This is a genomic window from Corynebacterium riegelii (genome assembly GCF_001263755.1).
Taxonomy (GTDB): Bacteria; Actinomycetota; Actinomycetes; order Mycobacteriales; family Mycobacteriaceae; genus Corynebacterium; species Corynebacterium riegelii.
On record NZ_CP012342.1, the window covers coordinates 2,203,630 to 2,260,059 of the forward strand.

General features: G+C 61.6%; 55 protein-coding genes (2 of these 55 cut by a window edge). 31 read left to right on the forward strand and 24 right to left on the reverse strand.

The annotated features are described in order from the left end of the window. Positions 1-1,116: the 5' portion of a membrane protein insertase YidC gene (yidC, locus tag AK829_RS10535; protein WP_052205788.1), read on the reverse strand. It extends 33 nt beyond the left edge of the window; the window shows 1,116 of its 1,149 coding nt (coding positions 1-1,116); the start codon lies at positions 1,114-1,116; its stop codon lies beyond the left edge, outside the window. An 18-nt stretch (positions 1,117-1,134) separates the two neighbouring features. Here yidC and AK829_RS10540 point away from each other — a divergent pair, with 18 nt between their 5' ends. Together AK829_RS10540 and AK829_RS12705 are read left to right on the forward strand one after the other, a co-directional pair. Next, positions 1,135-2,034: a class E sortase gene (locus AK829_RS10540; RefSeq protein WP_052205789.1), complete on the forward strand. Its 900-nt coding sequence runs from the start codon at positions 1,135-1,137 to the stop codon at positions 2,032-2,034. Between the two features lie 3 nt (positions 2,035-2,037). Further along, positions 2,038-2,190: a hypothetical protein gene (locus AK829_RS12705; RefSeq protein ID WP_198147764.1), complete on the forward strand. Its 153-nt coding sequence runs from the start codon at positions 2,038-2,040 to the stop codon at positions 2,188-2,190. Here the strand turns inward: AK829_RS12705 and AK829_RS12835 are convergent. Together AK829_RS12835 and AK829_RS10550 are read right to left on the reverse strand one after the other, a co-directional pair. Further along, complete coding sequence (locus AK829_RS12835) at positions 2,187-3,179, reverse strand: TIGR00730 family Rossman fold protein (RefSeq protein WP_083439838.1); 993 nt, start codon at positions 3,177-3,179, stop codon at positions 2,187-2,189. The genes AK829_RS12705 and AK829_RS12835 overlap by 4 nt on opposite strands. Continuing rightward, positions 3,176-3,748, reverse strand: a complete 573-nt coding sequence (locus AK829_RS10550; RefSeq protein ID WP_052205790.1) for a DUF2020 domain-containing protein — start codon at positions 3,746-3,748, stop codon at positions 3,176-3,178. The genes AK829_RS12835 and AK829_RS10550 overlap by 4 nt, the downstream gene beginning before the upstream one ends. Between AK829_RS10550 and AK829_RS10555 the strand changes: the two genes are divergently transcribed. Then, a complete protein-coding gene (locus AK829_RS10555) occupies positions 3,747-4,982 on the forward strand; it encodes a sensor histidine kinase (protein WP_052205791.1) in 1,236 nt (411 codons plus the stop codon). The genes AK829_RS10550 and AK829_RS10555 overlap by 2 nt on opposite strands. A gap of 17 nt (positions 4,983-4,999) precedes the next feature. Continuing rightward, positions 5,000-5,671 carry a LuxR C-terminal-related transcriptional regulator gene (locus AK829_RS10560; RefSeq protein WP_052205792.1) on the forward strand — a complete coding sequence of 224 codons (672 nt, stop codon included), beginning with the start codon at positions 5,000-5,002 and terminating at the stop codon, positions 5,669-5,671. Between the two features lie 3 nt (positions 5,672-5,674). On the opposite strand, the gene AK829_RS10565 is transcribed toward AK829_RS10560, so the two are convergent. After that, a complete protein-coding gene (locus AK829_RS10565; RefSeq protein WP_070495127.1) occupies positions 5,675-6,079 on the reverse strand; it encodes a DUF6474 family protein in 405 nt (134 codons plus the stop codon). Between the two features lie 38 nt (positions 6,080-6,117). Here AK829_RS10565 and AK829_RS10570 point away from each other — a divergent pair, with 38 nt between their 5' ends. Beyond that, positions 6,118-7,620 (forward strand): TM0106 family RecB-like putative nuclease, encoded by a 1,503-nt coding sequence (locus AK829_RS10570; RefSeq protein ID WP_052205794.1) that lies wholly within the window; start codon positions 6,118-6,120, stop codon positions 7,618-7,620. A 13-nt stretch (positions 7,621-7,633) separates the two neighbouring features. Here the strand turns inward: AK829_RS10570 and AK829_RS10575 are convergent, their stop codons facing one another. Together AK829_RS10575 and AK829_RS10580 are read right to left on the reverse strand one after the other, a co-directional pair. Beyond that, the gene (locus tag AK829_RS10575; RefSeq protein ID WP_052205795.1) at positions 7,634-8,809 is read right to left on the reverse strand and encodes an MFS transporter; all 1,176 of its coding nucleotides are present in this window, start codon (positions 8,807-8,809) and stop codon (positions 7,634-7,636) included. A gap of 54 nt (positions 8,810-8,863) precedes the next feature. After that, complete coding sequence (locus AK829_RS10580) at positions 8,864-9,466, reverse strand: superoxide dismutase (protein WP_052205796.1); 603 nt, start codon at positions 9,464-9,466, stop codon at positions 8,864-8,866. A gap of 89 nt (positions 9,467-9,555) precedes the next feature. On the opposite strand from AK829_RS10580, the gene msrA reads away from it, so the two are divergent. Beyond that, positions 9,556-10,209, forward strand: coding sequence for a peptide-methionine (S)-S-oxide reductase MsrA (gene msrA / locus AK829_RS10585; protein ID WP_052205797.1), 654 nt, complete (start codon positions 9,556-9,558; stop codon positions 10,207-10,209). A 9-nt stretch (positions 10,210-10,218) separates the two neighbouring features. On the opposite strand, the gene AK829_RS10590 is transcribed toward msrA, so the two are convergent. After that, on the reverse strand, positions 10,219-12,099 hold the full coding sequence (locus tag AK829_RS10590) for an alpha/beta-hydrolase family protein (protein WP_083439840.1): 1,881 nt from the start codon (positions 12,097-12,099) through the stop codon (positions 10,219-10,221). Between AK829_RS10590 and AK829_RS10595 the strand changes: the two genes are divergently transcribed. Together AK829_RS10595 and AK829_RS10600 are read left to right on the forward strand one after the other, a co-directional pair. Beyond that, on the forward strand, positions 12,098-12,784 hold the full coding sequence (locus tag AK829_RS10595; protein ID WP_052205798.1) for a glycerophosphodiester phosphodiesterase: 687 nt from the start codon (positions 12,098-12,100) through the stop codon (positions 12,782-12,784). The genes AK829_RS10590 and AK829_RS10595 overlap by 2 nt on opposite strands. 15 nt (positions 12,785-12,799) lie before the next feature. After that, entirely contained in the window at positions 12,800-13,723 is a 924-nt protein-coding gene (locus tag AK829_RS10600) for a DUF5926 family protein (RefSeq protein ID WP_052205799.1), read from the forward strand. Here AK829_RS10600 and hutI read toward each other — a convergent pair. From hutI to AK829_RS10620, 4 genes are all read right to left on the reverse strand, one after another. Then, positions 13,720-14,913 carry an imidazolonepropionase gene (gene hutI, locus AK829_RS10605; protein WP_052205800.1) on the reverse strand — a complete coding sequence of 398 codons (1,194 nt, stop codon included), beginning with the start codon at positions 14,911-14,913 and terminating at the stop codon, positions 13,720-13,722. The two genes, AK829_RS10600 and hutI, sit on opposite strands and share 4 nt — an antisense overlap. Positions 14,914-14,942: 29 nt before the next feature. Then, on the reverse strand, positions 14,943-16,634 hold the full coding sequence (gene hutU, locus AK829_RS10610) for a urocanate hydratase (RefSeq protein ID WP_083439841.1): 1,692 nt from the start codon (positions 16,632-16,634) through the stop codon (positions 14,943-14,945). A gap of 170 nt (positions 16,635-16,804) precedes the next feature. After that, on the reverse strand, positions 16,805-18,352 hold the full coding sequence (hutH, locus tag AK829_RS10615; protein WP_052205801.1) for a histidine ammonia-lyase: 1,548 nt from the start codon (positions 18,350-18,352) through the stop codon (positions 16,805-16,807). 10 nt (positions 18,353-18,362) lie between these two features. Next, positions 18,363-19,106, reverse strand: a complete 744-nt coding sequence (locus AK829_RS10620) for an IclR family transcriptional regulator (RefSeq protein WP_052205802.1) — start codon at positions 19,104-19,106, stop codon at positions 18,363-18,365. A gap of 37 nt (positions 19,107-19,143) precedes the next feature. On the opposite strand from AK829_RS10620, the gene hutG reads away from it, so the two are divergent. Further along, a complete protein-coding gene (gene hutG / locus AK829_RS10625) occupies positions 19,144-20,088 on the forward strand; it encodes a formimidoylglutamase (protein WP_052205803.1) in 945 nt (314 codons plus the stop codon). Here the strand turns inward: hutG and AK829_RS10630 are convergent. After that, on the reverse strand, positions 20,077-21,498 hold the full coding sequence (locus tag AK829_RS10630) for a YjiH family protein (protein ID WP_232305735.1): 1,422 nt from the start codon (positions 21,496-21,498) through the stop codon (positions 20,077-20,079). The two genes, hutG and AK829_RS10630, sit on opposite strands and share 12 nt — an antisense overlap. 195 nt (positions 21,499-21,693) lie before the next feature. On the opposite strand from AK829_RS10630, the gene AK829_RS10635 reads away from it, so the two are divergent. Continuing rightward, positions 21,694-23,244, forward strand: coding sequence for an alanine/glycine:cation symporter family protein (locus tag AK829_RS10635; RefSeq protein WP_052205804.1), 1,551 nt, complete (start codon positions 21,694-21,696; stop codon positions 23,242-23,244). Between the two features lie 45 nt (positions 23,245-23,289). Further along, positions 23,290-24,549, forward strand: coding sequence for an LCP family glycopolymer transferase (locus AK829_RS10640; RefSeq protein WP_052205805.1), 1,260 nt, complete (start codon positions 23,290-23,292; stop codon positions 24,547-24,549). 20 nt (positions 24,550-24,569) lie between these two features. Here the strand turns inward: AK829_RS10640 and AK829_RS10645 are convergent, their stop codons facing one another. Then, positions 24,570-25,286: a CPBP family intramembrane glutamic endopeptidase gene (locus tag AK829_RS10645; RefSeq protein ID WP_052205806.1), complete on the reverse strand. Its 717-nt coding sequence runs from the start codon at positions 25,284-25,286 to the stop codon at positions 24,570-24,572. A gap of 43 nt (positions 25,287-25,329) precedes the next feature. On the opposite strand from AK829_RS10645, the gene pheA reads away from it, so the two are divergent. Next, a complete protein-coding gene (pheA, locus tag AK829_RS10650) occupies positions 25,330-26,151 on the forward strand; it encodes a prephenate dehydratase (protein ID WP_052205807.1) in 822 nt (273 codons plus the stop codon). Further along, complete coding sequence (locus tag AK829_RS10655; protein WP_052206519.1) at positions 26,145-26,771, forward strand: histidine phosphatase family protein; 627 nt, start codon at positions 26,145-26,147, stop codon at positions 26,769-26,771. Before pheA ends, AK829_RS10655 begins: the two co-directional genes overlap by 7 nt. On the opposite strand, the gene AK829_RS10660 is transcribed toward AK829_RS10655, so the two are convergent. Together AK829_RS10660 and AK829_RS10665 are read right to left on the reverse strand one after the other, a co-directional pair. Beyond that, positions 26,750-27,097: a metallopeptidase family protein gene (locus AK829_RS10660; protein ID WP_052206520.1), complete on the reverse strand. Its 348-nt coding sequence runs from the start codon at positions 27,095-27,097 to the stop codon at positions 26,750-26,752. The genes AK829_RS10655 and AK829_RS10660 overlap by 22 nt on opposite strands. Positions 27,098-27,117: 20 nt before the next feature. Continuing rightward, complete coding sequence (locus AK829_RS10665) at positions 27,118-28,104, reverse strand: septum formation family protein (RefSeq protein ID WP_083439842.1); 987 nt, start codon at positions 28,102-28,104, stop codon at positions 27,118-27,120. Positions 28,105-28,144: 40 nt separating this feature from the next. Between AK829_RS10665 and serS the strand changes: the two genes are divergently transcribed. The 5 genes from serS (at position 28,145) to glpK (ending at position 33,708) form a co-directional block, all read left to right on the forward strand. Next, a complete protein-coding gene (gene serS, locus AK829_RS10670) occupies positions 28,145-29,398 on the forward strand; it encodes a serine--tRNA ligase (protein WP_052206522.1) in 1,254 nt (417 codons plus the stop codon). Beyond that, on the forward strand, positions 29,398-30,210 hold the full coding sequence (locus AK829_RS10675; protein WP_232305736.1) for a lysophospholipid acyltransferase family protein: 813 nt from the start codon (positions 29,398-29,400) through the stop codon (positions 30,208-30,210). Before serS ends, AK829_RS10675 begins: the two co-directional genes overlap by 1 nt. Then, positions 30,207-31,007: an HAD family hydrolase gene (locus AK829_RS10680; protein WP_198147765.1), complete on the forward strand. Its 801-nt coding sequence runs from the start codon at positions 30,207-30,209 to the stop codon at positions 31,005-31,007. Before AK829_RS10675 ends, AK829_RS10680 begins: the two co-directional genes overlap by 4 nt. A 364-nt stretch (positions 31,008-31,371) precedes the next feature. Beyond that, positions 31,372-32,256, forward strand: coding sequence for a hypothetical protein (locus AK829_RS10685; protein WP_052205809.1), 885 nt, complete (start codon positions 31,372-31,374; stop codon positions 32,254-32,256). 9 nt (positions 32,257-32,265) lie between these two features. Further along, positions 32,266-33,708, forward strand: coding sequence for a glycerol kinase GlpK (gene glpK / locus AK829_RS10690; RefSeq protein ID WP_052205810.1), 1,443 nt, complete (start codon positions 32,266-32,268; stop codon positions 33,706-33,708). A gap of 43 nt (positions 33,709-33,751) precedes the next feature. Here glpK and AK829_RS10695 read toward each other — a convergent pair whose 3' ends face one another. Next, complete coding sequence (locus AK829_RS10695; protein WP_232305737.1) at positions 33,752-35,548, reverse strand: N-acetylmuramoyl-L-alanine amidase; 1,797 nt, start codon at positions 35,546-35,548, stop codon at positions 33,752-33,754. A 134-nt stretch (positions 35,549-35,682) separates the two neighbouring features. Between AK829_RS10695 and glf the strand changes: the two genes are divergently transcribed. The 6 genes from glf (at position 35,683) to AK829_RS10725 (ending at position 40,939) form a co-directional block, all read left to right on the forward strand. Continuing rightward, positions 35,683-36,876, forward strand: coding sequence for a UDP-galactopyranose mutase (gene glf, locus AK829_RS10700; protein WP_052205812.1), 1,194 nt, complete (start codon positions 35,683-35,685; stop codon positions 36,874-36,876). A gap of 9 nt (positions 36,877-36,885) precedes the next feature. After that, positions 36,886-37,134 carry a hypothetical protein gene (locus AK829_RS10705; protein ID WP_052205813.1) on the forward strand — a complete coding sequence of 83 codons (249 nt, stop codon included), beginning with the start codon at positions 36,886-36,888 and terminating at the stop codon, positions 37,132-37,134. A gap of 105 nt (positions 37,135-37,239) precedes the next feature. Next, positions 37,240-38,142, forward strand: a complete 903-nt coding sequence (locus tag AK829_RS10710) for a siderophore-interacting protein (RefSeq protein WP_052205814.1) — start codon at positions 37,240-37,242, stop codon at positions 38,140-38,142. 12 nt (positions 38,143-38,154) lie between these two features. Beyond that, a complete protein-coding gene (locus AK829_RS10715; RefSeq protein ID WP_052205815.1) occupies positions 38,155-39,177 on the forward strand; it encodes a FecCD family ABC transporter permease in 1,023 nt (340 codons plus the stop codon). After that, positions 39,177-40,172, forward strand: a complete 996-nt coding sequence (locus AK829_RS10720; RefSeq protein ID WP_052205816.1) for a FecCD family ABC transporter permease — start codon at positions 39,177-39,179, stop codon at positions 40,170-40,172. Before AK829_RS10715 ends, AK829_RS10720 begins: the two co-directional genes overlap by 1 nt. Beyond that, the gene (locus AK829_RS10725) at positions 40,169-40,939 is read left to right on the forward strand and encodes an ABC transporter ATP-binding protein (protein ID WP_052205817.1); all 771 of its coding nucleotides are present in this window, start codon (positions 40,169-40,171) and stop codon (positions 40,937-40,939) included. The genes AK829_RS10720 and AK829_RS10725 overlap by 4 nt, the downstream gene beginning before the upstream one ends. 20 nt (positions 40,940-40,959) lie before the next feature. Here the strand turns inward: AK829_RS10725 and AK829_RS10730 are convergent, their stop codons facing one another. Further along, positions 40,960-41,913 (reverse strand): ABC transporter substrate-binding protein, encoded by a 954-nt coding sequence (locus AK829_RS10730; RefSeq protein WP_232305738.1) that lies wholly within the window; start codon positions 41,911-41,913, stop codon positions 40,960-40,962. A 276-nt stretch (positions 41,914-42,189) separates the two neighbouring features. Beyond that, positions 42,190-43,371: an AAA family ATPase gene (locus AK829_RS10735; protein ID WP_052205818.1), complete on the reverse strand. Its 1,182-nt coding sequence runs from the start codon at positions 43,369-43,371 to the stop codon at positions 42,190-42,192. A gap of 107 nt (positions 43,372-43,478) precedes the next feature. On the opposite strand from AK829_RS10735, the gene AK829_RS10740 reads away from it, so the two are divergent. Together AK829_RS10740 and AK829_RS10745 are read left to right on the forward strand one after the other, a co-directional pair. Continuing rightward, positions 43,479-44,378 carry an EamA family transporter gene (locus AK829_RS10740; RefSeq protein ID WP_232305739.1) on the forward strand — a complete coding sequence of 300 codons (900 nt, stop codon included), beginning with the start codon at positions 43,479-43,481 and terminating at the stop codon, positions 44,376-44,378. A 177-nt stretch (positions 44,379-44,555) separates the two neighbouring features. Then, a complete protein-coding gene (locus AK829_RS10745; protein WP_083439845.1) occupies positions 44,556-46,268 on the forward strand; it encodes an RNA-binding domain-containing protein in 1,713 nt (570 codons plus the stop codon). Here the strand turns inward: AK829_RS10745 and AK829_RS10750 are convergent. Continuing rightward, positions 46,265-46,600 (reverse strand): CBS domain-containing protein, encoded by a 336-nt coding sequence (locus AK829_RS10750; protein WP_052205819.1) that lies wholly within the window; start codon positions 46,598-46,600, stop codon positions 46,265-46,267. The genes AK829_RS10745 and AK829_RS10750 overlap by 4 nt on opposite strands. 183 nt (positions 46,601-46,783) lie before the next feature. Between AK829_RS10750 and AK829_RS10755 the strand changes: the two genes are divergently transcribed. Next, positions 46,784-48,385, forward strand: coding sequence for a cation:proton antiporter (locus AK829_RS10755; RefSeq protein WP_052205820.1), 1,602 nt, complete (start codon positions 46,784-46,786; stop codon positions 48,383-48,385). On the opposite strand, the gene AK829_RS10760 is transcribed toward AK829_RS10755, so the two are convergent. Genes AK829_RS10760 through AK829_RS10770 form a run of 3 tightly spaced genes read right to left on the reverse strand, consistent with a single transcriptional unit; the run spans position 48,382 to position 50,667 of the window. Then, positions 48,382-48,663, reverse strand: coding sequence for a hypothetical protein (locus AK829_RS10760; RefSeq protein WP_052205821.1), 282 nt, complete (start codon positions 48,661-48,663; stop codon positions 48,382-48,384). The two genes, AK829_RS10755 and AK829_RS10760, sit on opposite strands and share 4 nt — an antisense overlap. A gap of 10 nt (positions 48,664-48,673) precedes the next feature. Beyond that, entirely contained in the window at positions 48,674-49,885 is a 1,212-nt protein-coding gene (locus AK829_RS10765; RefSeq protein ID WP_052205822.1) for an acetyl-CoA C-acetyltransferase, read from the reverse strand. Between the two features lie 8 nt (positions 49,886-49,893). Continuing rightward, on the reverse strand, positions 49,894-50,667 hold the full coding sequence (locus AK829_RS10770) for an IclR family transcriptional regulator (RefSeq protein WP_052205823.1): 774 nt from the start codon (positions 50,665-50,667) through the stop codon (positions 49,894-49,896). Positions 50,668-50,741: 74 nt separating this feature from the next. On the opposite strand from AK829_RS10770, the gene AK829_RS10775 reads away from it, so the two are divergent. Beyond that, positions 50,742-51,485, forward strand: coding sequence for a CoA transferase subunit A (locus AK829_RS10775; protein ID WP_052205824.1), 744 nt, complete (start codon positions 50,742-50,744; stop codon positions 51,483-51,485). Continuing rightward, complete coding sequence (locus tag AK829_RS10780) at positions 51,485-52,123, forward strand: 3-oxoacid CoA-transferase subunit B (protein ID WP_052205825.1); 639 nt, start codon at positions 51,485-51,487, stop codon at positions 52,121-52,123. Before AK829_RS10775 ends, AK829_RS10780 begins: the two co-directional genes overlap by 1 nt. A gap of 9 nt (positions 52,124-52,132) precedes the next feature. Here the strand turns inward: AK829_RS10780 and catC are convergent, their stop codons facing one another. After that, positions 52,133-52,423, reverse strand: a complete 291-nt coding sequence (catC, locus tag AK829_RS10785) for a muconolactone Delta-isomerase (protein WP_052205826.1) — start codon at positions 52,421-52,423, stop codon at positions 52,133-52,135. A gap of 25 nt (positions 52,424-52,448) precedes the next feature. Next, on the reverse strand, positions 52,449-54,995 hold the full coding sequence (locus AK829_RS10790; RefSeq protein WP_052205827.1) for a helix-turn-helix transcriptional regulator: 2,547 nt from the start codon (positions 54,993-54,995) through the stop codon (positions 52,449-52,451). A gap of 255 nt (positions 54,996-55,250) precedes the next feature. Here AK829_RS10790 and catA point away from each other — a divergent pair, with 255 nt between their 5' ends. Then, positions 55,251-56,111 (forward strand): catechol 1,2-dioxygenase, encoded by an 861-nt coding sequence (gene catA, locus AK829_RS10795; RefSeq protein ID WP_052205828.1) that lies wholly within the window; start codon positions 55,251-55,253, stop codon positions 56,109-56,111. Between the two features lie 80 nt (positions 56,112-56,191). After that, positions 56,192-56,430, forward strand: the beginning of a protein-coding gene (locus AK829_RS10800) for a muconate/chloromuconate family cycloisomerase (RefSeq protein ID WP_052205829.1). The gene runs 883 nt beyond the window's last position; the window shows 239 of its 1,122 coding nt (coding positions 1-239); the start codon lies at positions 56,192-56,194; the stop codon falls past the right edge of the window.

The window sequence follows — 56,430 nt, forward strand, 5'->3', positions numbered from 1 at the left end:
CTCGCTGGCTTTTTGCTCTTCGCGTTCCTTCTTACGCAGCAGCGCAAGTTCGCGCCTGGCCGCTGAGCGCTCGCTCTCCAGCGTTTTCTTCCGCTGCTTTTCGTCGCGTTTTTCTTGCTTGCGCGCCCGTTTAGCGTCGCGAATTTCGCGGTGGATGCGGCCGGCTTGGGTGGGGTTGGTGAGGGTGGATGCGCGGAGGCGCAATAAAGCAGACTTATGCTCCTTGACCTCGGCGCGCTGCGTGCGGTACTTCTCACGCGCCGCGGCCTGGGCCTCAATGTGGATGTCGGAGGCCGGCATTGTGCGAACGGCCAACGCCCAAAGCGTGACCGTCTGCACGGTGGTGAACAGGTTGTTGCCCACCCAGTACATGAGCAGCGCGATTGGCACCGGGCCAGTCAGGCCGGAGAGCAGCAGCATCACGGCGACGAACGGCACGAACCAGTACAAAAAGTAGTAGCTGCGGCGCGTGAAGGTGTTCGCCCACTCCAACATCGTGCGGTTGCGTGCCTGGTTGATCAGCAGGTTTCCGGAGGTAAACACCGCGGCCATGATGACAAACGGCAACGCCACCTTCAGCGTGGCCTCTTGGGTGGTGCCAAGGAAGGCGAACTGTGCCTCATCCATAGACACATAGGCAGACAAGGGCACGTGGAAGAAGGTGGTGTCGCGGAAGGAAGCGATCTCCGCGTCTGAAAGCACGCCGATCTTACGGCCCGCGGACGCATCCGGAACGGACATCCACTGCAGCAGTCGATACAGGCCAAGAAACACCGGCACCTGGACAAACACCGGCACACACCCGGCGAGCGGGTTATAGCCGTGGTCTTTTTGGATCTGCTTGCGCGCGTCTTGCTCGGCTCGCAGGTCCTCCACATCGGTGGACTCGCCGTACTTGCGCTGCACCTCTTCCAAGTGCGCACGCATGAGGAAGGCGCGCCGCGTACTGGAGATGGTTTGCCACGCAAAGGGCAAAATCAGCGAGCGTACGGAGATCACTAGCAGAAACACCGAGGCAACCCAGGCGGCGTTGGAGTCCGCGCCAAGCAATCCGGCCAGCAGCCAGTGCCAGAACTTCATCACGGCAGACACCGGGTACACGAGCATTTCCAGCATGTGCGTTAATGTTAGGCCATGCAATCGGCAACCACGGGAGCGGCAATGGGCGGGGCACCCCAACCGTTTTGGCCGGGTGAGAACTTGAGCGAGTACCTGGGGAAGAACTCCGGTAACAAGGCACGCAAACCTGCGCGCATCACCCCTGGCCAGATTATTGGTGAGGTGCTGCTGACCATTGGCGCGGTGCTGTTGCTCTTTGCGTTCTATGAGTCGTTTTGGACCAACATCGCCTCCGGCAAGATGCAGAATGAGGCGCAGTCACGGCTTGAAGAGGTATGGGAGGAAAACTGGGTCAACCCCCGCTCCGTCCACGCGCCTGCGGAGGGTGACGCCTTTGCCCGCATGTACATTCCCTCCTTTGGCCCGGATTACCGCTTCGCCATCATTGAGGGTGTGGATCCGACGGCGCTGCTCGCCGGCCCTGGCCGCTACCCCGGCACGCAGATGCCTGGTGAGCCCGGTAACTTCGCCGTAGCTGGCCACCGCGTGGGCAAGGGCGCGCCGTTTAATGACTTGGGCCAGCTCAATGCCTGCGACGCAATTGTGGTTGAGACCCAGACCCAGTGGGTCACTTACCGGGTGCTGCCGATGGAGGGGGATGCGGAGCTTCGTCGCTTATCGACGTCCACGTGCCTCCCACCCGACCTCAACGAACGCATAGCAACCGGCGACTATGCCTCAGTGCTTGGACGGCACATCACGCTGCCGAACGACATCAACGTGGTCAACCCCATGCCGGAAACCCCGTCGACGGAAGTTATGCCGGGCATGGAGTCCATCTTGACGCTGACCACGTGCCACCCGCAGTTCTCCAACAAGGAGCGCATGATTATCCACGCGGTGAAGACGGAGGCGGTGCCGAAAACCCCAGACGGCGAGGGTGCGCTGCCCGCCGCCATGACTGAAAGGCGCTAGGACATGTACTCATACCTGTGGAACAAACTGCCCGGCACCCCGCCGGTGAAATGGCTGATCACCATCGTGATTCTGGTGGCGGTGTTCCTGCTGCTTATGAACGTGGTGTTTCCCTGGGTGTCCTCGTTCATGCCGTATAACGACGTTGCTGTTTAGATCCAGCGGGGTACTGGCGGGATCCAGGTTTGGAAGCGGGTGAGGAGGTTGGCGGGAGCGTCGTCAAGCAGTAAATGCTCCCGGTCCGTAGCCCGCACAAAGCCCTGGCCAACCATGTGATCCACCATGGTGGCAAGCGGGCGCCAGAACTCGGTGCCCAGTAGGCCGATGGGGATGGGGTTGAGGCCGAGTTGTTGGGACGTCCAGGCGTCGAAAAGTTCGTCGAGGGTGCCCACGCCGCCGGGGAGTGCGATGATGCCGTCCGCGAGTTCGCTCATGCGGGTTTTGCGCTCCGCCATGGTGCCAACCAGCTCAAGTTCATCTAGCTCGTCATACTTAAGCTCATAGTTAGCCAGGTGCGTGGTGAGCACGCCGTGGGTGCGACCACCCGCGTCATGCGCGCCGGCGGCAACCTGTCCCATCAGTCCCAGCTTGGAACCGCCGTAGACCAGGGTGATGCCGGCCTCTGCAAGCGCCTTGCCAAGCGCGTAGGCCAGTTCGCTCGTGGCGGGGTCGGTGGCGTCACGGGCGCCAGCGAAGACGGCGACCGCCTTGAGTGTGCGCGGGCGAAGCGCCGGGAAGATACGGGTGGCAAGCAGCGGTGCAAGCTCATAACCAGCGGTATCTGCCGGGTGGATCCAGTCCACCTCAGCAATCTCGGCGGCCGGCTGCGGATGGACACCCATGCGATCAAGCACGCCGGCTGGGGCGGCGAACACGGTCGAGGTCACCGTATGGCCGGGCTCGTTGGAGGCCTCGGCAGAAAACCGGCCCAGGAACCCAAGCTGGTGCCTATCCAGGTCCACGCCAACCTCTTCGAGCGTTTCGCGCAGTGCGGCATCCAGCGGGGATTCGTCGGCCTCAAGCTTGCCGCCGGGCAGCTGGAAGCGGGGGCTGGACTTTTTGCGCACGCACAGCACCGCGCCCTGGGGGTTGCGGATCACCACGGCGGCGACGCGGATTTCTGGTTGAGTCCCTGGTTGAGTCACAGTCCTAGGTTAGCGATAACTTGCTCCGCAACAAGCTGTGCTTTGACGGATTCGTTCTGGTTGGTAAACACCACTACTGCCGTGTTGCCGTGAGCTACGGCGTAGCCGGCACCGAGGCGGCCGGGCACGTCGCCGCCGCCGTGGCGTCCGCCGTTCCACCCTTCGGGCTGGTCGGCGGGCGCGGTGGTGTCAATCGGCATGGCCCAGTCCACCACCGTCATCGCTTCTTGGGCGGTGGGCATGCGGCGCACAAACACGGTCAGCTGCGGTTCTGGGGGATAGGACCAGTATTGGCAGGCGGGTGGGTTGAAACGCTCGTCAATGCCCACGCCGGTGACGCGCTGGCCGTTGGTGTCTGCCACCCACTGCGTGTCCAGGTAGGGGCAGTCGACCCAGCCGTTGCGGTCTGTGCCCGGCAGTGCGTCTAACGGCAGGCCGTCGCCGGCGGGAGATTCGACACCTTCCGGTGCGTCGGTGGCATCCGGCGCACCCGGCGAACCGGGGTTGTCGCCGCCCGCGCACCCCGCCAGGGCCGCGCACAGGAGCAGGGTGGGTAGTCTCAAACGCATGAGCTCCAGACTAGTGATGTTGGAGCGGGACCCCGCAGACATCCCAGACAACAAAGCTATTGACTCCGGCGTGACCGTCTTGGCTGTGAGTTTGGTGCTGGTGTCCCTGCTCGCGCTTGCTCGGATGCCGCTGAATGAGGCGTTGCTGCACATTGTGCTGGTCACCGCGTTTTCGTTCCTGTTGTTCTACGGCATGGTGGAGATGCCGCGGTGGGGCACGTTGGGCAAGCTGGTGTGGCTCAGTGCGGTCACGGCGGTGTGGATTTCAGACATGACCATCTCGCCGGTGGCCATCTACTGGGTGTTTCTGCTGTTCTTTGTTTCCCTGCGTGCGTTCAATGATTGGCGGGGTTTGCTGTTTGTGGCCATTGACCTGGCCATTGCCATCATCTTCCAGATCCCCACCGGGCTCACCCTCGGCGGCATTATGGGCCCGGCCCTGTCCGCCGTTGTGGTGGTGGCAATCAACTATGCATTCACCACCATCGGCAGGGTGAGCCGCGAGAGGCTTCTGCTTATCGACGAGCTACTGTCCACCCGCGAACAACTCGCCGAGTCCGAACGCGAAGCAGGTGTGGCGCAGGAGCGCGAACGCTTGGCGCACGAGATTCATGACACGGTGGCGCAAAACTTGTCCTCTATCCAAATGTTGCTGCACGCCGCCGAGCGGGACTTGGGCAACCTTGACGTGGCTGAAGAAGAGCTTGAACAGCCGCTGCGCCGGATGGAGGCGGCACGCCGGGCGGCGTCTAACAACTTGGCGGAGACTCGCGCGATGATTGCGGTGTTGACGCCGGCGGGGTTGCGCGAAGCGTCGATAAGCGAAGCTCTGGAGCGCATCGCCGCGGACTTTGCGCATGCCAGTGACATGGATATTCAGGTGGAAACCCACGGTGAGCCGCAGAAACTGCCCATGCGTGTGGAGGCTGGACTGCTGCGCATCGCCCAAGGCGCGGTGTCGAATGCCGTGCAGCATTCGGGCGCCAGCCGCGTACAGGTAACACTCACACACGAGCCTGAGGAGATCCGCCTGGACGTTGTGGATAACGGCGTGGGCTTTGACGTTGCAGCGCAAGCCGGCAAACCCGCAGGTCTTGGCCACCTGGGGTTGGATGCGATGCGTTCGCGCGCCGCGGAACTTGGCGGGGAGCTGACCATTGAGTCCGCGCCGGGCGGGCCGACAGCAATCTCCGTGGCGGTGCCTGTGGACGGTGCTGTAGATAGTTCGGACTAGACAGTTAGGATGATGGCATGATTCGCGTGTTACTGGCTGATGATCATGAGATTGTGCGCCTTGGCCTGCGCTCTGTGTTGGAGCAGGCAGACGACATCATGGTGGTTGGTGAGGTAGCCACCGCGGAAGGCGCAATTGCCACGGCTCAGGCCGGGGGCATCGATGTGATCCTGATGGACCTGCGTTTTGGTGCTGGCCCCCAGGGCACCCGCGTGATGACGGGGGCGCAAGCCACCGCCGCCATCCGCAGCTCCCTGACCAACCCGCCAAAGGTGCTGGTGGTGACCAATTACGACACGGACGCTGACATCCTCGGCGCCATCGAGGCCGGTGCGGTGGGCTACATGTTGAAAGACGCCCCGCCGGAAGAACTCCTCGCCGCCGTCCGATCCGTCGCGGGCATGGATGAAAGCGTTGCGGATGGCGCCGCGGGTGAGGCGGTGCCGATGTCACCAACCGTGCGCGACAAGCTGGCTACGCGTGAGCGCACCCCGCGCTCCTCACTCACCCCGCGTGAGCTAGAGGTACTGCAGCTGGTGGCCGCCGGCTCATCCAACCGCGAGATCGGCGCGGAGCTCATGTTGTCGGAGGCCACGGTGAAAAGCCACCTTGTGCATATCTACGACAAGTTGGGTGTGCGCTCCCGTACTTCTGCCGTGGCGTCCGCCCGCGAGATGGGCGTGCTGTAGGTTCTAGCGCTGGCCGGCGGCGCGGTTGTCCAGTTCGCGCTGCTGGTAAGCGGTCAGACCCTTGTAGATCAGCGGCAGCAGCACCGGAACCAGAACGCGCAGTGCGCCGGCGAGGTTTTTGGCTTTCTTTTTGGTCAGGCCGGCTTCGTCGATACGCTTCAGGTGCGCCTTGGCCAGGTCCTTTTCGTGCTTGCGCTTGCGCTTCAGCCCCTTCTGCTCTTCCTTGAGCAGGCGCTTTTCTGCCTTGTCCAGCAGTTGTGCGATGCGCAGGTCAGCCTTGGCCTCGTCGCGGGAGTACTTGCGGGCGGTTGCCTCGGCCTTTTTTACTTCCGCTTCAACCTTTTTCAGCTGTTTTTTGCTGTTCTTGCGGATGGACTTGAGAATTCCCATGGCGTCCACCTTACCCATGTGCGGCACGCGCGACGGGTAGCATTTCAAGCATTGTGATGTTCCCGGCCCAAGTGCGTGCGAATGATCTGGTGGGTTGCCGCTATAGGCTCCACCAGCGTGCGGTGCACCCGAATATCCCGCCGCTGCCAGAGTCCTTGGAGCGCCAGCCGCGTATCGACGCCGCACGCGCCCTAGTCCTCAACGCACTTCCCACCAAGCGTGCGGTGGGTGATGGGCGCAGGAAACTGTTCACCCGGGTTGATGTAGACCCGGCGGGTGGGGACGACGAGCAGGCAGCACGCACAATCTCCGCGGTACGCGCTGGCGCGCATGTGATTACGAATGCCAGGTTGACTGGCCAGATCGAGGGCGTGCGCGTGGTTGCGGACGTGGACGTGCTGGTGCGCGACGGCCACGATTACCTGCCGGTGATCATCTCGAACCACAGGGTGGCGCGCCCGCATGAGACTTCGCGGATGGAGATGATCCCGGTTGGCCGGTTGGGGCTTTCTGCACCGCTTGAGGTGCCAGCGAAGCCGCGTCACCACACCGTTGATGGCTACCGCCTGGCCATCGCGGAGCTGCTGCTGCGCGATTACGGCAAGGCCACCGGCCGCGGCGGCGTGATTGGCCAGGACCGCACACGCGCCTACATCGGGGATGTGGAGCGTTTCATCCCGCCGCTGATTGAGGCGCTCACCGCCCCGATCCCTGACGAGCCGAAACGCCTGAAACAGTGCGCGACCTGCCGGTTCTGGGAGTTGTGTCGCCCTCGTCTGGAGGAGCTGGACGATATTTCGCTGGTGCTGCCCGGCGGCCGCGGCGACGTGCTGCGCGATGAGGGGATCACCACGGTGCAGCAGCTAATCGACGCCAACGTGGGCGAACCTTCCGCCATCGCCCGCGCTTGGCGTAAGGACATCTCGCTGCTTCGCCGCCCCGGCGAGATCACCATCCCGCGCGCTGATGTGGAGATCGATATCGACATGGAGGCCTACCTGGACCAGGGCGCTTACCTGTGGGGTGCGTTTGATGGGCAGCGCTACTACTCCTTTGTCACGTGGGACGAGGTTGGCGGCGCTGATTCGGCGGCGGAGGAGCGAAACTTTGGGCAGTTTTGGGGGTGGTTGCGTCAGCGCAAACAAGCAGCAAGCTCTGCGGGCAAAACCTTCCGGGCATACTGCTTTGCCGCGGGAGGCGAGAACTACTGGATGCGCAGCTCAGCGAAGCGGTTCGGCTCCGTGGATGCAGCAGAGGTCGCGGCGTTTCTGAGCAGCGACGAGTGGGTTGACGTGTTCGCCTACGCACGCAAACACTTGGTGGGCACCGACGGGCTGGGGCTGAAAGTGCTGGCCCCGGCAGCCGGGTTTACCTGGGAAGACGATGACGTGGACGGGGAGCGTTCCATTGCTTTGCGGCGTGCCGCGCGCCTTGGGGACCACACCGCCCGCGACATGCTGCTGCGCTACAACGAGGACGACTGCCGCGCCACCCGCGCCGTGCGCGACTTCTTAACTAGCGGCGCGCCGGGCGTACCGCTCATTGATCAGATGAAATAGGCCAGGTGCGCGGTTAGCGGCGCTCCCGCAGCGCCAACCACACCGCAATCGCTGTCAGTACCGCCAGCAGCAGGGCCAGCACGCCCATGAAGCCTGCCCACGGCAGCGCCTCAAACGCGCGACCCGTTGCCGCGCCGAGGATTGAAGAGCCCATGTAGTAGGAAAACACGTACAGGCTGGAGGCTTCCGCGCGGTCGCGCTCAGCGATCTGGCCCACCCAGCCGGTTGCCGTGGAGTGCATGGCGAAGAAGCTGGCGGTGAAGATAAGCAGGCCGATCAGTGTGATCCACAGGTTGGCGCTTGCGCCGATCAGGGCGCCGACCAGCATCATGGCAGCACCGGCAGCAACCACACGACCCCGGCCGAAGCGACCCACAAACGTGCCGGCCCTGGCGCTTGACCATGTGCCGGACAAGTACAACAGGAAGGTCAGACCCGCCAGCGACGGCGGCAGACCAAAGTCATTGATGGCGCGGAAGCCGAAGAAGTTGTACATGGACACAAATACGCCCATGCCCAAAAACGCCGTGCTGGCCAGGGCCACAATGCGCGGGTTGGTCAGGTGGCCTGCAATCGCGCGGAACTCCGCACCCGGCCGGATGCTTGTCTTGGCGTGGAAGTTGCGCTGCTCAGGCAATAGCCACCAGGCGGCAAGTGCCAGCGAGAGGCTGATGGTGGCGGTGGCGGCAAGGGCCCAACGCCACGAGGCTACTTCCAGCACAAAGGAGGGGACGAGGCGTCCCATGAGCCCGCCGATGGTGTTGCCGGCGATGTAGAGGCCCATCGCCCCGGGCAGGTCGCGCTGGTCAAGCTCTTCGGACAGCCACGCCATGGCCACCGCAGGTGTGCCTGCCAGCAGCATGCCTTGGAGTGCGCGCAGCACGATCATCTGCTCGATGTTTTGTGACAGCGCCACGGCAAACCCCAGCGCGGTGGCGGTGACGGCGGAGACGGTCATGACCCGTCCGCGGCCAAACTTCTCGCTCAGGATGGACGCCGGCACAACGCACAGTGCCAACGCACCCGTTGCGGCGGAGACAGTCCACGCGGCGGTTGATGGCGTGGTGTGCAGCTCGCGGGTGAGGATGGGAAGCAGCGCCTGAGTCAGGTACAGAGACGAAAAAATGGCCAAGCCCACAAAGAGCATGGCCACTGTCGCGCGCCTGTACTCAGGGGTGCCTTTTCTCATAGGTCACTATGGTGGACCTCCCTGAGCCAAAACGCAAGCGTGTGCGCTAAAAACTTATGCGGAAGCCTTTGCGTAACGCTCGTTTACGTCGTCCCAGTTCACAACGTTCCACCAAGCCTCAACGTAGTCAGCCTTGACGTTCTTGTACTGCAGGTAGAACGCGTGCTCCCACATGTCCAGCATGAGAACCGGGGTGAAGTCTACGGAGATGTTGCCCTGCTGGTCAGTCATCTGCTGGATGATCAGGCGGCCAGCGACGTGGTCGTAGCCAGCAACTGCCCAGCCGGAGCCCTGCAGGCCGTTAGCCACAGCGGTGAACTGCTTCTTAAAGCCCTCGAAGGAGCCAAAGTCACGGTCAATAGCCTCAGCGATTGCGCCGGTCGGGTTGCCGCCAGCGTTCGGTGCCATGTTCTTCCAGAAGATGGAGTGGTTGGTGTGGCCACCCAAGTTGAACGCAAGGTTCTTGGACAGTGCGCGGATACGGTCGGCGTTTGCCTCACCGTTGCGCTCTGCCTCAAGTGCCTCGAGTGCTGCGTTTGCGCCAGCGACGTAGTTAGCGTGGTGCTTGTCGTGGTGCAGGGTCATAATCTCTTCGCAGATGTGCGGCTCAAGTGCGTCGTATGCGTACGGGAGATCAGGAAGCTCGTAAACAGCCATGATCATTTCCTTTCATTCGGTTTCGTGTACGGCAACCATCGTAGAGAAAATTTGGGAACAGTGTTGTGACCGAAGTCGTTATAGGAGATATGGGATTCCTTTTTGCTCCTGAGCCTAAGCTTGTCGACGCTACCGTGGCCCTCCCCGGCCGTCCCGACCCCGTGCTTACGCACCCGCGTCCGCACGCGGTGTTGGGCACGCCTATTACCGGCCCGTGGCGCGACGGCCAGAAGCGCATCCTGATCGGTATCGGCTGCTTCTGGGGTGCGGAGAAAATGTACTGGCAGCTAGGTGGTGTGGAGTCCACCAGCGTGGGCTACGGCGGCGGGCAGACCCCGAACCCGACGTACCGGGAGGTGTGCTCGGGACAGACCAACCACGTGGAGCTTGTAGAGGTGGTCTATGACCCGGAGAAGGTCACCTTGAAAGAGCTGGTCAAGGTGGCGCTTGAAGCGCACGACCCAACGCAGGGCTTCCGCCAGGGCAATGACGTGGGCACGCAGTATCGCTCCGCGTTTTACACCGACACGGAGGCAGAGGCCGAGCAGGTCCGCGGGTGGATTACTCAGTACGGCGCGGACCTGAAGGACGCGGGCTACGGCGACATCACCACTGAGGTCAAGTCCGTGGAGAATGACGGCGTGCAGTATTTCTTGGCAGAGGACGAGCACCAGCAGTACCTGCACAAGGTGCCCAACGGCTACTGCCCGCACCACTCCACAGGCGTTGCCTGCGGCATCTAAGCGGGGCAGTTAGTAGCCGTACTTTGAAGGGAAGCCGTCGGCGGGTTTGCGAAGCTTGACCGCGTCGTTGTGGATCCACTGCGAGGCGCGCGCCAGCTGTCCCTTGCTCAAAGCACGATCGCCGTCGACGCCGTGGACCACGGCGTTCCAGTAGGCCACCGTCTCGTCGTGGTAGTTGTGCCCGTGCGGTGAGGGCACGTCCTGGGACGCGAGCTGGTCCATGCCTACCTGCCAGAACGTGATCAACGGCAGCCAGCGCAGCGTGTGCAGTACATCCAGCTTCTGCGCCTCGGGTGCTGGAACCCCGCGCGATCCCGGTTCACGCAGCCAGTCCGGGGCGCGCCACAACAGGCTCGGCTCCCACCAGGTCACCGGGTCAGAGGCATGCTGTGCAAACACGTAGCGTGGCTCCACCCACTCGTGCTCATAGGCATCGCCCTTGAAATCGTGGTGCAGGTGGTCGGGGTGGGCGGTGAAGCGGGTGTTGCGTCCGCCGTCGACAAGCGGCAAGCGCTGCGGGCTTCCCTTCTCCCGCGCACGGGTGAGCTCAGCGTGGTTGCGGGCAAACCCGGGTACGCCGGTGAATACGCCGCCGGAGGCGCCGTGGAGGAACTCGTCGACGGACTCGAAGACATCACTAACCGCATAGGCGCCGAGGGATTCACCGCCGAGGTAGAGCTTCGGGCGCTTGGCAGGGTCAAGTTTCTCCAACTCACGCAGCACCGCCTTGGCCAAAATACGGGTGGAGCGCACCGGGGAGATGTGGTCCGCCACGTAGGAGTAGGCGGACGGCAGGAATGAATACTGCATGGACACAATCGCGCTGTCGCCGCGGGTGACAAACTCAAAGCCCGAAGTGTGGAAATCATTGATCCAACCCGTGCCCGCACCGGACATGATCGCGATGTGGCTGCGTGCAAACGCGCCGGTGCGGTGCATTTCCGCGACGGCCTCTTCGGCCATGGCCTCGAAATTGGGTGTTTCATCCGGCTCGGTGTCGTGCAGACCAACCACCACGCGGATCGGTTCACGCACCTGATCCTCACCCAGCACGCGGCGCAGGTGCTCGGCGCGGGGGCCGCCGGCGACGGTGGCACGGCCTTGGCGCCCCAAAGACTGCCAGCTCACCCGGGACGCGGGGGAGCCGGAACGCTCAGGCTCCAAAGGGCGATCCGCACCGCGCATAAACGCGCGGTCCAGCTCCAACGCCTGGCGCGAGGCGCGGGAGAAGAAACGACGCACCACAACCTTGTCTGCAAACAGGACAATGATGGCGCCGCCGCCCACAATGGCTAGCGGCCAGGACGTCACCGGCGGCAGGCGGCGGCCAAACAGCGCGTTGAGCGCGTCAATAAACGTCTGCACCACCTCGCCCACAGCGAGGATTGCGCCGTAGCCTGCGGTACCAAGCAGCAGCCCGCCGATGGTGTCCCAGGCCGAGTAGGTGCCTTCAACCTCCACCAGCTTCTCTTGGCGGGCGCGCCGGGAAATCGCCATCCCAATCGCACCCGTTGTTACCGCGGTCATGCCCACGCGCACCGGCAGCGGCAGCGGGTCCGGCAGACGACGCTTCGTGCCAGGGGCCGCCGCACGCGCTACACCGGTCGCCACCGCGTGACCGATACCCTGCAAAAACGCCACGTTAGCGGCGGTGAACGTCAGCTTGTGCGGCAAAAGCGACGGCGCGATCGCACCCCACGTTGCCACCTCCGCACCCACCGCGCCCGCACGGAAACTGCTGGGCAGGCGCTGCAGGCCATACACGCGCAGCACCGGCGAAAGATCCGCAAACGTTTGCAACCCCGCAATCGGCACGGCCAGCAGGCCGTCGCGGCTCACGGAGTATCTACGTCGTGCGTTTCGCAGTGATGCGGTGAGCTTTTCAAGCATGACCCTTATTGTTTCAAATATCCGTACCCTGGGTGAGGTGATGGAAACGACGCGGCCACTGATTGTTGCCCACCGCGGGTTCTCGGGCCGTTTTGATGACAACTCCCCTGAAGCCTTCAAGGCTGCCTTCGAGCTACCCATCCACGGCGTGGAGTGTGACGTACGCCTGACACGGGGCGGGCAACTCGTAGTAGCGCATGACCCAGTAAGCAGCGGCGACGGGCTCATGCCGTTTAGTGACCTGCTGGCCATGTTTGCCAACTACCCGGACCACCACCTCTACGTGGAGATCAAACACAACCGCTTCAACACCCAAGTGCAAAAGCGCACCCTGCAGGAGCTGCGCCGCCACGGCTTGGATGAATCAGACCGGATCCATATCATCTCGTTTTCACGCAACGCGGTGCGCTACTTCCGCAAGAGGGCGCCACTGTTGGATACCTATTTTCTATTGCGCCCACGTACCTGGTGGTTGCCGGCGGCGCCGGTGGGCCTTGGGCCGTCCATAGTCAGGCTCAATGCGAAACCTGCACTGATTGGGAGACTGGGGGTGCGCACCTACACCTGGACGGTGAACACGCCGCGGCAGATGCTGTGGTGTGCCGAGCACGGTGTGGATATTTTGGCGACGGACCTGCCAGACCTTGCGTTGGAGACGCTTGCGTCACCGCGCGAGGAACACTAGGTACGATTTCCAACCATGGCACCTAGGAAACCAAAGAAGTCCAAGAAGAAAGAGGTTCTGCCCGAGGGCATGAGCCGCCGCGAGGCGAAGCTTGCGGCACGCGCCGCTGAGCGCGCACAGTTTGCAAAGGACCCGCGTCCGTACGGCGGGTTGGCAATGGAGACGGACCTGATTGCACTGCAGGAGTTCGTCCCGTCCGCCGTGGCAAAGGTAGAGGTCAAGGGCACCCCGGTCAACATTGTGACCGTGCTGCCGGGCGCTGGTGCGGCAATGGTCCGCCCAGAAGACCAGGGTAGTGAGCGTTTCGTTGCGCTGCAGGTGCAGTCCCACTCCCAGAACCCGCACCGTGACTTGGCGTACGCCCTGAACTGGGTGCTTGATGCTGAGCCGGGCGCCACGCTGGGCTCTACGGTTGCGGATGGTTCGCAGCCGGAGCTCTCTTCGCTTATTAGCGCTGACGCGACCCTTTCCATCACCGAACACCAGGACTTCGGCTGGTGGTTTGCAGAGGGCACCGATGTCAGCCCTGAGATCCGCCAGGCAATGGCCCGTGCGAACGACGCTGTCTTGCCGTCCACACAGGTCAAGGCGGATGTTCCGGGTACTGCATGGTGGGTCAACCCGGGCGGCGGCAAGGCGCATATCCGCTGGGTGCGCCCGGAGGAGAACGAAAACCAGATGCTCAACGCCCTGGCACGCATCGCGGCTCGCGGTGAGTTGAACCTGGGTGAGGGTACCAAGTTCGCAGGCGCGTTCCGCACCCACGGCGTGGTTGTGCCGGTGTGGGACCTGGACCCGTCTGTAGATGCGGCTTCCTACGTTGATGCGCTGGTGACGCTGAACAAGGCGATCGAGGCAGAGTACGCATCTGATGCCCAGCTGAACGCCGATGAGCGTAAGCAGCTGGACAACATTAAGTCCCGCCAGGTGACTATCTAGCCGTAGACCTTCTTGCCCGCTACCCAGGTCTGCCACGTGATTGGCATGCCCGGGCGGTAGGCCAGGTTGATGGCGTTTTCCGCATCCAGGATGTGCAGGTCCGCTGCCGCGCCGGGCACCAACGTGCCCTTTGCCGGACGGCCGTGGGGGTCTTTGCCGTCGCCTACGTTGTGGCGCAGCAACGCCTTAGCCCCTCCGGTGGTGGCGGCCTCAATCGCTTCGTCGAGGGTGAGGTACTGCTGCAGCACCGCAGTGGTCACGCAGAAGTTCATCGAAGACGTAAACGACGTACCCGGGTTGAGGTTGGATGCAATCGCGATGGTCACGCCCGCTTCCACCAGGCGACGCGCCGGTGCGAGGTCCTCGCGCGTTGACAGGTCACAGGCGGGCAGCAGCGTTGCGACGGTTTCCGAACCAGCCAACAGCGCCACATCCTCATCAGAGATGTAGTTGACGTGGTCCACGCTGGCGGCGCCCATCTCCACCGCAAGTTTGACGCCCGGACCTTGGCCCAGCTGGTTGCCGTGCACGCGAATGCCAAGGCCGAGGGCTTTGCCGGCCTCGAGAACGTGGCGGGACTGCTCTTCATTGAACGCGCCGCGCTCACAGAACACGTCGATCCACTGGACGTGGTCTTTGACCGCGTCCAGCATCGGGCCGACGACTTCTTCGATGTACTCATCAGCGTCCGCTCCCGGCGGGACCAGGTGGGCGCCGAGGAACGTCACCTCATCCACGTGGCGGGCGGCCACCCGTGCGGCCTCCGCCTCAGAGGCGACGTTTAGCCCGTAGCCGGTCTTGGTCTCAAAGGTGGTGGTACCACCCGCATGACCTGCGGCCACACGCTGCGCCACCAACTTATCCAGGCGCTCTTCGCCAGCGGAGCGGGTGGCCTCCATAGTCACCGCGATCCCACCAGCTGCGTAGGACTCGCCGGCCATGCGGGCCTCGAACTCCTCGGCGCGGTTGCCGTCGAACACCATGTGGGTGTGCGAATCCACCCAACCCGGCAACACCGCGCGCCCGCCAACGTCCACGGTTTCATCCGCGTCCTTGGCCTCCGCGGGGGCTTCGGAGGTGGGGCCGACCCAGGTGATCACGTCGGCGTCGATAAGCAAGGAAGCTCCCTTGATCGTGCCCAGCTCAGAGACGGTCCGCAGCTCAGAAATACCGGTAATGAAGGTGCGCATGGATACCTTTCGTTGGGTGGCGTGAGGGGCTAGTCGCGGGCGTTGAACTGCATCGGGATGCGCACGCCGCGCTCCTTGGCCACCTCGTTGGCGCGAGTGTAACCAGCGTCCACGTGGCGGATAACACCCATACCCGGGTCATTGGTCAGCACAGCCTTGAGCTTCGCCTCTGCAAGCTCGGTGCCGTCTGCAACCGTGACCTGGCCAGTGTGGATGGAACGACCCATGCCCACGCCGCCGCCGTGGTGGATGGACACCCAGGTCGCGCCACCAGCAACAGCCGTCATGGCGTTGAGCAGCGGCCAGTCCGCCACCGCATCGGTGCCGTCGAGCATGGACTCGGTCTCGCGGTACGGCGACGCGACGGAGCCGGAGTCCAGATGGTCGCGGCCGATAACAATCGGTGCCTTGACCTTGCCTTCCTTGACCAGGTTGTTGAAGATCACGCCGGCCTTGGCGCGCTCGCCGTAGCCCAGCCAGCAAATACGTGCCGGCAGGCCCTCGAACTCCACGTACTCATCGGCCGCATCCAGCCAGCGGTGCAGGTGCTCGTTGTCCGGGAACGCCTCCTTGATGGCCTGGTCAGTGACCTTGATGTCCTCCGGATCGCCGGACAGCGCAACCCAACGGAAGGGCCCAAGGCCCTCGCAGAACAGCGGGCGGATGTAGGCCGGAACGAAACCGGGGAACTCGAAGGCGCGGTTGTAGCCAGCCTTGCGGGCCTCATCACGAATGGAGTTGCCGTAATCAAATACCTCGGCGCCCTCGTCCTGGAACTCCACCATCGCCTGGACCTGCACGGCCATCGCCTCGCGGGCCTTCTTGGTAAAGGTCACCGGGTCAGCGGCGGCCTCAGTGTGCCACTCCTCCACGGTGTGCTCGGTGGGCAGGTAGGACAGCGGGTCGTGTGCAGACGTCTGGTCGGTGACAATGTCCACGGTTAGCTCGCCTGCGCGGTGGCGGCGCAGCATCTCCGGGAACACCTCGGCAGCGTTGCCTACCAGGCCGACGGACAGCGCACGCTTCTCGTTCTTCGCCTCGGTGACCAGCGTGATTGCTTCCTCAATGTCAGTGGTTACCTCGTCCAGGTAGCGCTTTGCTTGCCTGCGCTTCAAGCGCGTCTCATCCACATCCACAATCAAGCACGCACCACCGTTGAGGGTGACGGACAGCGGCTGTGCGCCACCCATGCCGCCGCAGCCGCCGGTCAGCGTCAAAGTGCCGGCGAGTGTGCCGTTGAAACGCTTCTTCGCCACAGCAGCGAAAGTCTCGAACGTGCCCTGCAGAATGCCTTGGGTGGCGATGTAAATCCAGGAGCCGGCCGTCATCTGGCCGTACATCATCAGACCCTCGTCTTCGAGCTTGCGGAAGTGCTCCCAGTTCGCCCAGTCGCCCACCAGGTTGGAGTTGGCAATGAGCACACGCGGCGCCCACTCATTGGTCTTCCACACACCGACCGGCTTGCCGGACTGGACCAGCAGGGTTTCGTCCTTCTCCAGGTCCTTCAGCGTATCGACGATCGCGTCAAACGCCTCCCAACTGCGCACCGCACGCCCGGTGCCGCCGTAGACCACCAGCTCATCCGGGTGCTCCGCAACCTCAGGGTCGAGGTTGTTGTGCAACATGCGAAGCGGAGCCTCGGTTTGCCAGGACTTTGCGGTGAGCTCGGTGCCGCGCGGTGAGCGGACTTCGCGTGCGCCTTCGGACCAGTTCTTCGACATGGACGACTCCTTCGGTTCTCTAGGTCCCAACGTTGAGACTGTGGTTTGGGTCACTATGAGGGCAGATTAGTGCCCTTACGTGGGAACCGACAGGGGTCGTGGCGTCGATTAGTCTGGCATGCGAGACGCCCGCGCGTGGTGGCTAGCGCTGGTGGCTAGTGCGCGAACAGCTAGCGCAGTTCGCCGACTGCGGCCTCGACGGCGGTGACAAACTCGCCGCTTTGCACCAGCTCCACGGCGTGGGTGATCTCGGGTGCGAGGAAGCGGTCCGTGCCCGGGCCCTCCACGCGGGTGCGCAGCAGGTCAACCGCGGCTTGGGTGCCCGGTGCGCAGGCGCCGTCGCGCATGTCCAACGCGCGCGCAGCGGTGAGGATCTCAATTGCCAGTACGCGCTGCAGCCCGTCGACGGCGCGGCGCAGCTTGCGGCCTGCCGCCCAGCCCATGGACACGTGGTCCTCCTGCATCGCGGACGAGGGGATCGAATCGGCCGAGGCCGGCATGGCGCAGCGCTTCAGCTCGCTGACAATGCCCGCGGCGGTGTACTGCGCGATCATGTGGCCGGAATCCACACCCGGGTCATCCGCAAGAAACGCGTTCAGTCCACGGTTTCGTGCGGTATCCAGGAAGCGGTCGGTGCGCCTTTCGCTAATGGACGCCAAATCCGCCACCACCACCGCCAAAAAGTCCAACACGTACGCAACGGGTGCGCCGTGGAAGTTGCCGTTGGAGGTCACGCGCCCGTCCAGGGCTACAACCGGGTTGTCAATGGCGGAGGCCAGCTCGCGCGACGCCACCAGTGCGGCGTGGTCGACGGTGTCGCGGAAACCGCCCGCGACCTGGGGTGCGCAGCGCACCGAGTAGGCGTCCTGCACCTGCTTCTGGCGAAACTCCTCGGCGGCACGCGCGAGGATCTCGGAGCCATCCGCAACGGTGCGGATGTTGTACGCCGCGTCCGCCTGGCCCGGGTGCGGGCGCAGCTGCTGCAGGTCATCGGCAAACACGGTGAGTGTGCCGGTAAGCCCCTCCACCGTCATTGCGGTCGCAATATCGGCAACCTTCGCTGCTTCGCGCAGATCCGTAATGGCCAGGCACAGCATGCCCAGCATGCCATCGGTGCCGTTGATCAGCGCCAGGCCTTCCTTCTCCTGGAGCACCAGCGGCTCAATACCCGCCTCTGCCAGGGCTTCGGCGGCGCTGACGATTGGGCCGCCGCCGACACGCACGTCGCCCTCACCAAGCAGCGCGAGCGCGCAGTGCGCGAGCGGCGCCAGGTCACCCGAGCAGCCGAGCGAGCCGTACTCGTGCACCATCGGAGTGATGCCAGCGTTCAGGACTGCAGCGTAGGTTTCCGCCACGACGGGACGCACACCGGTACGCCCGGTACACAGCGTGGACAAACGAAGCAGCATGGTGGCGCGCACCACTTCCTGCTCCACCTCAGGGCCAGAGCCCGCAGCATGGGAGCGCACGAGCGACACCTGCAGCTGCTCGCGCAGTTCGTGCGGGATGTGGCGGCGGGCAAGCGCACCGAAGCCGGTGGAGATGCCGTAGACCGGAGTGGGGTCTTCCGCGAGTTCTTCAACGCGCGCACGCGTTTCTGCAATTGCTGCAATGGCCTCAGGGTCAATGGAAACCTTGGCGTTTTCACGGGCGACGGCGACAACATCTGCGATGCTGAGTGCGCCGATGCCTACCTGCACAGTAGTGGTCTGGTTCATGCGCCAAACTCTAGCGTTTATCAAAGAACTTCTGCTTCAAAATTTCTGCAGTTTCTGTCAAAGCGCCCACAAGCTGCTGTTTCTTCGCGTCATCGTTGCTAAGAGGGAAGGTCACCGCCACCGCAGCGGCCGGCCGCTGGAGGTGATCAAGCACGGCAACGGCAATGCTTTCTTGGCCGCGGGCAACCTCTTCGATCTCGGTGGACCAGCCGCGCTCACGCACCTGTTCCAGCTGTTCCTGCAGGTCTTTGTAGAGCGGCCGGTTTTCAGAGGTGGCAAAAATGGCGCGCAGCTCAGACTCCGGCAGGTGTGCCAACATTGCACGCCCGGAGGCGGTACGCAGTGCCGGCAGCCGCACCCCCTTCACGGTGACAAGGGAGACCGCGCCGGGTGCGCGTGCTTCGTGGAGGTAGAGCACCTCCGTGCCCGCCAGGCGCGAGAGATGGGTGGAGCCGCCCGCCATCGCAGCGATCTCCTCCAGGGATTTTGCCGCCATGCGCACCAAGGGCTGCTGCGTGGTGTACGCCTGGCTCATTTGGTAGGCAGCCAGCCCCAAGCCGTAGGTGCTGGGGTGGTCAAGGTGGACCACATACCCAGAATCTTCTAGTTCCCGCAGCAGGTGGTAGGTGGTTGAACGAGGCAGGTTGAGCTCGTGCGTGATGCGCCGCGCGGAAATCGGTGTGTCTGTGCTTGCTAGCAGCGTCAGGATGCGCAGCACGTTGCGCGCGGCGGGTACCTGAGGCTTTTCCGTCATACCCCGCGAGTATATCTGCGTGTATAAGCTGTGCCGTATGCATGCAGAAGGCACTGGTATGAGTTTGGATTCGGTGTGGCAGGGCCGCGAGGACGGCCCACGATGGCACCACATTGTCACGTCTGAGACCCCTACCGGCGGGGTTGCCTTGGTTGGTTTTTGCTCTGACGAGGGGGTTCGTCGCAACGAAGGCCGCGTTGGCGCTGCGGCAGGCCCGGCCGCCCTTCGCGCCGCGCTGAGTGGTTTTGCAGTGCAGGAGCCCTTTTTGCTTGCCGACGCCGGCGATATCTCCACCCACGGCACCGACCTCGAATCCGCCCAACGCGAACTCAGCGATATCGTTCGCGACCTCATCGCCGCAGGCAACCTTGTCGTTGTGCTGGGCGGTGGCCACGAGACGTCATTTGCCTCCCACCGCGGTGCCTACGAGGCGCTAGGGAACCTGCAGATTGTGAACTTTGATGCGCACTTTGACCTGCGCCAAGCAGACCAGCCGACCTCGGGCACGCCCTTTTTGCAGATTGCTGAGATGGTGGGCAAAGAGGCCTTCGACTATTCGGTGATTGGCATTTCCAAACCGAACAACACGAAGGTGCTCTTCGATACCGCCGAGGAACTCGGTGTGCGCGTTGTTTTAGATGAGGAGCTGCTTGGCCTTTCCCCGCAGCAGGCGGCCGATCAGGCGCTTGAGTCCGTGGCCGGTGACAAGCCGATCCACCTAAGTATCGACCTGGACCTCCTGCCGGCATGGGTGGCTCCGGGCGTTTCCGCCCCGGCAGGCCTGGGTGTTGCGTTGGAGCAGGTCTACGCCATGGTGAAAGCCGTCGCGTCCACCGGCCGCGTTCGTTTGGTGGACGTGGTTGAGCTCAACCCCACCTACGACATTGATGGGCGCACCGCCAAGGTGGCGGCACGCCTGATTGAAACGATTGTGGGGGCGGTTAACGTGGCGTCGATAAGCAAAAAGCCCCTAGAACACTAAGTGCGCAACCGGCACGGTAATGACCACCGTGAGCACCACCCGGATGAACCAGATCACGACTATCTTGGTCACATTCAGCGGAATGTCGGTGGCTAGCACCGCCGGCACCATCGCGGAGAAGAAGAAGATCTGGCTCACGCACACCACCGCAACGGTGAATTTGAGCACCATGTTGTCGGTGCCAGCGATCAGCGTGGCGGGCAGGAACATCTCTGCAAGGCCGGAGGCAAGCGCGCCGGAAGTAGCCCACGGGTCAGGCAGGCGAAGCAGCCACACCACCGGGTAAAACACCACGCCAAGCGCCTTAAATACCGGCGTGTAGGTGGCAAGCGTCAGACCGATCACACCCACGGACATGATGCCCGGAATCACCTGCACCGCCATGGTTAAGCCGTCGCGGAAGTTCACCCACAGCACCTTCGGCAGGGACTCCGCGCGCGCCAGCTCACGCTTCGCCTCATTCCACGCAGCGCTTACACGGTTGCCGCTGATTTGCTGCTCTGGGTGCGGCTGCGCGCCAGGATAGTAGTCCTCAGACATCCGGCTAATGGGAGGGATGCGCACCATGATCGCGGTGACAATGAACGTAATAATAAAGGTCAGCCAGAAGTATGTAAGCCAGTGATCCATCAAATCAAGGGTCTTGGCAACGATGACCATGAACGTTGCAGACACCGTGGAAAAGCCCGCGGCAACAATGGAGGCTTCCTTGCCGTTGTAGTTGCCGGACTTATACATGCGGTCCGTAATAAGTAGGCCCAGGGAGTAGGAACCCAGGAACGAGGCGACGGCATCAACGGCGGATTTGCCCGGCGTCTTAAACACCGGGCGCATAATCGGCTGCACCATCACGCCGATGAATTCCATGAGGCCGAAGCCAACCAACAGGCCGAGGAAGATCGCGCCAACAGGAATCAACAGGCCAACAGAGATCACAAGCTTGTTCAGAATGAACGGGCCAATGTCCGGGTTGTGCAGAAACGCTGGGCCGAAATCAAAGACCAACATTGCGCACAGCACCACCGCAAGTATGGAGAGGAACGCGAAGATCGTGCGGGCGTAATCTTCCTTCCAACGGCCGGAGACGAACTGGTAGATCGTGCCCGCAATGATGGCCGCAAGAGCGAGATAGCCGGTGCCAGGGCCAAGCGTGGCAATAATCCAGCTGACAATGTGGTCCAACAGAATCGTCTTCTTTTCCCCAACGGTAAATGGGATGAAGAAGGCGAAGATGCCGATGCCCGAGTAGAGGAATAAACGCCACAGATGCGGCGCGTGGACGGGGCCAGAGTCAGTTGCTGTTGGGTTTGTTTCGGCGTCTATCTGCGCTTCCGACATCGCGGGGATGTTTTTCACGTTATAGGCCGGGCGCAGTTTGCTGCGGTGAATTTGCTGGTGGTGGTTTTCCACGGACGGACTCCTTTCACAGGGTTTCCCGATTGTCTCGTGAAGTAGGTCACGAATGTAATGGGTTGTGAAATGCACCAGTCTGGTGACCGAGACAAAGAAATTTTCCCCAATGTGACCCGCGGCACACAGTTATGGCCTACATTCTCTAAATACGTATTCCCCGATACGTAACGCCTGGATACTTAAGGAGCGTCCGTGGAAGCATTTATCAATACCCTCAACGGGATCATCTGGTCCCAATGGCTGGTGTACCTCTGTCTTGGCGCAGGTGTGTACTTCACTGCAGTGACCCTGTTCATGCAGCTGCGCTGCATCCCTGACATGCTCAAGCAGCTTCGCCACGGCGAAAGCTCAGAGGCTGGCATTTCCTCCTTCCAATCCCTGATGATCTCCCTTGCCGGCCGTGTCGGCGTGGGCAACATTGCCGGTGTGGCCACCGCGATCGCATTCGGCGGTCCGGGTGCCGTGTTCTGGATGTGGATCGTGGCGTTCTTGGGTTCCGCGACCTCCTTCGTGGAGTGCACCCTGGCGCAGATCTACAAGGAGAAGGACCGCGATACTGGCGAGTACCGCGGTGGTCCGGCCTACTTCATTGAGAAGGCCTACTCCCACACCAAGGCAGCGCCGTTCGCGCTGGTGTACGCCATCATCTTCGCCATCTCCATGATTCTGGCTACCTCCTACTTCCTGCCGGGCATCCAGGCCAACGGTGTGGCCGCCGCCGTGGAGAACGCGTGGGGAATCAACGTGTGGATCTCTGCAGCGATCATGGCGATCCTGCTGGGCTTCATCATCATCGGTGGCGTGAAGCGCATTGCTAACTTCGCATCCATGGTCGTGCCGTTCATGGCGGCGATCTACATCATCCTGGCAATCGTGATCTTGTTCGTGAACGCATCTGAGATCCCGCAGGTCTTCGGTCTGATCTTCCGCTCCGCCTTTGACCAGGAGGCAATCTTCTCCGGCATGCTCGGCGCAGCCATCGCCTGGGGCGTGAAGCGCGGTATCTACTCCAACGAGGCTGGCCAGGGCACCGGCCCACAGTCCGCTGCAGCCGCTGAGGTTTCCCACCCGGCAAAGCAGGGTTTCGTGCAGTCCTTCGCGGTCTACATTGACACCCTGTTTGTCTGCTCCGCTACCGCGTTCATCATCATCTCCACCGACATGTACCGCGTGTTTGAGAACCAGACTGAGGAGGGCACCCCGCGTTACGACGGCTCCCTGCCCGCCGACATCCCCGTCGGCCCCGGCTTTGTCCAGGAAGGCCTGAACACGCTGGCTGGTGGCTTCGGCCCAACCTTCGTTGCGCTGGCAATCATGTTCTTCGCCTTCACCACCGTGCTGGCGTACTACTACATGGCAGAGGTGAACTTCACCTACCTCAACCGCTGGGTGAAGAACGAGAACGCTCGTACCGCCATCATCTGGCTGCTGCGTGTCCTGATCATTGTCGCCGTGTTCGTCGGCGCAACCACCACCCCAGGCACGGCGTGGGCGCTTGGCGATATCGGCGTGGGCGCCACCGCATGGCTCAACATCGTGGCCATCCTCTTCCTGCAGGTCCCGGCCATGAAGTGCCTGTGGGACTACCGCCGCCAGAAGAAGGCTGGCCTGGATCCGCAGTTCGACCCGGAGGCCCTGGGCATCCAGAACGCCACCTTCTGGGAGGAGCGCAAGGCGCAGATGGTTGCCAACGGCACCTGGCCTAGCGCAGCTTCCACTGCCTCTAGCGTTGAGAAGCGCTAGTTGCCTCTCGCGGGGATGTGCCCGCGAGGTCTAGACTTCTAGGCCATGGATAACCGGGAGGACCGTAGCCAGTACGTCTACGGCAAAGATGGCAAGCCGTTGCTGGACCGCTACGGCAGGCCAGTGCGTCGCCGCGACGCTAGCGGTGACGCCTCCCGGCGGACCTCGGAATACCGGTCCACTGAATATCAGCCGCGTCGCACTCCACACGAGCAGCGTGCGCGCCAGATCATGCCCGACGAGTTGCCGCAACGACCGGCACAGCGCCCGGTGCAGCGCCCGGTGCAGCAACGACCGGCACAGCGCCGGCCGGTGCAGCAACGCCGCGAGCCCGTCCCCATGCAGGTCCACGAGCGCCCGCAACCCAAACCGAAACCCCGCCCGCGACCAAAACGCAGCCGCCGCAAGCGTCCAGGCTGCTTCGGCTGCGGCAGCCTGATCATCCTCACCGTCCTCGTGCTCACCGTAGTGGGCATGTTGCTTGCAGACGCCCGCCTAAACCGCACCCAAGCCATGCCCACGCAACAGGTAGCGAACACGGCTGGGACGAACTGGCTGTTCGTCGGTTCTGACTCGCGAACTGGCATGAGCCAGGACGAGATTGACCGCCTAGGCACGGGTGGCGATATCGGCTCCACCCGCACGGACACGATCATGCTGATGCATATCCCCCGCGCTGGGCAAGCGACGCTGATGTCCATTCCGCGCGATAGCTACGTTGAGGTGCCCGGCTACGGCTACGACAAGGTCAACGCCGCGTTCGCCTACGGTGGCGCACCGCTTCTGGTGCAGACCGTGGAGCAAGCTACGGGCCTGCGTATTGACCACTACGCGGAGATTGGCATGGGTGGCCTGGCCAACGTTGTGGACGCAGTTGGCGGAGTAGAGATCTGCGTTGCCGAGCCGATCACGGACCCGCTGGCAAACATCAGCCTCGCGCCGGGCTGCCAGAAGATGGACGGTGCCACCGGCTTGGGCTACGTGCGCACGCGTGCAACCGCGCTGGGGGACCTGGACCGTGTGGTGCGCCAGCGTGAGTTCCTAGCCGCAGTCATGAGCAAGGTGATGTCACCCGCAACGCTGCTCAACCCCTTCCGCATGGTCCCGTTGATGTGGACAACCCCGACGTTGTTCACCGTGGATCAGGGCGACCACGTGTGGAATCTTGCGCGAGTAGCGCTTGCCATGCGCGGCGGGGTGCGCACGGAAACGATCCCGATTTATGACTTCATGGATACGGACGTAGGCAACGTCGCCGTCTGGGACGACGCAGGCGCCCAGGCCCTGTTCAACTCGCTGCGATAGCGCCCAGTATCTAAGCCCCCTTAAATCCCCAGCCAGCTCAAATCGAGGAGGGGGTAGAGGGTGAAGGCGGTGGCGTCGATAAGAAAATGGGCGATGATCAGCGGCCACACCCGGCCGGTGCGAGCGAACCACGCGCAGAACACCACGCCCATCACGATGTTGCCCAAGCCTGCGGAAATCCCCTGGTAGAGGTGGTACGAGCCGCGCAGCACGGACGAGGCGGCGATGATCTGCCACGGCCGCCAGCCAAGGTGGCCCAGGCGCGTCATCACATACATCACCACCACGATTTCCTCGCCGAAGCCGTTGGCAAACGCCCACAACAGTGAGGTCGGGATCTGCACCGCATCCGTGGCCGGCACAACCACTTTGCTCAAGCCCAAATGCACTGCCGAGACGTAAAACGCCAGGCCAGGAAGGCCGATCAGGGCAGCCAAGCCTGCGCCCCAACCCCAATCGCTCATACGCGGCCAGCGCCAGCGAAACCTCGACGGGTCATCAACCCACAGCAGGTACCAGGCGAGTGCGCCCCAGGACACCAACACCAGCGCCGAGGTCAGCTGCAGTGCCAGATCCATCCAGGTTACGGAGGATTGGGCGTCTACCAACACGGTGGTTTGTTGGTTTAAGGGGGCGCTCAGGAGGGCGTCGATAAGCCGAAGCCCCGCCCGCAGCCCTGCGGTGCCGAAGGTGACGGCAAGGACAATGAGAATCTCCACTTTTACGCGCTCGCGCATGCGGCAATGCTAGCGCCCATGATCTGCCGCTAGGCTTGCGCGCATGACCTCAATTGCCTATCTGGGCCCCGCGGGCACGTTTACGGAGCAGGCCGCGCGTGCCTTCGACCTGCCCGACCCGCAGTATGTGCCGGTGGATTCGCCCGCCGCCGCGCTGGATGCGGTGCGCACCGGAACCGCCGATCGGGCCGTGGTTGCTATTGAAAACTCCGTTGACGGCGCCGTGACCAGCACCTCCGACGCACTCGTCGCCCCCGGCGTGCGCATCCTCGGCGAAACTGAGCTGGGCATCGCGTTTGCCATCATGACCCGCAGGGGCTTTCTGCTTGCCGACGCCACAACGCTCTCCACCCACCCCGTCGCCCACACCCAAGTGAGCTCTTGGGTTGGCGAGCACTTGCCGGGCGTGCAGTTTGTGCCCGCAACGTCGAATGCTGCGGCCGCGCGCATGGTTGCGGACGGGGAAGCCGACGTAGCCGCCGCCCCCGAGCGCGCCGCCGACCTGTTTGACCTGGAGGTACACGCCCGCGGCGTGGCGGACATGGACACCGCGCGCACCCGCTTCGTGCTAGTCGGACCCGAGGACGCACCACTTCCCGCGCGCACGGGCCGCGACCGCACCTCCCTGGTCTTCCAAACGCCCAACCAGCCCGGCACGCTGGTGGCCATGCTGCAGGAGTTCGCCTCGCGCGGCGTGGACATGTCGCGCATTGAGTCGCGCCCAACCCGCACCGTGGCCAACACTTACAACTTCTTCGTTGAACTGGTCGGGCATATTGAGGATGCCGAGGTAGCCGAAGCGGTTGCCGCCGTTGAGCAGCGCGCCACCTGGTCGCGCTTTTTGGGAGCGTGGCCGCGATGCTGATCTTGCTGCGACACGGACAGACGTTTTCCAACGTTGAGCGCAAACTAGACACCCAGCTGCCGGGTGCCGCGCTGACGGACCTGGGACAGCAACAAGCCCGCGAGGCCGGCCAGGCGATTATGGAGCGTTTCAACGTTACCCGCGTGATTTCCTCCGAAGCGTTGCGAGCCCGCCAAACCGCCGCCCTTGGCTTCGGTGAAGTGTTCGGTGAGATCCCGGCGGTTGCCGGCCTGCAGGAAGTCAACGCTGGGCGTTGGGAGATGCTTAACTCACGCGAGGCCCACGAGGCCTACTTCAACGCGTTCCGTGGCTTCTACCAGCGCAATCTCCAAGCCGCGATTGAAGGCGGGGACACGCTGGATGCCTTCCTCACCCGCTACCAAGCAGGCCTTGCGCCCTACCTGGAACTCGGCGGAACCACAGTTGCCGTTTCCCACGGCGGGGCGATCCGCGCCTTTGCCGCCAACGCCGCTTTTGCACGCGGGGTCAGCGCCGAATACGCCGAACAATCCCACCTGAGCAACTGCCAATGGGTCGTGCTCAACCCCGGCGAACCCTCACGCCCCTTCGGCGAGTGGGACGTTGTGGAATGGGGACACTACCCCCACCCCAATTCATGAAGCTCATGCTCCTCTAGCCCGAAGTAGTGGCCGACCTCATGCAGGACGGTCACCTTCACCTCATGGCGTAGCTCTTCCATGTCCTTACAGATTGCCTCCAGCGCGTCTTTGTACACAAAGACCGCATCCGGCAAAAAGCCCGTGTGGTTCGCGTACTGCTCTGTCAGCGGCACGCCCTCAAACAGGCCCAAAAGCGTTGGCTCATCCTCGTTGAAATCCCTGGCCAAGACCACCATGTTGGTCATGTGCCGGGCGAACTCCTCGGGGATCGTATCCAGCGCGTCATTGATCATGTCCTCGAACTCTTGCTGGCTTACCGGTTCCATCATCAGCTTGCCTGCAAGTGCTACTGCGCCTCGCGCAGGGGTCGGCGGTCGGGGCGTTCGGCGGGCGGCGCGGCGTCGATAAGCAAATGCTCCCTGCCCTGCGTAGCTGAACCAGTCAGCTCAGCGAAACCACCCTCCGGGCGCGAAAACACAAGCGCACAGTTCACGCTGCGCGAACCGCCATCCCAGGAAATCGGGTTCAGCGTGGTCCAAAACGGCTGCAAGGTGATGCGGTACAGGTTCTCCTCACCGCCCAAATAATCCTGCGCGGCCGTGGTACACACATCCGCCAAGTGGCGATCCTGCTCCTCAACACTTGGCGTATGATCCGGGAACACATTTGCCAGGTTCTCCGTGGACGTCACCTCCACCTGGTGCGGCTGCGCGCAATCAACGGCAGTCAGCGAACTCGAGGCATCCACCGCCACGCACTGGCCCGGGGAAAACACACGCGCCTGGTCCTGATCAGCCACCTTTCCGCTGGTCATCACCACCCCGCCCGCGCGGTCCGTCTCCTGCAAACCGCACAACATGGTGCGATCGCCCTGCGCCCACGCACTCGCAGGTGGAAGGATCGGCGCAACGGAGAAACGCCCCGCCGGGTCAAAACGACCCTCCAGGTAACGCAGTGCAGCGGCGCCGCAGAGCTCCTCACGCAACTGCGCCTGGCGGGTGGTGCTTGGCATCGGCGCATCCGGGCCAAACTCAGAGGTAGGGTAGGTGCCCAAATCCTCCCGTAGCGCCACCTCAAAACGGTGCGGACCAGCGCAATCAGCCTGTTGGAAGTTGGCCACCGAACCGTCCTCGGCAACGTCCCACGTCAAGCAGGAGCCAGCGTCAGCGGACGTAAAAGACATGGCCTGGTTCGCCTGCTCACCCGGCATTGGCACGCTCGAGCTCTCCCACGAAAACGCGCCTGCAGCAACCGCACCCGCCAGCGTCGCAATGGTGAAAGCGCGCTTGAAAGCGGTACGGGAAGCGCCGCCGGATGCAGTAGAGGAAACCATGGCAGTAGATTAAACGAGCAAAACGGTAGAGTTGCAAGGTGTGATCGATCTCAAGCTAGTGCGCGAAAACCCGGACCATGTCCGCAACTCCCAGGTAGCCCGCGGTGAAGACCCGGCCCTGGTCGACCAGCTGCTCGCAGCCGACGAGGCACGCAGAGCCGCCATCCAAGCCGCCGATGAGCTGCGCGGTGAGCAGAAAGCCTTTGGCAAGAAGATTGGCCAGGCCTCCCCAGAAGAGCGCCCCGCGCTGTTGGAAGGCTCCAACGAGCTCAAAGCACGCGTGAAGGAAGCAGAAGCCCGCGAGGCTGAAGCCGCCGCAGAGGTGACGCGTTTGCAAACCGCCATCCCCAACCCCATCGAGGGTGCGCCCGCCGGTGGTGAAGAGGACTTCATCGTGCTCGAGCACGTTGGTGAGATCCCGGAGTTTGACTTTGAGGTCAAGGACCACCTGGACCTTGCAGAGCCACTTGGGCTGATTGACATGAAGCGCGGCACCAAGATCGGCGGCGCGCGCTTCTACTACCTGACGGGTGACGGCGCGTGGATGCAGCTGGGCATGCTCATGCTGGCCGCGCAGAAGGCACGCGAGGCCGGCTTCAAGCTGATGATCCCGCCGGTGCTGGTACGCCCGGACATCATGCAGGGCACCGGGTTCCTGGACGAGCACGATGAGGAGATCTACTACCTAGAGCGCGACGACATGTATCTAGTCGGCACCTCCGAGGTAGCGCTTGCTGGCCTGCACAAGGACGAGATCATTGATCTTTCCAACGGCCCGCTGCTGTACGCCGGCTGGTCCTCCTGTTTCCGGCGCGAGGCCGGATCCTACGGCAAGGACACCAAGGGCATCCTGCGTGTCCACCAGTTCGACAAACTTGAAATGTTTGCCTACTGCAAGCCGGAAGACGCTGAAGAGATGCACCAGAAGCTGCTCGGCCTCGAGCGCGAGATGCTTGCAGCCGTTGAGGTGCCGTACCGCATCATTGATGTTGCCGCAGGTGACCTCGGCTCTTCCGCCGCGCGCAAGTTTGACACTGAGGCATGGGTGCCGTCCCAGGGCACGTACCGCGAGCTGACGTCCACCTCCAACTGCACCACGTTCCAGGCACGCCGCCTGGCCACCCGTTACCGCGATGAGGACGGCAAGACGCAGATCGCCGCCACTCTCAACGGCACCCTGGCCACCACGCGCTGGCTGGTTGCAATCCTGGAAAACCACCAGCAGGCAGACGGCTCCGTAGTGGTTCCGGAAGCCCTGCGCCCGTGGGTGGGCAAGGACGTGCTGAAGCCCTGATGAATATGCGCCGATACCGCGGCTTTTTGGTTCCGCGCCTGTTCAACGAAGCCAGCGCTCACAGCGATGAGGCGGCCGAGCGTTTCTACCAGGGCGCCGTGTCCGCCATCCGCCGCATCTTGGGGCTGATGCGCATTGAGGTCACGGTGGTTGGCGCTGACAACATCCCGGCTACAGGCGGGGCGCTTCTAGCCGGCAACCACACTGGCTACATGGATTTCGCGCTGATGGGCACCGGCCCACACGTGCGGGGCAACCGCCTGGTGCGTTTCATGGCCAAGAAGTCCGTCTTTGAGGTTCCTCTTTTGGGCCGCATTTTGCGCAAGATGCACCATGTGCCGGTGGATCGTGCGAAGGGTGCGGCGTCCATTAGCAGTGCTGTGGAGAACCTGCGAAACGGCAACCTGGTGGGGATCTTCCCCGAGGCGACGATCTCCCGGTCCTTTGAGCTGGCGCATTTCAAGACCGGTGCGGTGCGCATCGCGCGCGAGGCCGACGTGCCGCTGATCCCCACCGTGATCTGGGGTTCGCAGCGCATTTGGACCAAGGACCTGCCGAAGCAGCTGCGGGGCGTGCCGGTGATCATTCGCTACGGCGAGCCCGTACCCCTGACCGGCGACGCGGAGGCAGACACCGCCGAGCTGAAGCGCCGCATGCAGCAGCTTCTGGATCTTTCGCAGGCCGAATACTCCGAGCGTTACGGCCCGTTCGGTGCGGAGCCGTGGCTGCCGAAGTCCATGGGTGGCACCGCCCCCACGATCGAGGAGGCCGAGGAGCTCTACCGCGCGGAGAAGGAGCGCAGGCAGAAGTGACACCCCGCATGATCGCCTCCGACATTGACGGCACATTCATCAACTCCGCAGGTCGCGTCACCCCGCGCCTGCGAGCCGTCGTTGCCAGAGCGGTTGAAGCGGGAGCATTTTTTTGCTTAGCGACGGGACGCCCCCACCGCTGGCTGCCCCCCATCACAGACCAACTGCCCTTTGGCCCAGTCTCAATCTGTGCGAACGGGGCAGTGATCTATGACCCTGCCAGAGATGAGATCGTGCATGCCTTCGAACTCGCCTCCAGCACGATGGCCGAGGTCATCGAGGCAGTGGAGCCCGTCATGTCGGACGTCATCCACGGCTTTGGCGTGGAACGCGTCGGGCGTGGCGAGGAATTCTTGATCACACGCGAGTACAACCCCGACGCGTGGGACGACCGCTTCGGCGTGGTGGATGTGGATGAACTGATCGCCCAGCCAGCCACAAAACTGCTCATACGCTGCGGATACTTGACGTCTTCTGAGATGTTTGAGCGTATCGCCCCGGTGGTTGATGGCGCCGACGCCCACGTGACCTACTCCATGGACGAAGGTCTTATTGAGGTCTCATGCCCCGGCGTGAACAAAGCGTCTTCCGTCGCACTTCTTGCAGAGCGCTACGGTGTTGACGCCGCCGATGTCATTGCGTTTGGGGATATGCCCAATGACCTGGAGATGCTGACGTGGGCCGGGCGAGGCATTGCCATGGGCAACGCCTCGCCAGTGCTCACGTCAGCCGCGGACGAAGTCACAGACACTAACGACAACGACGGCGTGGCCAAAATCCTCGAGCGCTGGTTCTAACCTTCCGGGCTCCAGGTTGGTTGCGCCCGGCCCTGCCTACCTCTGGCCCTGCTTGGCCCTGGCCCTGGATTCCACCCGCGCTGGCCCCTGGGCCTCAGCCTGCACTGGCCCAAACCCCGCCGCAAACCCCCAGCAAACCCCCAGCAAACCCCCGCCGCCCCAGCCCGGCTACTTGACATAACGTTTGTCTGCTAGGGGCGGAGGTGCGGCACTAGCATACAACGCAAAATTGGCCGAAAGTCTCTATATTCGACCAGCGGAAATGGAGGGGCGTTTTCATTGTCTGCTAGGGGAACGTCGCGCGCTCCTAGCAGATAATGAAAAGCGCGTGTGAAACTCACAAAGATGCGGTAGAAATAACGGCATGGGGGATTACACAAAGAAAAGGGAAGCCGAACTCGCTCTGATTGCGAAAGTGGCTGGGCAATGTAAAACTGCAGTGATCACGGGGCCAGCAGCAGCACGCTGGATGGGGCTTTCAACGCTCAAATGGGTAGAGAAAGTGGACTTGGTTCTGCCAGGGAACTCGAGAACCTGGGGAGCTAAATACAGGGACAAGGTCTATCACGGTGGAATCCTCCGGGACGCGGAGACCTGCACCGTCAAGGGGGTCAAAAGCACAATCGGGGTCCGGGCGATGTTTGACACGTTCCGTTATTACGGCAGGTTGGACGCGTTGGTGCAGATTGAGTCTGCCAGGTGGCAGCACGCGCATCTCACGGTGGAGACGTTGCTGGAGAAAACGGAAGTATTGCCGCAGGCCAGAGGCATTAAACCGTTTAGGAGGTTGATTGAGGGGGCGGGGGAGACGTCGGCAAGCGTGCTCGAGACCTTGGTGCGTGACACGCTGCTGTGGGCGATCAAGCATGGCCGCCTGACGGGAGTGGAGACCATTGAGTTCCAGGTGGGGTATCAAATTGCTGATGAGCTGGGTGGCATCACAGCCGCGTGGGTGGACTGCATTATCAATGAGTTCATCGTGGTGGAAGCTGACGGCGCGGAGAAGACCAGCGGCGCGATGGGGGATGCGCTAAGCGCGTTGCGCAGTGAACGGCACCGGGAGAAACAGCTGCAGAACAAAGGTGGCGTGTTTTTCCGCGTGGGCTGGGATGATGTGTTCAATCCAAGGATGATCCAGCAGTTGCAGGCCTTGCTCAATCAGTATCCGGGGGTTAGGCCGATGGACGGGCGGCTGGATATTGGGTTCCGGGAGTGGTCGAGGCAAATGGAGGCAATGTTCGCAGTATGATCTCCAATCATGCCGCTTGTTGCTGCCATTGATCAGGGAACGACGTCCACGCGCGTGTTTATTACGGATGACCACGGCCAGGTTGTCTCCCAAGCGCAGTTTGAGCATAAGCAGTATTTGCCCAGGCAGGGGTGGGTAGAGCATGACCCGGAGGAGATTTGGCGTAACACTCGCCGGGCGATTGTAGAGGCCTTGGCAAGCAAGGATATTGATGAGCGTGATGTTGTAGCGCTGGGGATTACCAATCAGCGTGAAACGGCGGTGGTGTGGGAGAAGGCCACCGGCAAGCCGATTTATAACGCGATTGTGTGGCAAGACACAAGGACGAACCATGACGGGGATCCGTATGCCTACCAGCAAAAAACGGGCTTGTTGCATAATTCCTATCCGGCGGGGCCGAAGTGGGCGTGGATCCTGGACAACGTCCCCAATGCGCGCGAGCGGGCGGAGCGGGGTGAGCTGCTAGTTGGCACGATTGATACCTGGCTGATCTGGAATCTTACGGACGGGGCGTTGCATGTCACGGACGTCACCAATGCAAGCCGTACGTTGCTGATGGATTTGCAGACGCTTAACTGGGACGAAGAATTATGTGAGGCGGTTGGGGTGCCGGTGGGGGTGTTGCCGGAGATTGGGGCGTCGATAGGCAAGATTGGCTCGGTGCGCGCAAGGGGACCGTTAGCAAACACGCCGATTACTGGGGTGCTGGGAGATCAGCAGGCGGCGCTGTTTGGGCAGGGGTGCCTGGAGGAAAACAGTGCGAAGATGACGTACGGCACGGGGCTGTTTATGGTGCTCAACACGGGTACGCAGCTCAACATCAGCGACACTGGCCTGTTAACCACGGTGGCGTACCAGGTTGCAGGCCAGCCGCCGGTGTATGCGCTTGAGGGGTCGGTCGCGGTTGGCGGTTCGCTGGTGCAGTGGCTGCGTGATCAGCTGGGCATCATTCGCACCGCCGAGGAAACGGAGGCGTTGGCCAGCCAGGTGCCGGATAGTGGCGGGGTGACTATTGTGCCGGCGTTTTCGGGGTTGTTTGCGCCGCGTTGGCGTCCGGATGCGCGTGGCATTATTACTGGTCTGACGCGTTTTGTGGATCGTAGGCACATTGCGCGTGCGGCGCTTGAGGCAACGTGTTTGCAAACGCTTGAGGTGGTCCGCGCGATGGGTGGTGAGCCCACCCAGCTGAAGGTTGATGGTGGCATGACCAGCAATGATCTGTTGATGCAGATGCAGGCGGACATCCTCGGCTTTGACGTTGTGCGCCCCGCCAACATCGAAACCACAGTGATGGGGGCTGCCTCGGCTGCTGCTATGGGCATTTCGCTTATCGACGCCCCGTTTACCCTCGGCACGCCCACCACCTTCCAAAACGAAATGGCCGGCCCCGACCGGGACCGGCTCATTGCGAAGTGGGAGGACGCCGTGCTGCGTTCCTACAACCAGGCGTAGGCCAGGCGTAGACCAGGCGTAACCCGCCGCCTGGAACCAGCGTTTAGTTCGTGATGATGTTGATGTTGCGCTGGGAGATGGAGTAGACGATCGCGCCACCCTGGAAGTCCATGCGGATTTCATCGTGGTTGGCGTTGCGCTGCGGCGTGATCGGCATGCCCAGCGGGCCTGCGTCGAGGCCTTGCTGCAGCCAGGCGTTGGCGATCTGGCCGACTAGGGCGTAGATCTCGCCGTCGGTGTCCTTCACGGCGAGGCCGTTTGCGTAGAGCGCCATCTGCTGGCCGCCAACACCGGAGACGGTGCCCGCGAGCTTGCCCAGGACAGGTTCGAAGGACTTCCACACGGTGGATGCTTCGGAGCTGCCAACAACCTCAAGGGCTGGGCCAATCATGGGGGTGACGTCCTGGACGGTGATGCCGGAGATGATCTCGGTGCCGCCGACGTTTTTGACCTGGTCGCCCAGCTGGCCGTTCTGCAGTGCGTAGATCAGGGCCACGCCGGCGATGGTGCCTACGACGGTGGCGATGGTGGCGGTGTCGCCGTCGGCAAGCTTGGTCAGCGTGTTGGCAACCTTAGTTCCAGTGCCGTTGGACGGGCTGGTCACCGTGGTGTTGGTGCCGTCCTTGTTCGGGAGGGCCGGGCTGACGAACGAGCGCGACGCCTTGGTTGCGGTGTATTTCACCTTTGCTACTCGACGAATGTCGGGCAGTCTGTTGTACAACCTGTCACCCGGGCAGTCGCTGAAGTGGAAGTCACGGTGGGCGTTTACATTGGGGAAGTATGCGCCCTTGCCCGCGCCGTAGCGGGCGCCTGCGAAGCTGAAGTCTGCAGACAGGTAGCTGGTGCCCATCGGGTCGAAGCCTGCGACGGCAGCCTTCCAACCAATCAGTTCACCCATTGCCTGCAGGGACGCGGTGGTGGGTGCGGTCTTGGAGTAGTCGCCCATCATGGACACGCCCCAGGTGTTGGTGTTGAAGCCGCCCACGTGTGCGCCTTGGACTGCGCGGTCCAGGCCGCCGGCGCGGCCTTCGTAGATGTTGCCGTACTTGTCTACCAGCGCGTTGTAGCCGATGTCGCCCCAGCCACGGACGTGCGCGTGGTAGTGCTCGATGGAGCGGACAATGCCGGCGGACTCAGCGCGGGAGTAGTTGTTGGAACCTGCGGTGTGGTGCACGGTCACGGCCTTGACGGGCTCGGAGTAGTACGGAGTGTTCCTGCTTGTTGCGCCCCATTGTGCGCGGGTGATTACCTTCGGCATGGCGCGGGAGTAGGAATCCGCGGCCGGGGTGATCACGTTTTCGTCCACGCCGCCGTCAAGGAACACGGCTTGGATGTCCCGGGCCGTGGTCGGTGCTTCGGAGGCGGCGCGGCCGTCTTCGAGCAGGTCCACGTTGCCGGTGGAAACCTGGATGCGCTTGGTGCGCTCAACGAAGATCGGTTCGGTGCCGCTGGTTTCCACACCGGTGGGGGAGTCGTCGGGGTCCATTTCGAACCAGGGGCTCCAGGAGCCGTCGGCACGCTGGGAGCGCACGTAAGCGACGATGTCGCGTGGGCCCTTCCAGGTCAGCGCAACAACCGAGAACTCGCGCTCGCGCGTGAACTCTTTGACTACGCGGCGGACGGTGTCTTCCTCACCGGATTGGGTGCGCACCGCGGCGTCATCAACCGTGATGTTGGCGCCGGTGTCAAAGCTGGCTTCGTCTGCGTAGACGCCAGTGGCTGCCGGCGCGACGTTTTGTACTTGCAGAATGTGTTGGCCACCAAATGCAGCGGAGGCGACCATGGCCACCGCCAAAAGGACGGCGAACATGGGGTTGGCCCACTGTCGACGATGTTGCACGGTTTCACTCCTGTGGCTGATGTGACAATAGTTAATTGCAGGCTACCGCAACCTCAACCTTCACGTGAACCTTGAGACTTTGCGGCGTGTCGTGAAGCGTGGCGTCGAAAAGCAACTGTGCGAAAATGGCACCTATGACATATGACCTCATTGTTGTTGGATCCGGGTTTTTCGGCCTGACCGTGGCGGAGCAGGCCGCGAGCGAGCTGGGCAAGCGTGTGCTGGTGGTGGAAAAGCGCAACCACATCGGCGGAAACGCATACAGCGAAAAGGAACCAGAAACCGGCATTGAGGTGCACAAATACGGTGCGCACCTGTTCCATACCTCGAACGAGCGCGTGTGGGAGTATGTCAACCGCTTCACCGAGTTCACCGACTACCAGCACCGCGTGTTTGCCATGCACGACGGCACCGCCTACCAATTCCCCATGGGCCTGGGCCTGATCAACCAGTTCTTTGGCAAGTACTACTCGCCGGACGAGGCTCGCGAACTGATTGAACAGCAGCGCGAAGGCCTCGACCCGGCGGCCGCAACCAACCTGGAGGAGCGCGGCATCGCGCTGATTGGCAAGCCGCTGTACGACGCTTTTGTGAAGCACTACACCGCAAAGCAGTGGCAGACAGACCCGACTGACCTGCCGCCGGAGATCATCTCCCGCCTACCGGTTCGCTACACGTTTAACAACCGCTACTTCAACGACAAGTACGAAGGCCTGCCGGTGGACGGCTACGCCGCCTGGCTGGAGAAGATGGCTGCACACGAGCTTATCGACGTCCGCCTAGACACCGACTGGTTCGACGTCCGCGACGCCATCCGCGCCGAATCTCCCGACGCCCCGGTCGTCTACACCGGCCCGCTGGACCGCTACTTTGACTACGCCGAAGGCCACCTCGGCTGGCGCACCCTCGACTTCGAGCAGGAAGTACTGGACACCGGCGACTTCCAGGGCACCTCTGTGATGAACTACAACGACGCGGACGTGCCGTACACCCGCATCCACGAGTTCCGCCACTTCCATCCGGAGCGGCAGGATAGTTATCCTGCCGACAAGACCGTCATTGTGAAGGAATACTCCCGCTTCGCCGAGGGCGATGATGAGGTGTACTACCCAATCAACACGCCCGAAGACCGCTCGAAGCTGGAGGCTTATCGACGCCTCGCCGCAGCCGAGTCCCGCGAAAACAAGGTGCTGTTCGGTGGACGTCTTGGCACCTACCAGTACCTGGACATGCACATGGCCATCGGCGCAGCGCTGTCTGTGTTTGATAACCATGTACGTGCCTACTTTGAGGACGGCAAGCCGATCGACCAGCCGCGCGGGCACTAGGAGCAACGAGTGAGCATTGAGATTTTCGTCCACCCCGACTGTCCTGACTGCACGGATGTCATCGCGCGGTTCAAGGCAGATCCGCAGGTGTTCGGTGACGCCGAACTTCTCGACGTCACCGAGCTGCGCAACCTCAAACGCTTCCTCACCCTGCGCGATTCACTCGACGGGTTCGCCGACGTCCGCGCCACCGGAAAGATTGGTGTGCCGTCCAATGTGATCGACGGCAAGACGGTCGAGTTCCCCGGCGAGGTGTAGCCGCCTCCTGGCCGACTCCAGCTACGCGGGCGTTAGGGGACTACGCTAGGGGACTGCATACCTCAATACTTTCCTTAGGCTAGGCAAGCCTATATAGTTTGCGGGGTGAGTTTTAGGCCTTTCCTTGCAACCGTCGTCCGCAGTGAACGCGTCGCGCCGAACTTCCAACGGGTGACGTTCACCGGGATCGACGCTATGGGGCCTGCCGTGCCCATCAGAGATTTGCGTATCAAGTTGCTGATCCCGCCCGCCAGTGGAGTGCTCAGCCTCCCGGAGGAAGGGTGGTGGGACGTGTGGCGTGCGATGCCGGAGCACACACGCGGGCACCTCCGTACCTACTCGATTCGCGAGCTCCGGCGATATGCCGATGGCCTGGATGAAGTGGATGTGGACTTTGTTCTGCACAATGACAATCCCGGTCCAGCCTCGGCGTGGGCGCAAGACGCGCAACCTGGGCAGCAGCTCCTGATAATTGGTCCAACTCGCGACGATGACTCCGGTGTTGGCATCGAATTCAATCCGGGGTCTGCAGCAAGGGCATGCCTCTATGGTGACGAAACCGCGCTTCCCGCAATAGCCCGCATTTTGGAAGATTGGCCCGAGGATCTCGCCGGGTCTGCTGACATTGAGGTACCGGCCGGCAACCACTTGCCCATCGACGCCCCTGCACAGGTCGACGTTCGCTGGCATTTCCGCGAACACGATGACGTGGACTACGGGGACTTGCTTCTTGCGCAACTGCAAGACGAGGTTGATTCCCGCAGCGCTGCTGTACCTATGGGAGCTGAGAAACCTGAGCTCGTAGATGAAGTCTCGCATGACGAGGTCTGGGAGACGCCCACGTACTCCAGCAGTGGTGAATCCATAGCTCCCGCTTCGGATGCTGCCGGGCATACCTATTACTGGATCGCAGGGAAGAATACGGCTGTGGCGGCGATGCGGCGGCTCCTGGTGAAAGAGGCGGGTGTGCCTCGCCACCACGTGTCGTTCATGGGGTACTGGCGTTAACGGGGGTACAGCGTGAATAGACACGTAGGGTTTGTTGTTTTCCTTGCGGCTTCTACCGTGTGTGCAGCACTGCTGTCTTTGTTGTTCGGGGCGCGTGAAATGGGATTCGGGGCAACGCTGAGCGCGGTTCGTGATGGAATCGTGCTGGCATTCCCAGGAGGATCCGAACGACTTGAGGCGTCCAGCGACGAGGCGAAGATCATCGCGCAACTTCGAGTTCCGCGCACCCTGCTCGGCCTGTTGGTGGGGGCAGCGTTGGGTACGGCGGGCGCGCTGCTGCAGGGTCACACCAGAAATCCGCTCGCAGACACAAACCTGCTGGGCGTCGGTCCCGGCGCGGCTCTTGCAGTGGCAGCAGCCATTTCCTTTCACGGCTCAATGTCAGTATTGGGCACTGTTGGGGTGGGATTCCTCGGTGCAATACTTGCGGTGGCGCTCGTGTTCGTGCTCAGTATGAGGAGCCTGGGATCTACGCCGATCATGGTCGTGCTCGGAGGTTCTGCGCTGGGTGCGGTTTGTAGTGCGCTTACTAGCGGCATCGTGCTGACGAATACGCAAAGCCTCAATGAGATGCGGTTTTGGACAGCTGGCGCTATAGCTGGGCGCGACATGCAGGTGGTTGCGGTGCTTGCCCCGGTGATGCTCCTCGGGCTTGTGCTCGCCTTTGGCACGGCACATCAGGTGAACCTCCTGAACTTGGGAGATGACGTGGCCAGTGCACTTGGCGTGAGAGTGAATATCGCGCGGGCCGTGGGCATCATCGTGGTTGCATTGCTTACTGGTGCCGCGGTGGCTGGCGCGGGCCCGATCGGGTTCGTCGGCCTGGTCGTTCCGCACCTCGTGCGCGCCGTTACGGGGCCAGATTACCGCTGGGTGCTGCCGTGTTCCGCGCTGGCTGGGGCCTCGCTGCTGTTGCTTGCCGACGTTATCGGACGCATCATCGCACGACCTGGCGAATTGCAGGTGGGCATCACGCTCGCCTTCGTTGGCGCCCCATTCGCCCTGTACATCTTGCGGAAAGGGGCGAAACTGTGATGCGGGTTTTCGTGACGAATGGTGTCCTTGCGGTGTTGGCTCTCGCCGCGGCCCTTGGGGGTGTCATGGTCGGCGACTTCGAGCTTACGGTCCGGGATATTGTTTCTGCGCTCATGGGCCAAACCACGGAATTGGCTCGTACGGTGATTCTTGAGTGGCGTCTGCCGCGGGTAGTGACAGCTTTGGGAGTAGGAGCTGCGCTGGGTTTTGCGGGGGCGATCTTCCAGACCATCACGAGGAATCCTTTGGCAAGCCCAGACATCTTGGGCGTCACCTCGGGTGCCTCCGCTTTCGCATTGACTGCGTTACTTGCTGGTGGAAGCTCCGGAATGCTGCTGCATGTACTGGGGGTCCCGCTCAGTGCGTTTCTCGGTGGATTAGTGGTGTCCGCGGCAATCTGGTGGCTGAGCCGTGGCGCGGGGCTCGGGTCTTTCCAGCTTGTCTTCGCCGGGATCATCATCAACGCGTTAGCGATGGCCTACAACTCGTTCCTGCTCGTTCGCGCCGACTATCGCGATGTGGGCAAAGCGCAGGCGTGGATCACCGGTTCGGTGGGTTCTTCGAACTGGCGCGATGCCCTCGCTGTGCTTATTGCTCTGGCAGTTGTTATTCCACTCTTGCGGTGGGCAGCCTTCAACCTTCAGGCGCTCTCGTTAGGCGAGGATACGGCTGCTGGCCTCGGGGTGGAGCCCCGGCATATGCAACTCATCCTCATGCTCATGGCTGTCGTGCTGGCATCGATGGCTGTCGCAGCCTCTGGTCCGATAGCATTCGTGGCGTTTGTTGCGCCACAGATCGGACGCAAGATCACGCAAGCAGCGACGCCGCCTTTAGGAACAGCAATGCTCGCTGGCGCGATGATCGTGTCCGGCGCTGACGTAGCGGTACGCATCTTGGTGCCCGGGAACCTGCCGGTGGGGATAGCCACAACCGCGATTGGTGGCACAGTACTGCTCTACACGCTGCTGCGCGCAACACGAAAGGTGTCCGTATGATGCTTCAAGTTCGAAATCTCAAGGTGAGTTATGGCGCTACCGTCATCGTTGATGGCATTGATCTCGACGTGCCTCAAGGTGGTGTCACCACACTCATCGGTCCGAATGGTTGCGGCAAGTCAACGCTGTTGCGAGCTACCGCTGGGCTTATTGCATGCGATCACGGCACGGTCACGCTGAACGGCGTGGACACGGCGAAACTGAAGCGCCGCGAGATTGCGCGCCAGCTTGCAGTACTGCCACAGACACCTGTTGCCCCCGAGGGGCTGACGGTCCGCGATCTGGTGAGCCGCGGACGCCACCCGCACCAGTCCTGGCTAAGGCAGGCCTCTGCTGAGGATGCGCGTGCGGTCGATGCAGTGATGGAGCTGACCAATATTGCAGAGTTTGCAGATCGTCCACTCGAGCGGCTTTCTGGCGGACAGCGCCAGCGCGCCTGGATCGCGATGGTCTTAGCGCAGGACACTCCGCTTGTGTTTTTGGACGAGCCAACGACATACCTCGACTTGTCCCACTCCGTCGAGGTCTTGTCGCTTGTACGTCGCCTCGCTGATCAGGAGGGGCGAACTGTGCTCATGGTGTTGCATGATTTGAACCTCGCCGCACGCTACTCAGATCAGCTGATCGTGATGCAGCGTGGCGAGGTTCAAGCGGTCGGTGCGCCTGCCGAGGTGGTCACGGAGTCTTTGCTCAGCCGCGTTTTCGATCTGCCTGCGGTTGTGGCGTCCGATCCGATGAGCGGTGGCCCACTGGTCGTCCCCCGGTAGGCACCCGCCCCCTGAAATGCCTAGAGCTGTTTCTCGATCTGCTTGATTGCGTACGGGATCGTGAGGGGGTTTGGCATGCTCATTGCGTTGGCAGTATCGGTGTCTAGCCAGTAGAGCCCGCCACGCTTGTTGACATCAAGATCCATGAAAGCCTTGTCGTTCTTCAGCGCATCGATCGCGCCATAGTAGTCCAACACGAAGAGGTAGTCCACGTCATTGAAGTCAGCGTAGTTCTCGGGGGACCAATCGAGGAAGAAGCTGGAGCCATCGCCGTTGAACTTCTCTGGGATTGTGAAACCAAGCTTTTCGATGAAAGCACCGCGGCCATCGCCTGAGGTGTACACGCCGAGCTTCCCGTCGTAGGGCATGCCGATTACTGCTGTTTTGCCCTGCAACTCTGGGTGCGCTTCGCGGAAGTCTTTGAAAGCCTGCTCGGAATCGTCGATAAGCTTTTGGCCTTCGTCTTCTTTGCCTAAGGCCTTGGAGATTTCCTTGATCTGTACTTCCCAGGGTACTTGCCAATCCGGGTACTCATCCGAGTGGAAAGTCGTCGGTGCGATCTGCTCGAGCAGCGCCTTCTTGTCTGCTTCGAGACCGCTGTTGACCGCAATAATCTTGGTCGGGTTCAGCGCAGCCACTTGTTCGGCAGTGTCGGTACTGAATTCGGTGGTGGTACCACGGATTGGGTTTGGCTCGACAGTGAGCTTGTCCTTGGCCCACGGCCCAAGTCCGGAGGGATCGCCCGAACCTTCCTGTTCCCAGGTGGCGTAACCGACCGGTTGTTCGCCCAGGGCAAGGATCGTATCGACGTCGCCGAGCCCCATTGTGACGATGCGCTCGTCTGCCCCGTTGGCATCGGAAGCTTCTGGAGCAGCTGTCGGGTCGCCTGCGCCGCTGGAGCAGCTGGCAAGCATGAACGCCGCGGTGAGAGTGGCTGCGGCTGCCTTGAAGGGACGAGAGCTAAAGAGTGCCAAGGTTGCGCCTTTCGTAGGTAAATAAAGAAACTCCAGTTAGGGCTGCCTAGCCTAACGAAAGTATTCTACGGTATGCCTCAGCTCGTGAGCAATCTCCGCCTACGCGCTTGGAACGAGACAACACACATCGAGTCGTTGGGTACGAGCGGTGGGATGACTGTTAGCGCGGCGCTGTCTGTGTTTGATAACCACGTACGTGCCTACTTTGAGGACGGCAAGCCGATCGATCAGCCGCGCGGCCACTAGGCCTTTTCGGTTGGGGGGCGGGGTGCGCTCTCACTCCGGCCAGATGGAAAACTGCTCCATCGCATCGGCTGCATGGTGAGAGCGCAGATATTCGCGCATGTAGGGTAGCTCGTAATCGACGTAACCGTGTGATGTGGGGCGGATCATTTCAGCGTCTATAAGCCGCTTGCGGTAGGTTCCCGCGTATTGCGCATCAACGCCCATGCGTGCCGCGATATCTGACATGCGCGAGGGACCGTCGTCGGTGGACATTGCGGTAAGAAAAGTGCGATCCACTTCTGAAAGATCCGCGATAGACGGTTCATGGACGAGCTGTCCGAGCTTCCTCCTAGCAGCACCAATTCCAAGTGAAACAGCGTCTTCGTCGATCTTGCTGCCGCTAAGGTTGCGGAACGCGTGCTGCCCGACCAGTTGGATCATGAACGGGTAGCCGCCGGTTGCCATGGATGCCGTATCCAGTGCATCTGAGGACCAGGTGACCCCGACTTGGGCGGTGGTCTCTTCCAGCGCCCTCCGGACTTCCTCAATTGAAACCATTCCGGTTTCAATCCTGTTTGCGCGGCGTAAGAAGGTTACGGGGTTGCGTCCTTCATCGGCAGCAAGCAGGGGTTTTATCGCGCCAGGGATGCCAGCCATCGCAACCGCAATCTCGCGGTCCTCTCGGACGAGGTGCTGGACTGTTGTGCCGAACTCAATGATCTCATCCATGTGGGCGTAGTGCAGCTCGTCCAACGTGATCAGTAGGCCAACGGGTTCCTGATTGTGCCGGGCATCTATCTCGGCCTGCCGCCCAAGAAGTTCGTCGAGCACCGATCTCAATGTGGGGGTGGGTGAGAAGCCGGACACCGGTTCTGTGGCAAGGCCAAACCAAGGCGTATTGACGCTGGATAGGCGGCGCTTGGGTTCGCTGGAAAGCTCTTGCAAGAGGTTGAATGCACGGTCGCGGATGCGGTCGTTGAAACCGCGTGTTGTTGTTTCGGAAATGACGTGCCACGTGTGCGCCTTCGCAACTTCCTCAAACTCATTCAGCAGAACGGTCTTGCCCACGCCTCTTGGGCCGGTGATGATGGAGATGCGTTCGTGGCTTCCCGGCCCATCTTGGATGGCGGCGTCGAAATCGTGGAGGTACTCATCGCGTCCTGCAAGAACGAGTGGCGTTTTTCCCACTGTCGCAGTGAAGGGGTTCTTGGGGCGCCTTTGAATCGTCGGCATCGTGCCTCCTTACTACTTCTTACTATCTTTACTATTTTTACTATTTTTACTATTTCGCTGCCATGGATGTGACCGCCCAGTCCGGCGTTTGCACTAATCTGGCGCGCGTGGCGCGTGAACGTAATCAATTCCGCATGAGCCGCCAGGGCATGAACGCGTTTCTTGCCCTGCCAGCGGCTCCTGTTTTGATGGTCCTGATCGGCTCGCTAGGCACGCAGGCCGCTGCCGTTTTGGTAAGAGACCTGCTCGAGCCTATTGGCGCGCCGGGTGTGTCCGGCCTGCGCATGGCGGCCGCGGCCGTGATTATGGTGTTGTTGTTCCGTCCGAAGCTGAGCGGTATGACCCGCGCCCGGGCGATCAACATCGCGGTTTACGGCGTGACCATGGGCATGATGAGTGTGATGATTTATGCGGCTATCGCCCGCCTGCCCCTGGGCGTTGCCGTTACCATCGATTTCCTCGGGCCTTGCGTTGTGTCTTTCCTGGGGCTGAAGATGTGGCGCTCCCGCTTGTGGGCCATCGCCGCGTTCGTGGGTGTGGCGTTGATTGCGAATCCATCGAATGATCTGGATCCGCTCGGTGTTGGCTTTGCTGTGGTCGGCGCCTGTTTCTTCGCTGGTTACACGGTGTTCGCCGAGCGTATGGGGAGTACCGAAAACGGCAGCATGTCGGACCTTGCCTTGTCTGTGGTTGTTGCCGCGCTGATCCTTGCTCCTTTCTCGGTTCGGGCAGTTCCGCTTATCGACGCCCCCGTGTGGGTCACGATCGTCATCTCCGGGTTCATCGGTGCGGTGATTCCGTATGTGATGGACACGATTGCGGCGGGGATTGTCTCGGCGGCGGTCGTCGGTACGCTCTTTGCCCTAGATCCGGTGATTGGCGCGATCTTGGGCTGGGCGTTTTCCGGCGACCACCTGACCTGGTCCATGGTCACAGGCATTGTTCTGATCGCAGCCGCCGGTGCGGTGATCACGTGGCGCGGGGCTCAGGAATCGCGGGCGACGTGAGTTGCGAGAGTAAAGCGGTGAGTAATAAACAACTCTGAACAACTCCAAACAACTTCTGATAGATGCTTTGATCTGCAGATATAGGGTATTTTCGGGGATATTTTAAGGCGGAGTTGTTTGTAAGTTGTTTGGAGTTGTTTCAAACAACTCGTGCATTATTCCTGTTATTCTCATTGCATGGTCGATGCGGAGTTTGAGGTTGTAAGGGAAGCGCTTTCTGCGATTGAAGCTGGTGAGAGTGCTGGCAGTAGGGAATCTCAGATATTGGACTTCAAAGAAGATCCCGCTGTGCATCCGATGAATAAGAATCCCGATGCGGGCTTAATAGAATTTCTCGTCGATGAAGTTATTTGCTTTTCCAACGCGGATAGCGGAGTCGCATATATCGTCCTTGGCGTTAATGACAAGAAGTCGGGACCATCTGCGTTTACTGGAACTGACCGTGCTTGCGACTGGTTGGTGGAGAAGATCTACAGCAAGACCCAGCCGCATATCCAAGTAGAGGCTTTTGACATCGAGTGGTGCAACGTGCGCTTGATAATCTTGCGTGTTCCGCGTGGGATGGCGCTCTACCAACGATCCAAAGGTCAAGCGAGCAAGCGCGTAGGGAAAAGCTGTGTCCCACTGGGGGAAGACGAGCGTCGGAGTATCCATCTGGCACGTGCCAATCCAGATTTCAGTGCTATGGCGTCGCGGCGAGGGCCTGAAGACTTGGACTCACAAGCCGTTGAACGGGCGAGAGTCCTCCTGACAAATCGGAAGAAAGCCTTGGGGGACGGGTCACCGGTTCCGCGGACGGGGCTCGAACTATGCAGTGAGTTAGGCCTGCTCAAGCCCGATGGGAGACTGACTTTCGCGGCGGAAATACTCTTCATGCAGCCGCTACATAACCGGTCGGTGGTTCGTTACCTTCTTCGGGAGGTGCCCAGTGGTGATCCAAAGGTGACCGAGATCTCGGCACCGTTAATTACAGCTTCGGAACGGCTCCGTGCGCTCATCAAGGACCACACATCTCAGGAGATAGCTCGAGTCCAGCTCCCGAATGGGCAGGAGTTTCCGATTCCCGCGTTCCCGACAACGGCGGTTGATGAAGTTGTTTCCAATGCGTTCGCACACCGCGACTGGGGAGCTACCGCAGCAATAGTCGTAGACCAGTCTCCCACCAGCTTGACAGTGTGGTCTCCTGGTAGCCTTCCAGTGGGTGTTCGCAAAGAAAGAATTTTGACCACCCAATCTATCCCGCGGAATCCAGTGCTCATGGGGGCTCTAAGGCAGTTGAGTCTCGCTGAGGAATCGTCGCGTGGTTTCGACCGCATGTGGGTCTCTATGCTCTCAAGCGGCAGGCAGGCCCCGAGCCTGAGCACTGATGGACCGTTTGTTGAAGTAACTTTGCCTTCTGGCGAGGTGGATCAAGATTTCATCAAGGCGTTATATCAGCTGCGTGCAACATTTGGGGACCCCATTTTCGATAGCGTGAATGGTCTCTTGGTTACACGCCATTTGGCAAATAACCCGATCTTGATGACTTCTACTGCCGCTCGGCTTATGCAGGTGTCGGAGGCGCAGGCTCAGGAAACCTTAGGATGGTATGCAAGACAGGGCTTTCTGGAGCAGCTGAGGGATACTCCCGAATGGATATTGTCCGCGCAAGCCAGGACGGCTTTTGACGGCGAAGCTTCCCCTGTAGTCAGTGCGGTAACTACGGAGGACTGGATTATCGCTCAGCTCCGTGAAGGGAAAGCCCTGAATGCTCGTGAAGTTGCTGAAGAATTAGGTGTTGAGAGGCAATCGGTAAGTCGGCTTCTCCGGCACCTTAGAGATTTGGGTAAAGCAAAGATCGCTCACGATAGCCCTAAGCGGGGGCCAGGTGTCCGGTGGGTTTCTACCTAACTGGAGACGCCGGGCCGTCCGACTCCGGCCCGTTGAGCTACCCAGCGACCGGCACAAACGTCGAGTACGTCGCCGTCTGAGACGAAACCGGCCAGCGTGCGGTCGTCGCTAAGCAACGGCGCGCCAGAAATCCGCTTGTCCACGAACATGTGCAATGCCTGGCGGATTGTGTCGTTTGGTGACAGGGCGTAGACGGTCTCCTGCGCACTTGGCTCGGTAGTGGTTTTCGCGCGGGTTCCCGTCCACCCCAGTACCGTGGCGATTGCGGCGAGCACGAACCGGACTGCGCCGAGCCCAAAATTGCCGGCATGTACAGCACGGTGATCAGCCATAGTGTGTCTTGGGCCATGGCTCTTGACGGCGCCAACGCGAACACCGCCATCAGGCTTCGGTGGCGTAATCAGATTTACGTGCAGCTCTTCCCGGCAAACCGGGGGCGCACAACATGTCTCGTATTCGAGGCCGAGCAAAGACTATAACTTATTGTGTCAACGCGGGTTCTAAAATATTCCGGTGTGGGAACATTTATCGCGCTGATCGGGCTGCTGCTAGCCACCGTTTTCGTTGCTGCGATTGGTGAGCGCACCGGCATCCCCTGGCCAGCGCTTCTGACCATTGTCGTGGTGCCGTTTATTTTCATCCCGGGCATTGACACGGTGTCTATCCCCCCGCACCTGATCTTGCCGATCTTCCTGCCGCCCTTGTTGTGGTCGCTGGCGAGGCGCACAAGCTGGGGGCAGATTGCGTCGCAGCTGAACGTGGTGCTGACCATGAGCGTGATTCTGGTGTTTCTCACCATCGCGGCGCTCACAGCAACGGCGATGTGGATCCTGCCAGGGTTGAGCTTGGCCGCCGCGATGGTGATCGCCGCTGCGATCGCCCCGCCAGACCCGGTGGCTGTGGAAGCGGTCGCAGGACCCGCAGGTATCCCGAAACGCATTACCGGAACGTTGCAGACAGAGGGCTTGTTTAACGACGCCGCCTCCATCGTCACCTTCAACATGGCCATGGCCGCAGTGGTTGCGCACGGCGAGGTGAACTTCACCAAAGGCTTCTTCGAGTTCCTCTACGCCGCGGCGGTTGCCGTGGTGGTGGGTTTGATTGTGGGCAGGTTGGCCGCGCTGTTTGCTAACTCCGTTCCAGATTCAGTGATTCGTACCGCGTTTACCTGGGTGTTGCCGTTTGCCATCTACGCAGGATGCGAAGCAATCCACGCTTCAGGCGTGATTGCGATTGTGATTGCCGCGGTGGAATTGTCATCCCGCTCCACCATGACCGCGGAGGATCGCCTGACCGGTCACTCCTTCTGGGCCACCGTGGAGCTGCTGTTCACCGGTGTTGCCTTCGGCCTGATCGGCATGAGTGTTCGCGACGCTATTGATGACGCAGGTACGTCCATCTGGCCAGCAGTAAAGGTTGGCGTGGTGCTCTCCATCGTTGCGTTTGCAGTGCGGCTGGTTTGGATGTGGGTGCTCTACAAACTCAATCAACACAAAGGGCGCACCCGCATTGCCCCGCTTCGACTACAGGAAGTACTGCTGATGGCGTGGTCCGGAATGCGCGGCTTAGTCACCCTGGCGCTAGTACTGGCTATTCCGCCCTCAGCCACCGAGTACCACCACGAGCTTTCCGTTATCGCGTTGACAGTATTAACGTGCACGATGGTGGTGCCCGGCTTGCTGTTGCCGTGGCTCGTCGGAAGGCTTGACCTGCGAAAAGCACCCGATGCAGACCGGGTATACGAGGAGCTGAACCAACGGGCCTACGCCGCGGCGCGCCGGGCAGTGCGTGAGCACGGGCAGGAGCACGCGCCGGAGGCTTACGCCATGGTGCAGGACTGGCTGGAATCCATCGCGGACAAACGCCTCCTGGATTCCGAGACCACCGACGAGCGCATGGCCACCTTTGAACGTGCCCGTGAAAGTGCCCTTGAGATGCAGAGAGTTGCGCTCAAAGCTGCGAGCCGCGAGCTGCATAAGGCGCGCAGGGAGCGCCGGTACGACCCAGCAGACGTTGATGCGGTCCAAGCGGATCTGGATCGCGTGATCCTTGGTACGAAGCGAAGCGTGCTGGCGCGCCCCAGCCAGGTCATCAAAATGGAGCGCAAGCAGCGCTAACCCCAGTTGCGCTTGAACTCGGCGTCCCAATCCACGCCGGAATCCGGGATGTCAGTGTTCAGCGGGTCGTAGCCGCCGGGCTGAATGCCGGGCTGAATGTCAGGCTGGTCGCCGGCCTGGTTGCTGGCCTGCACACCTTTGATAATGAACAGCGCACCGCCGATAGCGCCGGCGATCGCGGTGAACACGGCGGTGGAGCCACTCAAAAACACAACCGCCGCAGCGCACAGCACGATCAACGCGACGCCGATGGCGTAGTCCCTCCCAGAATTCTGCATGGTGGCGAGACTACGCCTTTTCAATCACCGCGGCCAAGCCCTGCCCGCCGCCGATGCACATTGTGATCAGAGCACGCTTGGCGTCAGTGCGCTGCATGCGGTGCGCTGCGGTGACCAGCATGCGGGCACCGGTGGCGCCAACCGGGTGGCCAAGCGAGATGCCGGAGCCGACCGGGTTGACACGGGGGTCATCCTCGGAAATGCCCCATGCGTCCAGCACGGCCAGAGCTTGGGCAGCAAATGCTTCGTTGAGTTCGATCAGGTCAATGTCATCGAAGGTCAGGCCCTCGCGGTCGAAGACCTTCTTGGTTGCGGCAACGGGGCCGATGCCCATGGTTTCAGGTGCGACGCCTGCGACAGCCCAGCCGCGCAGCACCGCTACCGGGGTAAGGCCCAGATCCTCGGCCTTTTCGCGCGTGGTCACGATCATGGCTGCCGCGCCGTCGTTCTGGCCGGAGGCGTTGCCGGCGGTTACGGTGGCGCTCTCAAGCTTCTTGCCCATTACCGGACGCAGCTTGGCCAGGGACTCCACGGTGGTGTTAGGGCGGATGTGCTCATCCTTGTCCACAATGATCGGGTCGCCCTTGCGCTGCGGGACGGACACCGGCACGATCTCCGCGTCAAAGTCACCAGCCTCCTGGGCTGCTGCTGCACGACGGTGGGATTCCGCAGCAACCTTGTCCTGGCGCTCACGGGTGATCGTGTACTCCTCGCGCAGGTTCTCAGCGGTTTCGATCATGCCGCCGGCGATTGGGTGGTGCTTACCGCCGGCTTTTTCGCGGCCTTCCTGCAGGCGGTCCGTCAGCTCCATCGAGCCGCCCTTGGCGCCCCAACGGATCTTGCCGTCAACGGTGTACTCAGTGTTCGACATGGACTCAGCACCACCGGCAATGATCAGGTCTGCCGCACCAGATGCGATGTGCGCAGCCGCGGTGGTAATCGCCTGCAGGCCGGAGCCGCAACGGCGATCCAGCTGCATGCCCGGAACCTCGATGCCCAGCTCAGCGTCCAGTGCAACGATGCGGCCCAGTGCAGGCGCGGCGCCGTTGGGGGAGGCCTGGCCAAAGATAATGTCATCAATATCGGCACCTGAAATGCCGGACTCTTCAACCACGGCCTTGACCACGGTGGAGGCCAACTCCTGTACCGGGACGCCTACGAATGCGCCGCCGTAGCGGCCCACAGCGGTGCGCTTCGGGTTGCAGATCACAATGTCAGACATGTTCTTCCTCATTTCTTAGTCGTAATAATGTCGTTGGAAATGGCACTCGCTGCTTCCTTGAGCGGCGGCAACAACGTTTCTCGCAACTGGTCAACCGAATACGCCGCGGCGTGTGCCGAAACGTTGACCGCCGCAACCACCTCACCGTGGGCGTTGGTTACCGGGCAGGCCACCGAGCGAAGGCCAAGCTCTAGCTCCTCGTCCACGATGCAGTAGCCCTGCTCGGCAACCTTCTGGATTGCTGCTTGAAGCTCGTGCTTGTTGGTGATGGTGCGCGGCGTGAGGTGTTTCAGCGTCACACCATCCAAGTACGCATCCAGCTCTTGCTCGCTTAGGCCGGTGAGCAGCATGCGTCCCATGGATGTTGCGTGCGCGGGGAAGCGTGTGCCAATGGTGATGTTCACGCTCATGATCCGGTTCGCCGCCGCACGCGCCACGTACACCACGTCTGTGCCGTCGAGGACGGACGTGGAGCACGATTCGTTCAACTTGTGCGACAGCGCTTCCAGGTGCGGTTGGGCGATTGCGGGAAGCCCCAGGCTGGAGAGGTATGAGTAGCCCAGCTCCAGGGTTTTGGGGGTGAGCCAGAACACGGTGCCGTCGGTACGCGCGAAGCCCTCTGCAACCAGTGTGTGCAGGAAGCGGCGCGTGGTAGCGCGCGGCAGACCGGTGACCTCCGCCACTTGGGCGAGTGTTTGGCGTGGACGAGTGCCGTCGAAGGCGCGGATCACCGCAAGCCCGCGGCTTAAGCTTTGGACGAGTTGTACGTCACTCTCTTTCATGAATGTGAGACTACCTCATCAAGTTCACTTTGTGAACCCTTGTGCAATAAGCGAACTGGGGTTAGGATGGCCACATGATCAACAAGGTGGTTTCTTCAGCGGAGGAAGCGGTCGCTGATATTCAAGACGGTGCATCGATTGCAGTCGGTGGGTTCGGGCTGGTGGGTATCCCCGCCCGGCTTATCGACGCATTACGTGCCCAAGGCGCCCGCGACCTCACAATCATTTCCAACAACCTGGGTACCGACGGCTTCGGTCTCGGCCTCCTCTTGCAGGACAAGCGCATCTCGCGTTCCATTGGTTCCTACCTGGGTACCAACAAGGAATACGCACGCCAGTACCTGGAGGGCGAGCTGACTGTGGAGTTCACCCCGCAGGGCACCCTGGCTGAGCGCATGCGCGCTGGCGGCGCTGGCATCCCGGCGTTCTACACCAAGGCAGGCGTAGGCACCCCGCTGGCCGCCGGTGAAATCCCTACCCGCTACAACCCAGACGGCACCATCGCCGAGTACTCCAAGCCGAAGGAGCTTCGCGAGTTCAACGGTGAGCAGTACGTGATGGAGACCGCCCTGACTCCGGACTTCGCATTCGTCCACGCAGCAAAGGCGGACCGTTACGGCAACCTGGTGTTTTCCAAGACTGCGCAGAACTTCAACCCGGATGCGGCCGTGAGCGCCAAGATCACGATCGTGCAGGCGGAAGAAGTTGTAGACGAAATCCCCGCAGCAGAGGTCAACCTGCCCGGCATCTACGTGGACCGTGTGGTCAACGTTGGCCCGCAGGAGACTGGTATTGAGTTCAGGACGGTGAGCGAATAATGGCTTGGTCTAGGCAGGAAATGGCAGCGCGCGCTGCACAAGAACTGGAAAACGGCCAGTACGTCAACCTTGGTATTGGTATGCCAACGTTGATCCCGGGATACTTGCCCAAGGACATTGAGGTAGTGCTGCACTCCGAAAACGGCATCCTCGGCGTCGGCCCATACCCGAAGGAAGACGCCGTTGATCCGGAGCTGATCAACGCCGGCAAGGAAACCATCACGGTTGCGCCGGGCGGTTCCTTCTTCAGCTCCTCGGCGTCCTTCGGCATGATCCGCTCCCGCGCAATCGACGTTGCAGTGCTCGGCGCGATGGAAGTGTCCCAGTTTGGTGATCTTGCCAACTGGATGATCCCCGGCAAGATGGTCAAGGGCATGGGCGGCGCCATGGACCTGGTTCACGGTGCAAAGAAGGTCATCCTACTCATGGAGCACGTGAACAAGCACGGCAACTCCAAGGTGCTCAATGAGTGCCGCTTGCCGCTCACTGGCGCAAAGTGCGTCGATGTGATCATTACCAACCTGGCGGTGTTTACGGTTGATCAGAAGAAGGGCCTAACCCTTGTAGAGGTTGCCCCGGGCGAGACCGTTGAGTCTGTCCGCGAAGCAACCGAAGCACCGTTTGAGGTAGCGGTTTAGTACGCCGGTTTAGTACGCCACCGCGTCCGTCACGTTGGGGTGATCCGCCAGCGGGGTCACCTTGATCTTCATGTACGGGTACATGGGGAAGCCTGACAGGACGCGGTGCAGCTCGTCGTTGTCCGCAACGTCGTAGATGGAGTAGTTGGCGTACTCACCAACCACGCGCCAGATGCCCTTCATGGTTCCCTTGCGCTGCAGGTCGCCGGAGTACTGCTTTTCTGCAGCCTGAAAATCGGCAACCTGCTCAGGGGTGAGGGACTCGGGGAAGGTGACGTCCATACGGGCAAGAAACAACATGGTGTTTTCCTTATCTGTTGATTGGTTACTTGTTAGCTAGGGCGCGTGGCAACTCGCTTCGAGAGCGAATGCCTAGCTTCCTGTATACGCGGGTCAGGTGGTACTCCACCGTCTTTGTGGACAGATAGAACTCATCCGCAACCTCACGGTTGGTCGCGCCGGAAGCTACTGCCTGCGCAATCTCCTCCTCTTGCGGGGTCAGGCCTGCGAACTGCGGCGTTTGCTGGCCCAGGCCACTGGCTCGCCGCTCACGGTTCGCCATGGCCAGGAAGTCGCCAGCCCCCATCGCAGAAAACAGGTCACCGGCCTGCGCAAGCACATCGTCGGCGTGCTTCCGCTTACCGACGCGACGCAGCACCTGCCCCATGCTCAACAACAATCGAGCCTCGTAATAGGGCAGTTGCAATGGCCGCAGCATCTCCACGGCGTTATCAAGCACGGTGAGCCCCGCGTTGACGTCGCCGCGTTGGATGAGCAGGTGCGCTTTCGGTCCGGCGATGCGCGCACGCGCCGAGGCGATGCTGCTAGATGCGCTTCGCTCCTCAGCTACCTCCACAACCTTCTCCGCGGTCTTGATGTGGCCCGATGCAAGCAGGAGCCGGGCGTAGGTGTCCTCCCACGGCCAGAACCCTGGCTGCGAAAAATCGACTGTTTCCTGCAGGTTAGCTAACTGCTTGCCGGCACGCACGCCGGCGCTGACGTCTCCCAGCAGCACAGCAGTGTCCATTTGCGCCATGAGGGATGTGATGCGTTGGATCGTCGAAACGTCGTAAATCAGCCCGGCTCGTTGACTGTAGTTTCGGGCCAACGCTTGATCGCCCAGGATGGATGCAGCGGCGCAGCCTGTCCATACCAGTGGGCCGGTGAGAAAAGTCAGACCGAACTGCTCGACGCGGTTTAAGCCGCGCTCTACCACGCGAAGAGCAGCCAATGGTTCCCCGAGCAGCAGGATTGCACGTGCGAGCCAGACGTCCATCCACAGCGAGATCCGGTGGGAGCCCTCAATGCGGGTGGTGAACTGGAGGCGCTGGCGTGTCTCCGAGGGGTTGTCATGAACTAGGGAAAGCCAGCCCAGCATCATTTCCCGCCGAAATGCCAGGACATGGTGCTCATCGGGTAAAGGATCAAAGGGGGCGACGCGGCCGCTGAGCACGCTCTCTGCAAGCTGCGCTTGGTAGTAGCTTTCCGCTGCAGGTGCACCACCGTTTTCTTTGCGCGCTCGCGCGTCCCACGCAAGGACTTCATCTAGCTGCCACTCATGCAGATGAAACATGGCGCGTCGGACAGCTACATCGGTTCGTGCCTTTGGATCTGCTTCCGTTGCCCAAGCGCGATGAAGAAGTTGATCGGCGGTGCTTTGCCTGCCCTCATGGATTGCCAGGTACGCACGCATGGAATCGATGCGCGGGTTACTGAGCGAGGACGCCAAGTTCGAGGCATGGAGCTTCGCCTGCCTGATGTCAGAGGCAGAGATAAGCGACTCAACTGCGCGAAGGTTGCTCTGCTGCTCCTCTTCCACAGTCGATGCAATGGAAGCCGAAAGGAGGTGGAAGCGCGCTGCGGCCTCCCATTGACCCGTGTTGGCAAGACCAGTAGCACGTTGCAGCAGCGCCTCGCAGGCTTCAGACCTTGTGGCTGTTCGCCCCATCGCCCAGTGGAATGTTGCGGCGTCCATGTCACCGCGCTGCTCGTAGAACTCTGCAGCATGCTGGTGAAGTTTTCGCATATACGGGATATCTGCAGACGCTCGCATTGCCGCAAGGTCCGTGATGTTCCGGAAATAGACAAAGCGTTGTGCGTCTACAAGATGCGCTTCGATGATGTCGGCGTTGACCGCAGTAGAGAACTGCTCCAGCGCGTTGGGAACAAGGTACTCAAGCAGGGCCAACGAGTGAGGTGCGTCCGCGTACGAGGTCAAGCAGGCCGCAAGGAGGAAGGGCTGAATATCTAGGCCTTCGGTACGTTGATGTAGCGATTCGCGCCATTGCTCCGGAATCCGAATCATCGGATCCGGCTGACGCCAATGGTCCGCGGGATACACACTCAGTACCTGCTGCACCAGGTGCGGGATACCGCCGGTGGCGCGGCGGATCTCCGTTGCGGTGCGTGAAGAGATCTCCGCGCCCAAACGGTTGGACACCAAACGTTGAATTTGCTCCGTGTCCAGTGGCGGGATATCAAACGTCATGTCCGCGGCGGCGCGGATCTCGGAACTGTCAGCCATGGCGTCCACGGTTAAGATCAGCGCGCGTGGCTGATCTGGGACTCCGCAAAGATCCCCCAGCACATCCTGCAGGTGCTCCTTGCTCAGGAGGTGGGCGTTGTGGACGCAGAGGGTGGTCGGCGTGGCGTCGTCAAGCGGAAAGCTCTCAACTGCCTGACCTGCCACTGCCGTGCGATGCACCAACTGCCACTCCGGGAGAAGCGCCAGCGCCTTGCGTACGGTCGAGCGTTTGCCAGCGCCACGGTGCCCGGAAAGCACTACCGTGACCACCTCGCCCGCGGTAAGGGACGCAAGATAATCCGCCAAGGTGCGGCTTACCTGGGACGCGTCCCACATCGAATCGGACATGCATTCACACTAGCCAGCCTTTGGTCTCTTCCGCTCCGGTTTGGATACCCCTTACCCCTAGGGGTCTACCTAATAGTGGTTAGGGGTAGGGGTTGTAAATCCGCAGCTATCGTCCATTTGCCTGAGTTTAGGGCCAAGGGTTCGGGCTGGAAGTCCTTGTATTCCACTGTGTGGTGGGCAACACTTGCTTGCAGGAAGTGGTCCGCGCCACTACTAACCGCCCGAAACGCTTTTCTTGATCACGAAGGAGTGACCATGACTGAGAACAATCAGGTTCACGAGGATCCGACCGCTGCCGGCTCTGGTAACGCCGCTACTGCTGCCTTTAAGAATCAGATCTACAAGTCTGATACCTCCAAGGAGCGCGCGAATGAGATCTACACCGACCTGCTGAAGGCGATTGCTGATGTTGCGCACAAGCACCAGGTGACCTATGACGAGTACCGCGTGCTCAAGGACTGGATGATCAAGGTCGGTGAGTACGGTGAGTGGCCGCTGTGGCTGGATGTGTTCGTTGAGCACGAGATCGAGGAGATCAACTACAACCGCCACAACTACACCGGCACCAAGGGTTCGATCGAGGGTCCGTACTACGTGCCGAATGCGCCGGAGTTGCCGTGGAAGACTGAGATGCCGATGCGCGACTCGGACCGCGAGTCTGAGCAGCTGATCTTCAAGGGCCAGGTCACCGATAACGACGGCAAGGGCCTTGGCGGCGCAACCGTTGAGCTCTGGCACGCAGATGAGGACGGCTACTACTCCCAGTACGCGCCGGGTATCCCGGAGTGGAACCTGCGCGGCACGATCGTGACCAACGAGAACGGCGAGTACGAGATCACCACCGTCAAGCCGGCTCCGTACATGATTCCGCACGACGGCCCGACTGGCTGGTTCATCGCGTCTTACGGTGGTCACCCGTGGCGTCCGGCTCACCTGCACCTGCGTGTGAAGCAGCCGGGTTTCCGCGAGATCACCACGCAGCTGTACTTCCGTGGTGGTGAGTACGTGGATAATGACGTGGCTACTGCTGTGAAGCCGGAGCTGATTCTGGATCCGCAGCCGGGTGATTCTGGTCTGGATGAGGTTACCTACAACTTCGCCCTGGACAAGGAGTAATCCCTCAAAGATGAAGGCCCGCGCTTATGTTGCGGGCCTTTTCCTATGAATGAAGCAGTGAGAACAGTGAGGAACAAACGATGAGTGATCTACGCATTGAGAAAGTTGAAACGCGGATTCTAGATGTCCCGCTGTTTAGGCCCCACGGTTTTGCAACGTACACGGCAACGGCGCAGCCGATCCTGCTGGTGAGTGTCACGTTGGAGGGCGGCGTTATCGGTTTTGGTGAAGGCGTGGTGCCGGGTGGCCCGTGGTGGGGTGGGGAGTCGGTTGAGACGATGCAGGTGATCGTCGAAAAGTATCTTGCCCCAATCATGAT

What these genes read in the sequence shown, in the direction of transcription:
- pheA (WP_052205807.1), top strand. Translation starts at nt 25,330, where the DNA reads ATGACCTCAATTGCCTATCTGGGCCCCGCGGGCACGTTTACGGAGCAG.
- AK829_RS10775 (WP_052205824.1), top strand. Translation starts at nt 50,742, where the DNA reads ATGATCAACAAGGTGGTTTCTTCAGCGGAGGAAGCGGTCGCTGATATT.
- hutU (WP_083439841.1), bottom strand. Translation starts at nt 16,634, where the DNA reads ATGTCGAAGAACTGGTCCGAAGGCGCACGCGAAGTCCGCTCACCGCGC.
- AK829_RS10595 (WP_052205798.1), top strand. Translation starts at nt 12,098, where the DNA reads ATGACCCTTATTGTTTCAAATATCCGTACCCTGGGTGAGGTGATGGAA.
- hutI (WP_052205800.1), bottom strand. Translation starts at nt 14,913, where the DNA reads ATGCGCACCTTCATTACCGGTATTTCTGAGCTGCGGACCGTCTCTGAG.
- AK829_RS10685 (WP_052205809.1), top strand. Translation starts at nt 31,372, where the DNA reads ATGGGGGATTACACAAAGAAAAGGGAAGCCGAACTCGCTCTGATTGCG.
- AK829_RS10550 (WP_052205790.1), bottom strand. Translation starts at nt 3,748, where the DNA reads ATGCGTTTGAGACTACCCACCCTGCTCCTGTGCGCGGCCCTGGCGGGG.
- hutH (WP_052205801.1), bottom strand. Translation starts at nt 18,352, where the DNA reads ATGAACCAGACCACTACTGTGCAGGTAGGCATCGGCGCACTCAGCATC.
- AK829_RS10745 (WP_083439845.1), top strand. Translation starts at nt 44,556, where the DNA reads ATGGTCGATGCGGAGTTTGAGGTTGTAAGGGAAGCGCTTTCTGCGATT.
- AK829_RS10750 (WP_052205819.1), bottom strand. Translation starts at nt 46,600, where the DNA reads ATGGCTGATCACCGTGCTGTACATGCCGGCAATTTTGGGCTCGGCGCA.
- AK829_RS10720 (WP_052205816.1), top strand. Translation starts at nt 39,177, where the DNA reads ATGCGGGTTTTCGTGACGAATGGTGTCCTTGCGGTGTTGGCTCTCGCC.
- AK829_RS10565 (WP_070495127.1), bottom strand. Translation starts at nt 6,079, where the DNA reads ATGGGTAAGGTGGACGCCATGGGAATTCTCAAGTCCATCCGCAAGAAC.
- msrA (WP_052205797.1), top strand. Translation starts at nt 9,556, where the DNA reads ATGGGATTCCTTTTTGCTCCTGAGCCTAAGCTTGTCGACGCTACCGTG.
- AK829_RS10620 (WP_052205802.1), bottom strand. Translation starts at nt 19,106, where the DNA reads ATGACGGAAAAGCCTCAGGTACCCGCCGCGCGCAACGTGCTGCGCATC.
- AK829_RS10645 (WP_052205806.1), bottom strand. Translation starts at nt 25,286, where the DNA reads ATGCGCGAGCGCGTAAAAGTGGAGATTCTCATTGTCCTTGCCGTCACC.
- AK829_RS10765 (WP_052205822.1), bottom strand. Translation starts at nt 49,885, where the DNA reads ATGTCTGACATTGTGATCTGCAACCCGAAGCGCACCGCTGTGGGCCGC.
- catC (WP_052205826.1), bottom strand. Translation starts at nt 52,423, where the DNA reads ATGTTGTTTCTTGCCCGTATGGACGTCACCTTCCCCGAGTCCCTCACC.
- AK829_RS10560 (WP_052205792.1), top strand. Translation starts at nt 5,000, where the DNA reads ATGATTCGCGTGTTACTGGCTGATGATCATGAGATTGTGCGCCTTGGC.
- AK829_RS10665 (WP_083439842.1), bottom strand. Translation starts at nt 28,104, where the DNA reads ATGGTTTCCTCTACTGCATCCGGCGGCGCTTCCCGTACCGCTTTCAAG.
- AK829_RS10790 (WP_052205827.1), bottom strand. Translation starts at nt 54,995, where the DNA reads ATGTCCGATTCGATGTGGGACGCGTCCCAGGTAAGCCGCACCTTGGCG.
- AK829_RS10600 (WP_052205799.1), top strand. Translation starts at nt 12,800, where the DNA reads ATGGCACCTAGGAAACCAAAGAAGTCCAAGAAGAAAGAGGTTCTGCCC.
- AK829_RS10725 (WP_052205817.1), top strand. Translation starts at nt 40,169, where the DNA reads ATGATGCTTCAAGTTCGAAATCTCAAGGTGAGTTATGGCGCTACCGTC.
- glpK (WP_052205810.1), top strand. Translation starts at nt 32,266, where the DNA reads ATGCCGCTTGTTGCTGCCATTGATCAGGGAACGACGTCCACGCGCGTG.
- AK829_RS10570 (WP_052205794.1), top strand. Translation starts at nt 6,118, where the DNA reads ATGTTCCCGGCCCAAGTGCGTGCGAATGATCTGGTGGGTTGCCGCTAT.
- AK829_RS10735 (WP_052205818.1), bottom strand. Translation starts at nt 43,371, where the DNA reads ATGCCGACGATTCAAAGGCGCCCCAAGAACCCCTTCACTGCGACAGTG.
- AK829_RS10590 (WP_083439840.1), bottom strand. Translation starts at nt 12,099, where the DNA reads ATGCTTGAAAAGCTCACCGCATCACTGCGAAACGCACGACGTAGATAC.
- AK829_RS10640 (WP_052205805.1), top strand. Translation starts at nt 23,290, where the DNA reads ATGGATAACCGGGAGGACCGTAGCCAGTACGTCTACGGCAAAGATGGC.
- AK829_RS10780 (WP_052205825.1), top strand. Translation starts at nt 51,485, where the DNA reads ATGGCTTGGTCTAGGCAGGAAATGGCAGCGCGCGCTGCACAAGAACTG.
- AK829_RS10770 (WP_052205823.1), bottom strand. Translation starts at nt 50,667, where the DNA reads ATGAAAGAGAGTGACGTACAACTCGTCCAAAGCTTAAGCCGCGGGCTT.
- AK829_RS10675 (WP_232305736.1), top strand. Translation starts at nt 29,398, where the DNA reads ATGAATATGCGCCGATACCGCGGCTTTTTGGTTCCGCGCCTGTTCAAC.
- AK829_RS10655 (WP_052206519.1), top strand. Translation starts at nt 26,145, where the DNA reads ATGCTGATCTTGCTGCGACACGGACAGACGTTTTCCAACGTTGAGCGC.
- catA (WP_052205828.1), top strand. Translation starts at nt 55,251, where the DNA reads ATGACTGAGAACAATCAGGTTCACGAGGATCCGACCGCTGCCGGCTCT.
- AK829_RS12705 (WP_198147764.1), top strand. Translation starts at nt 2,038, where the DNA reads ATGTACTCATACCTGTGGAACAAACTGCCCGGCACCCCGCCGGTGAAA.
- AK829_RS10575 (WP_052205795.1), bottom strand. Translation starts at nt 8,809, where the DNA reads ATGAGAAAAGGCACCCCTGAGTACAGGCGCGCGACAGTGGCCATGCTC.
- glf (WP_052205812.1), top strand. Translation starts at nt 35,683, where the DNA reads ATGACATATGACCTCATTGTTGTTGGATCCGGGTTTTTCGGCCTGACC.
- AK829_RS10555 (WP_052205791.1), top strand. Translation starts at nt 3,747, where the DNA reads ATGAGCTCCAGACTAGTGATGTTGGAGCGGGACCCCGCAGACATCCCA.
- AK829_RS10580 (WP_052205796.1), bottom strand. Translation starts at nt 9,466, where the DNA reads ATGGCTGTTTACGAGCTTCCTGATCTCCCGTACGCATACGACGCACTT.
- AK829_RS10660 (WP_052206520.1), bottom strand. Translation starts at nt 27,097, where the DNA reads ATGGAACCGGTAAGCCAGCAAGAGTTCGAGGACATGATCAATGACGCG.
- hutG (WP_052205803.1), top strand. Translation starts at nt 19,144, where the DNA reads ATGCATGCAGAAGGCACTGGTATGAGTTTGGATTCGGTGTGGCAGGGC.
- AK829_RS10540 (WP_052205789.1), top strand. Translation starts at nt 1,135, where the DNA reads ATGCAATCGGCAACCACGGGAGCGGCAATGGGCGGGGCACCCCAACCG.
- AK829_RS10760 (WP_052205821.1), bottom strand. Translation starts at nt 48,663, where the DNA reads ATGCAGAATTCTGGGAGGGACTACGCCATCGGCGTCGCGTTGATCGTG.